Below are 57671 nucleotides of genomic sequence, written 5' to 3'. Positions count from 1 at the left end.
TCTGGTGAGTCCCGCCATGGCGGCGGCGGCCGGTATCTACGGGCATTTTGTCGACATCCGTCAACTGCCGTCTCCCGCAAGCGAACCCAAAAAAGCACCGGCCAAGAAAGCGCCGGCGAAAACCGCCGCCGCATCGAGGACGAAATCGGCTGCTGCCGTAAAAACGTCCAAACCCGCCCCTACGACCCGAAATCAGTCTGCGCGAAAGAGGAAATCCGAGCAATGAAAGCTTTTCGCCGTTTCGCGTCCAGAGTCGCCCCTTTGGACCGCGCCAACATCGACACCGACGCGATCATTCCTAAACAATTCCTGAAATCCATTCGCCGCAGTGGTTTCGGTCCCTATCTATTCGACGAGTGGCGCTACCTGGATCGCGGCGAACCCGACATGGATTGCTCGTATCGCCCTTTGAACCCGGATTTCGTGCTCAATCAACCGTGCTACTTCAGGGCGCGAATTCTGTTGACGCGCGAGAATTTCGGCTGCGGCTCGTCGCGCGAACATGCGCCCTGGGCTCTGGCAGATTATGGTTTCCGCGTAATCATAGCCCCGAGCTTTGCCGATATTTTCTACAACAACTGCTTCAAGAACGGCATTCTGCCCATCGTACTCGATGCCGAAATCGTCGACCGCCTTTTCGAGCAAGCGGGTCCCGGCGTCGATCTCACCGTAGATCTGGAAACACAGACGATCGCCACCCATTATGGCGACAAAATCCATTTCGAAATCGATCCTTCGCGGAAATACCGCCTGCTCAACGGCCTGGACGACATCGGCCTGACCCTTCAGCATGCCGACAAGATCCGGGCTTACGAAGCGAGCCGCCGCCAAACCGCGCCTTGGCTGTTCCCGGAATACGCTTAGTTTCCAAAAAACAAAGAGAGACTCATCAATCGCATGACCAAGAAGATCGCAGTGCTGCCCGGCGACGGCATCGGCCCGGAAATCGTCGCCGAGGCATTAAAGGTGCTTGACTGCCTGAGACAGGAATTCGGGCTTGACATTGAAACTGAAGACGCTTTGATCGGCGGTGCCGCATACGACGCCAAAGGCACGCCGTTTCCGGAAGAAACCCTGACCCTAGCGAAAGCGGCCGATTCCGTGCTTTTGGGCGCGGTCGGGGGTCCGAAATGGGAACCGCTGGACTATTCGGTGCGACCGGAACGCGGCCTTCTGGGAATACGTGCCGAATTGGAACTGTTCGCGAATCTTCGCCCAGCGATTCTCTATCCCCAGTTGGTCGCCGCTTCGACGCTGAAACCGGAAGTGGTCTCGGGACTCGATATCATGATCATCCGCGAACTGACCGGCGGCATCTACTTCGGCAAACCGCGGGGCCGCCGCATCAATGAAAAGGGCGAACGGGAAGGCTTCAACACCTTGATTTACAGCGAATCGGAGATCCGCCGCATCGCCCATATCGCGTTCCAGATCGCTCAAAAGCGCAACAAACGGCTGTGCTCCATCGACAAAGCCAACGTGCTGGAGTGCACCGAACTGTGGCGCGAGATCGTGATCGAGGTCGGCCGCGAGTATCCGGACGTCCAGCTCAGCCATATGTATGTCGATAACGCCTCGATGCAGCTGGTGCGCGCGCCCAAGCAGTTCGACGTCATGCTGACCGACAATATGTTCGGCGATATCCTTTCGGACTGTGCCGCCATGCTGACCGGTTCCATCGGCATGCTGCCTTCGGCGTCGCTCGACAAAAACGGCAAGGGCATGTACGAGCCCATTCACGGTTCGGCACCGGACATCGCCGGCAAGGGCGTTGCCAACCCCATCGCCACCGTACTGTCGCTGGCCATGATGCTGCGTTACAGTTTCAACGATGCCGCCTCCGCAGACCGGATCGAAAACGCGGTGATAGCCGCTTTGGACGCAGGCTACCGAACCGCCGATATCTACTCCGAAGGCATGAAGAAGGTCGGAACCGCCGATATGGGCGATGCCATCGTATCCGCTTTACGATCATTGAACCGCTAATCCCGAACGAGTTTCCCCATGAGCAAGACTTACGATATTGCAGTATTGGGCGCCACCGGCGCGGTGGGCGAGACCATGCTGTCCATCCTGGAGGAGCGCAACTTTCCCGTTGGCCAGGTGTATGCCCTGGCCAGCGCACGCTCCGCCGGCCAGCGCGTGGAATTCAAAGGCGGCTATCTCACCGTGCAGGATGTGGCCGAGTTCGATTTTTCCAAGGCACAGATCGGCCTGTTTTCCGCAGGCGCATCGGTTTCCGCCGTTTACGCCCCTAAAGCTGCGGCAGCCGGCTGCGTGGTCGTGGACAACACCTCCTGTTTCCGCTACGAGACGGATATCCCCTTGGTCGTGCCGGAAGTCAATCCGGAGGCCATCGGGCAGTACAAGACCCGGGGAATCATCGCCAATCCGAATTGCTCCACGATTCAGATGCTGGTCGCTTTGAAGCCGATCTACGATGCTGTCGGCATCGAGCGAATCAACGTCTGCACCTATCAGGCGGTATCCGGAACCGGAAAAAAGGCCATCGAGGAACTCGGCAAGCAAACCGCTTTATTGCTTAACGGCAAACCGATCAACCCCGAAGTCTATCCGAAGCAGATCGCTTTCAACGCCATCCCCCAGATCGACGTCTTCATGGATAACGGCTACACCAAGGAAGAGATGAAGATGGTATGGGAAACCCGCAAAATCATGGGCGACGACAGTATCCAGGTGAACCCGACTACGGTGCGGGTACCCGTATTTTACGGCCACTCCGAGGCGGTCCATATCGAGACTCGGGAAAAAATCACCGCTGCGCATGCGCGGGAATTGCTCAGCCGTGCTCCGGGAGTGGCGGTGATCGACGAACACAAGCCCGGCGGCTATCCGACTGCGGTTACCGACGCAGCCGGGCACGATGCCGTTTATGTCGGACGCATCCGCGAAGACATTTCCCACCCGCGAGGTTTGGATCTTTGGGTCGTAGCCGACAACGTACGAAAAGGCGCGGCGCTCAACAGCGTACAAATCGCCGAGGTGCTGGCAAAAACATACATCTAGGCTAAGCTTTCCTTCAGCAATCTAGGCAGCTCCCGCCACCATGAATGGCGGGAACGATTGGACAAAGGAGCGGCAATAAGTGCGTAAGTTATCAAAAACCTTGGCGATGATGAGTCTACTGGCCCCAATGGGAGCGAGTGCGCTAGGTATTGGAGACATCAGGCTACGCTCCGCCCTGAATCAGTCGCTAAACGCCGAGATTCCGCTAGTTCTTTCCGGCGGGGATTCCCTGGCGGACGTCAAAATCGCTTTGGCGTCCCCGGAAGCGTTTGCCAAGGCCGGCTTGGAACGGCACTATTTTCTCACCAAACTGCGTTTTACCGCCGTGCAAAAACCCGATGGCAGCTATGCCATCGAGGTGAGTTCGAACGATGTCATGCACGAACCGTTCGTCAGCTTCTTGGTAGAGGTCAATTGGCCGCGCGGGCGCGTAGTACGTGAATATACCGTACTGCTGGACCCGCCTGCCACCTTCTCTGATCGCGCGCTCGTCGACTCACGATCTCCATCGGTATTCGAGCAACCGAACGATGACCACCCGCAAACTGCGGATGCCCAGGTTTCGCCCCGCAAGTCCCAGCCCCGTGCTTCGACGGCAAGCGCTTCATCCGAGTCTGAAAGTCCGATCCAAGGTTCTGAATACGGGCCAGTCAAAAGAGATTCCACGCTTTGGGAAATCGCCAAACAGGTAAATCGCGACCCAAGCATCGCTCAGGAACAAATGGTCGTCGCCCTTTACCGGCACAACCCACATGCGTTTTATGGAGACACGCCGGACACTTTGAAGGCAGGAGAAACGCTGAAAATTCCCGATCGCGAATTTGTTCTGCAATTCACCAGCTCGCAAGCGCGGGATGAGCTTTATCGATCAAGCAGTCGGACTGGGAAAGTCGCAAGCCGCAGTAACAAGGCACAGAGCTTGGGCGCTGTGACGGGCTCCGCGACACAGCCGACGCAAACTCAGCTCAAATTGTTAGCCGCATCCGATACCAAGACGAAAGATGAAGAAGCGGTCGCAGGAAGCACGGATGGCGCCGGGAAATCCAAGGGAGAAATTGCGCTCGAAATCGCAGAGACGCTCAAACAGGAAAACGAGGATCTCCGTTCCCGCCTGACTCAGCTCGAGCAGCAACTGACGGAGATGCATCGTCTCTTGACCCTGAAGAACGAACAGATTGCGCTGCTGCAAGAACCACAAGCACAACAACCTTCGGCCGAATCGGCGAAGAAAGAGCCCCCTAATCCGGAACAGCTAACAGCTCAAACGACACCGGCTCCGGAAGCACAGAAGCCGGCGGAGCCATCCACCCAGCCGGCGAATCCGCCGACTTCTCCAGAGACGGTTCCAGAAACGGCTCAAACACCCCAACCCACCGCCGTCCAGACCGAGCAGCCGAAGGTCGAGGCGCCTAAGCCCGTTCCTGCCGCGCCGCCGCAGCCTGAACAGAGCAGCATTTGGGACGACTTGTTCGATCAGCCGACCTATCTCGGTGCCGCAGCAGGAGGTCTGATGTTGCTGGCGGTCATACCATGGCTGCTTGCCCGTCGCCGTGCGGCCATGATCGAAGAGACCGAAAGCATCTTGCTTGCGACCGAGAAAGAAAACCTGCAAAAGGCGAAAAAAGCGGAGTCCAAATTCAACTCCACAATCTCGGAACCGACGACCGCTACAAAAACCTCTTTTCTGAGCGAATTCACGCCGAGCGATTTTGACGCCTTAGGAGCCGAGGCGGACGAAGTCGACCCGATTTCGGAAGCCGATGTATATCTCGCTTACGGCCGTTACAAGCAGGCGGAGGATTTGATCCGGAACGCGATAGAGCAGTACCCCGAACGAGACGAATGCAAGCTCAAGCTTCTGGAAATTCATTACGCCACCGAGAACCGAGAAGCTTTTGAGCGTTTCGCCCAGGAACTCAAAAGACAAGGTAAAGACGGCGATGCCGACTTCTGGGAAAATGTGGTTGAAATGGGACGGGAATTATGTCCCGGAAACTCGCTGTTTAGCGCGTCGCCATCGTCCAGCCGACCTTTGGCTCTTGATGCGAATGCAAGGGACATCCTGGGCTCTATCGATCTTACCGATGAACTCATCGAGGATCTGAAGCGCTTCGATAGCGAGGTGGCCGAAACATCGACATCCGCAGAGGAAAAGCGTGTTTCTCTCGACTTCAATTTCGATGCGCAAAACCCAGATGAAGATCAGGCAATCGCCGCCGAGCACCCCGTCATGGAATTCGATGTCGACGATCTTCGGAGCGAAACTCCTTCCGTCGTCACAGCTCAGCCTGAAGATGAATCTCCAGAACTCGAAAATCTCATCGTCTTTGAGACCGACAAGCCGGGGTCCAATTCCCGAAAAGAACCCGTAACACAGGGTTCGGAGAACAGCATTGACGATATCTTGCTCGAGCTAGCGGCCAATGCACAGCACAAAGACAAGCCGGAGTCTGACGACGCCTCATCCGGCAATGAAATGTTTGATTTCGATTTCAGTTCCTTCGGCCTTGAGGACTCTGAAGCCAACTCAAAGGAGCCCGAGAGTGAGCTGCCGAAACTTGACAACCTGATTGCTTTTGACGCGGGCAAACTGAAAGCTCATCCTGAAACTAAAACGCACGAAGAAGCGGATCAATCCATAGACGACCTATTGCATGAGCTGAATAAAAGCAGTGGACCGCAAGATGACGTATCCAAATCGGACCGCGTCGCGTCCATTTCGAATCTCGAAACATCGGATTTCAATTTCGAGCTTGACTTGGCTTCGTCTGTTCAAGCGGAAAGCGAAGCGCTAAACACGGAAAATCTGGAGAATCTTTCAGATGAAAACGAGGATCAGTACGCGCCGTTGACCGACATGGACCAGTTGGAAACCAAACTGGATTTGGCTAAGGCTTATGCGGACATGGATGATAAGCAGTCGGCGCTGGACATGCTCAAGGAAGTTCTGGAAATGGGCAATGAGCAACAGAAAACGGAGGCAAGAGCGCTGATGGGCAGATTAAGCATACAAGACGCTCAGCCGGAACCCATATCTCTCGCTAGCCCTGGCCGCCGGACCTAAAATAAACGCCTAAACCAAGAGTCGACTCCTTCCGGTGGATTCGACAGCCGACCGCATGGCGAAACGTCTGTCGGGGCAGAACCCGCAATAAACGGATAGCGAATCGCGCTGGGGCAGCTTTCATCTGATCTCAAGCCATTTGCACGATCGATCCAAACGAAATCGACGTTTTCGGGCGGCTCCAGCTCAAGCGACTCCTTACTCACTTTTTGCATGGTAGATGCCCAAACCGGTAACGCGCCCTGGGCGCCGGTTAGCTTTGCCGGCTGGTTGTCGTCACGCCCGACCCAGACTACGCCCACATAATCGCCGGTAAATCCAGCAAACCAACTATCTCTGAGATCATTGGTCGTTCCAGTTTTTCCGGCGCAGTCGAAATGGGAAGGCAAATAGGCATAGGCAAATTTCCCGGTACCCTCCCGCATGACTTCCTGCAGGATCGTATCGACCAAATAAACCGCCGCTGAATCGATTGACTGCTTGACACTGAGGCCGTATCGCTGCAGGGTCTTCCCCTCTTGTGAAACAACCGCCTGAATCGCCCTTAGCGGAACCACAAAGCCGTCGCTGGCCAGGGTTTGATACATTTGGGCGACTTCAAACGGGGTTAGCGAGGCGGTGCCCAGCAACAGCGACGGAACCAGCTCCACCGACTTCTCAACCCCTAATTTCCGTAAGGTTTCCGCGGTACGGGCAATCCCGACATCCATGCCTAAATTAACTGTCGCCAGATTAAAGGAATGCGCTAAGGCTTTATGCAAAGGAATTATGCCGTGCTCCCGATTATCGTAATTCTTCGGTGTCCACGGCCGGCCGCCGGGATTCCTGATCCGAACCTCCATGTCTTGCAGCGGCGACATCAGCGTGTAGCGTTGCGGATTCTCCAATGCCGTCAAATAAACGACGGGTTTATACAGTGAACCTATTTGGCGTTCTGCGTCCAATGCGCGATTGAACCCGGAATTCTGCGGGTCTCTTGATCCCATTAAAGCGGCTACTTCGCCGGTAGCGCGGCGAGTAAACACAACGGCGGTTTCCAGTTGCGTCGTCCGGGTCTGTTTGTCGAGCTTTTTCAGCGTTGTCTCGACGGCCGATTCAAGATAGTGCTGCGCGAATATGTCGAGTGTCGTGAAAAGCTGGAGCCCTTCCGAGGTCAAGTCTTCGGGACGATATTCCTGCTGCAACTGACGCTTGACCAAATCCAGGAAAGCCGGATAGCGGCTGATGGCTTGGTGCGGATTCTTCACCACATCCAGAGGCTTTGCCTTAGCCTCCTCGGCCTGGCTCGCTGCAATCTGCCCTTGTTCCACCATCTCGTCCAATACCAGGTCCCTACGCTTCCTTGCCTTTTCCGGCCATCTAAACGGGTCGTAATAGGATGGCCCTCGCACCAGAGACACCAACAGAGCAACATGATGCAGTTCCAGCTCTTCCAGCGATCGGCTGAAATAGTACTGGCTGGCCAAACCGAACCCGTGTATCGCTCGGGCACCGTCTTGACCGAGATAAATTTCATTTAGATAAGCTTCCAGAATTTCATCCTTGGAATAACGCGCCTCCAATACCAATGCCATGACCAGCTCGTTAAGCTTGCGCCACCAGGTGCGCTCAGAGCTTAGAAAAAAGTTCTTTACCAGCTGCTGAGTCAAGGTGCTGCCTCCCTGCACGATTCCCCCCGCGCGAATGTTGGCCCACATCGCCCGAAGAATGCCGCGAGGCGAAATTCCGAAATGCTCGTAGAAATCCCGGTCTTCCACCGAGAACAGGGCCTTTAAGAGAAGCTCCGGCGCTTGATTGAGCTTGATCAATATACGATCTTCCTTCAGAGCCGGATAAAACGTCCCGATTTGGACCGGGTCCAAACGAAACAATGCCAGGGGCTTGGCGTCTTCGGGGTCGCTAACCGAACTTATTTGCCCGGCATCGAATCGCACCCGTATGTTGCGAGAGTTTTCTAGTTTGTCCCAGAACCGAAAATCGCGCGTCTTCAGCGTATACTCGGCCCCCTTCCTGAAATAAGTACCCTGCGATGACAAGCTCGGATCGTTTCTGTATTTCAGCTGCTCCAATAACCATTCGAGCCGATCGGCACTCATCTCGTAACCGGCGAACAACTCGACGGGGCTGGCGTAAACCCGGGCCGGCAAAGACCAGCGCTTACCCTCGAATTGCTGACGGACCGTGTGGTCCACATAGGCCAGATATCCGACGATGATCGCGATCACGAAGGGAGACAAATACAGTGCGATGCGCCGAAATGACGCGTTCAGAAAAGACAAGATGGACGACCGTTTTTTGCGTGGCGTCTTGCCGCGTCTGGTGTTTTGCATGGGATAAAAAATATGCCCGTCAGGACTTAATCAACTGGACCGGAAACTAAAAACAGCGGATTCGGCTAGGCAGCTTGAGTCGACTGCGAAGAACCGGCGATCTCGTTAATCGAGATAGTCGTTTTGTCGAGTAGATGGGGTTCCGGCTTACCGATCAGATAACCTTGGACATAATCTATGCCGAGCGTTTTTAAGAGAGAAAGAACCTTCGGGTTTTCCACAAATTCGGCGATGGTCCTTTTTCCCAGCTTCCGAGCGATATCGATCATTGCCTTGACAAGTACCTGGTCTGTTTCATCATGAAGCAGGTTTTTTATGAACTGTCCATCGATTTTCAAATAATCGACTGGAAACTTTTTGATGTAATCGAACGAACTAAAGCCAGCACCAAAGTCATCCAAGGCAAAATGGCATCCCAGCGCCCTTATGCGGGCAATCATTTCCCGAGTTTGCTGATAATTCGCGACAGTCGCGGTTTCGGTAATCTCGAATGCAAGCCGAGACGCGGAGATCCAGGTCATTTCCAATTTTTGTTTAATCAGGGGTAACAAGGACTGATCTTGAAATGCAACACCCGACAAATTTATCGTTAGACTGACATGCGACTGGTGTTCCGGCAGAGAGGCCAGGAAATCGATTGATTTATCGACCACCCACAGGTCGATATGGTGAATCAAACCCATGCGCTCGGCGACCGGAATGAATTCTCCCGGCGAGAATATATCCGAACGCTTGCCCCTCATCCGGATCAAGACCTCGTAGTGCGTAATGGCACCGTCCTTGACCCTGACAACCGGCTGAAAAACCAGAAAAAACCGATTTTCCATCAAGGCTTCCCGGATCAGCGGAACCCATAAGATGTCGCTTCGCCGCGTGCAAGCCTCGGTATCTTTGTCGTTATACAACTGAACCATGTTACGCCCGTTCGCCTTCGCTGCGTAACAGGCCTGATGCGCTTCGGCAATCAGCACACTCGGATGACTGGCCATCCTCCGCGATTCCAGCAGGGCCACACCGATACTGGCCGATATGTGATAACTGTCTTGTCCGGTAACGAAGCGAAAACCATCCATGGCTTGGCGGAGCCGTTCAGCGATGGACAATGCCTCCTGCTGTTTGACGTTTTCTAGAAAGATACAAAACTCGTCAGCTCCGATCCTGGCTGCGATGTGGTCCGAATCGAGCGTGCCGTGCAACAGGCTGACCGTCTCCACTAATAAACGATCGCCGGTCTCGTGTCCCTCAAGATCATTGATCATGTTGAACCGATCAAGATCCAGGTACAGCAATGCACCTTCCTGATCGAAGTTCCGGCACCGGTGGATGGCTAGCTGAAGTTTCTTTTCCAAGCTCCGGCGATTTGCAAGGCCGGTCAACTCATCGTGGGCCACGAGATATTTGAATCGGGCCTCCATGATTTTGCGTTCGGAGAGTTCGTTTAAAAGTTGCTCTTCTTGGCTACGTCTCAGGTGACGCTCGTTTCTGAGTATCAAACTCATGTTAACCAAGGGGATAAAATCGCGTCCGCGAATAGGCTTGGTAATCAGACTGACGCCTTGCCTGCTCAGCTGGGTTAGGCGGCGTACTTGCGTGCTGTCCAATTCGACCGATTCTTCAGTAAAAATGATAGCGGGAATGCCGATTCCCTCGTCTATCGAGGAAAAAGACAGGCAAAACTCGTCAATCTGACATTCGGGCAGGCTACTATTAAGAATAATAAGTCCGATTTCTTCAGGGCTCCGCTGGAATTTTCTCAATTGCTCAAGAAGTTCTCTTCCATTAGAGACCGCTACGAAATTCACGAAACCGGCTTCGGATAGGATTAACTCGACTTGGGCACGATGACGCTCATTATGCTCACCGATAATAATTAACTTTTCGCCGAACTGGTTGGTTGGCGTCATAGCACCCGATAAAAACCTGAAGCTCAGTTAGAATAAAGGAGGCAATTGGAACTCGCGTCACATATAAAGTCTTCCATGAACCAACTGTGATATAGATGCCACTTATCGGCGTATCAGTCAAATCAAATTAACGACAGGATAGTATTAGGTATGCGCATCAAGAGCTAAAGCGATGTATGCATTCACCCCGCTTAGCGTCCGCGTAATTTTGAATGGGAACGTGCAATTAGCTTCCCCGCCGGAGTTATTCTTAAAACTGAATGAACTACTGGATAACCCGGGGGCCGATCTGCGCGATGCCGGCACACTGATTGAAAATGATCCTGGTCTCACAGCAAGGCTGCTACGGGTCGTCAATAGCGCCTTTTATGGAATTCCGACCAAAGTCACCTCCATTCATCGTGCACTCAATATCGTCGGCATCCACGAAATTCGGAGTTTGGTATTAACTACTTTAGTGATCGATAAATTTTCATCTTTAACGAATACCTTGATGACAATGAAGGAATTCTGGGCCATGAGCGTGCGCTGTGCGCTATTGGCAAGATTATTCGCGAGTTGTCATCCCTTTGGCGAACGTCTAAAGGCCGTATTTCTATGTGGACTATTACATGAAATAGGGCGATTGGTCGTATATCACCGCCTTCCGGAATTGGCCCGTGCCGCGGCACTTTTAGCGGAATCGGAGAACATAAGCTATCAGGAAGGAGAAAGACGAGTTATCGGATTCGACCATTATCAGGTCGGCGCCGAATTGGCTCGGCTATGGAAGCTGCCGGAGATCATCGCCGTGACTATCGAGCACCACGATACGCCGGAAAATGCCGACGTGTTCAGTTGCGAAGCAGCCCTGGTCGCTCAGGCACAATCCTTTGTTTATTCACGCTATTCTAATCATGCATCACGCGACACCACAGTAACCGACATGGACAAGCCGAGTCTTTTCGGCACTGACATCGCAACTGCGAATGAGTTGGCCCAAAAACTCGACGAACAATTCAATCAAGTATTCAAGCTTATTTATGCCGGTTGAGCGACTTTTATCTTTTACCGCAAGTGCTCTGTAATCAAACCAGCCAGGACGCGGCCATGTTCCGGACTATCGTTCAGCGCGGGGATTAACCGATACTGGGCACCACCCGCTCTTTCAAAGACCTCCTTGTTGGTAATGCCGATCTCCTCCAAGGTTTCCAAGCAGTCCACGGCAAATCCCGGGCAAACGACATCGACGTCCTTAACGCCCTTTTGCGGCAGTGCTTTTAGCACATCGACGCAATAAGGCTGAAGCCACCGCCCCGGGCCGAAACGGGACTGAAAAACTAACTGCCAAGCATTCTCCGGAAGCTTCAGTTCAGCCGCGATCAGCTTTGCGGTCGTACGACATTGCTCATGGTAAGGATCGCCTAGGGAGCGGCTTCGTTCCGGTAAACCGTGAAATGAAAACAACAAAAAATGAGGTCCGCCATTGTCGCGCCAGAAATCTTCGATTCGGTTCGCCACAGCCCGGATATACGCCGGATAATCATGATAGTCGCTGACGAATCTGGTCTCCGGAACATATCTCCAATTCTTCAACACCGAGGCGACCGCATCGAATACGGTCCCGGTACTCGGTGACGAATACTGGGGATACAACGGCAAAATCAGAAGTCCATCGACCCCGGCGCTATTCAACTTCTCCAATTTTTCCCGAATTCCGGGTTTACCGTAGCGCATCGCCACCTCTACCACGATTTCCCCAGCCATTCTCGCCGAGATCTCGGCTTGCACCGATCGAGTCAAATCCGTGCTGAACACCAGTAACGGGGAGCCTCTGTCGGTCCAGATCGACCGATACGCTCGTGCCGACTTGGATGGCCGCACCCGCAAAATCACGCCATGAAGGATCATCCACCAAATTGGCCTCGGCAGTTCCACGACACGGGAGTCCCATAGGAACTCGCCCAGATAGCGTCGGACTGCGGCCGTGGTTGGAGCCTCGGGCGTACCCAGATTGACCAAAAGCACACCCCAACGGTGGGATTTCCCTGCTTCTGTCACGCTATTTTCTGTTGATAAGATCCAGAAACTCCGAACGGGTACTGATTTGTTTGCGGAACAAACCCAGCATGGATGAGGTGGTCATAACCGAGTTTTGTTTCTCGACGCCTCGCATCATCATGCACAGATGCTTGGCTTCGATTACTACGGCAACCCCCGCGGGATCGATCGCGGTCTGAATGGCGTCCGCAATTTGTTTGGTCAATCGCTCCTGGATCTGAAGACGGCGAGCGTACATTTCGACGATGCGCGCGATCTTGGAAAGCCCGATCACCTTACCCTTAGGCAGATAAGCGACATGGCATTTACCGATGAACGGCAGAAGATGGTGCTCGCACAATGAATACAATTCGATGTCCTTCACGATCACCATATCCTCCGTATCCGCCTCGAAAACGGCATTATTGAGGACACGCTCGAGGCGCTGATTGTAGCCGCTATTGAGAAAACGAAAAGCCGCCGCCGCCCGCTTAGGCGTATCCACTAGTCCTTCTCGGGTAATATCCTCCCCAAGAGATTGTATGATTTGGGAAAAAAGATGCTCCATTACGTTTTGCATGATTGATGTCGCTAATAGTGATCGGTAAGTATATCGCGCAGGAATGCGCCATGTCTTTCTCGATCAAACGCATATTGACTCTTCGCAATAGCGGGTGGCTTCGAGAAGCACATCCGCTCCCGCATTTGCTTTCGTCGCATGCTGGCTAAGATGCCGACGCCATGCCCGCCCGCCGGGCATACCGTGATACAACCCTAAAATGTGCCGAGCGATGGCTTGTAAACGTACGCCCCGCCCCAATTCCGTTTCGACATACGGCAACAGCGCTTCGACCACTTGACGCCGGGAGCGGACCGGACGGTCATCGCCGAAAAATCGCCGGTCGGCCTCTGCAAGCAAGTACGGTTGATGGTAGGCCGCTCGTCCTATCATCACACCGTCGAACCGCTCAAGATGCAGCCCCGCCTGATCCAGATCGACGATACCGCCGTTCAGGATGATTTCGAGTGCCGCATAATCGTCTTTGATTCGATCGACCACATCGTATCTTAGCGGTGGTATTTCCCGGTTCTCCTTAGGCGATAAGCCTTTAAGCCACGCTTTTCTGGCATGGATGACAAAGGTGTGACAACCGCCGGACGAGACGATCTCGACGAAGCGCGCGAGATCCTCATAGGAGTCCTGCTCATCGATGCCTATTCGGGTTTTGACGGTGATCGGAAGCGATACGGCACCGGCCATCGCGGCCACGCACTCGGAAACCAACTCGGGGTCGGCCATCAAGCATGCACCGAACCGCCCATTCTGCACCCGATCGCTCGGGCATCCGACATTGAGATTAATCTCATCATATCCATACGCTTCGGCAATTCTCGCACACTCGGCAAGATCCGAAGGGTTGCTGCCGCCTAATTGAAGCGCCAACGGCTTTTCGGCGGGGTGGAAGCCGAGCAAGTGGTCGCGATTCCCGAACAAAATCGCACCGGCGGTGACCATTTCGGTATAAAGCAGCACCCGCCGAGAAATTAGGCGTACAAAATAGCGAAAATGCCGATCCGTCCAATCCAACATCGGGGCTATGCTCAAAACTCTCTGCATATGGATGGTCGTCTTAAGGAAGTGGAAAACAGGCTGTAGCCTTAAGGATTGATTAGCAAGCGATTACCGGTAGAATGAATCGCGGCTTTTTCGACAAAAATACAATGGGAATTTCTTAGATCGGGACTGTGAAAGCCACTCCTTGTTTCCAGCCAGGACACACTAGACTGTAGCTATTTGTCGCATTCGATGTTCAGAGTATCGTGTCGGAATTTAACTTCTTTGACCTTAACACTTGATAAGTCATGAAATCGCGGCCGGCCGATTTCGAACGGATACTCTCCAATTTGCACGCGTTAAGGCGTTACCCGTCCGAACCTCTTCTTATCGATCATATTCAAAATAGTTTCGAGTCGCTGACCCAAATTCATAACGCGAGGGAAACCCGTTACCGCGCCCTTGTTCAACAACTTCTCCGTTATGTTGAACAGTTGGTTTCCGACAGAAGCCAGTGGCTCGCGCGACGAATCGAGTTTCTCCAAACTCTGCTCAGTCCGTCTTTATCCTTAGCGGAATTAAACACCTTAATTAAAGGCGTTGAAGACCTCAAACATTCTTTGTTCCATTCCAATTTTGCCTTTTCCGATCGAATCATAGGAGACCATGAACCCTCGCCCGACAAACCGGACGTGATTGCACAAAGGGCTAAGGCCACAGAAATCCATGTGACGACTTCCGAAAAGACATCACATAACACGGACCCCGCGCCGCCGCCTCGCGAAGGACAAAGCGTAGGAATGGCCGAAATCCACAAGTCGTTGACGGCAAGCCTTAACGAAGTTGATGATGCAAATCTACATTCCGGCCAGTTGCTGAAGAATATCGCTCAGGCGTTGAGCCATCCCGAAAATTTTTTGCTCACCGATACGGCGCGATCTGGACTTCTAAAGCAGACCGACGCTTTGTTAAACGAACATCAACATCAGGCCAAACAAATCGACATTATCCGAGCTTATCTCGATTTGCTGGAGACGAATAATCGAAAGACCGATCTGGAATTCACACGAGTTCGCCAACTGAGCCTTACGGATGAATTAACCGGGCTTTCCAATCGGCGAGCCTTCTTGAATCGGCTGGAGGATGAGATCGGACGCGTGCAACGTTACTACACCCCTTTGGCCTTGGCCATGGTGGACCTCGACGGATTCAAGGAAATCAATGACCGTTACGGCCACGCTGCAGGCGATGAAGTTCTCAAAATTTACGCCCAAAAAATCCTTCCTGCATTTCGCCGTCACGACCACGTAGCCCGTTTCGGCGGCGAAGAGTTCATCGTACTGCTTCCCAACACCGAGCTGGATGGCGCTTTATGGGCGCTCAAGAAAATTCAGGCGCAGGTCCACCGAACCACGTTTTCAATTGGCGGCACGGCCATGGCTTTGCCGACTTTCTCCGCCGGCATCACCGTGTACGTGTCAAACGAATCGGCGGATTCCTTCATCAGGCGGGCCGACTCTGCAATGTATCGCGCCAAGGGGATGGGAAAAAACCGGATCGAAGCCGAGCATGTCAAAAAGGGGCATCACGAGAATCGTGACTCGTCGAATACCTAAATATTCCTGAGGTCCAGACCAGGCATCAATCGCCGGGCTTCTTTGCCAGCATCGGAACAGCGGTCATTCCCGAGTGGAGGCGATACGCCCGACTCCGCTGTCTCAACCAATAGCCACTGATGAGAACAGTGGTCGTTGCGAGACTGGCGGCACAAAAGTAAAGCAGGTTCTTTACCTGCAAAACCTCATCCATAAGCTCTTCGTTACGGACTACTCCCGAACCGGGTAACCGCCGGAAACGGGAATGCTCGATCTCGGTGTTGTCGAACGCATTGGCTCCGCCGGCTTCGGCATAACCTTCCAACAGCACCAGATCGCTCTTTAATTGCTCAAAGGCCTCGAGATCCGCGGAACTGACCGCTCCCGCCTCAATGTTCTTCTGAAGGGTTTTAAGTCTCATTTCGACCGATTCGGCCAAGAGAATGCCGAACTTGCGTTGCAGCGCTTCCATTTGCTGGTTGATCGCCTTGATCCGGGCGTGACCTTCCGTTGGACCGGCTACCGTGGTTTCAAGACGCGTCGATAAATAATAGAGAATGACCAACGAACAGAGACAAACCGCAAGCAAGGCGACAAGCACTTGCGGAGCTCGCCACCAAGCGGCCGACACTGGATACCGAACCGTAGTCCCGGCGCGCAATGCTGGCGCAGTCGTCGACTCGCTCTGATATCTTTCGTACACCCCATCTCCTCCGCTATGCTGCCCCAGCTATCGCGAACCATCGTTATATTTGATTTGGGCCCCGAGCATTCTCTACACCACGCGCCATCTCGATTACGACGGAATGCGAGAAAGCGGACCAGTTGTTCGATTCGATAGCTGTTCAACTATGGCAGAATAAGCCCTATGGGTCAATTGATAAGCGCGACGATACCATCGCCCGCTTCATCTCGCTCACCGCTCGCTCCAGCCCGACGAACAGCGCCCTCGCCACGATGGAATGCCCGATATTGAGCTCCTCGACTTGGGGAATGCGGCAAATTTCCCCTACGTTGTGATAATTCAATCCATGCCCCGCATTCACTCTGAGGCCGATTCCGGATGCATACTCTGCCGCCCGTGCTAAGCGGTGAAACTCATCTTTACTTTCCTTGTTCGAAGCGGCATCGGCATAGTGGCCCGTGTGTAATTCGATCACGGGAGCACCGGTTTTCGCTGCCGCTTCGATCTGCCGAAAATCGGCGTCGATGAACAGGGAGACCTCCACCCCGGCTTCGCCCAGCGTTTCGCAAGCGGCACGAATTCGTTCGAAATTTCCGGACACATCCAGACCACCCTCCGTGGTCAATTCTTCGCGTCGCTCCGGAACCAGGCAGCACGCTTGTGGCCGCACGGTTTTTGCGATAGCGACCATCTCATCGGTTACCGCCATTTCCAGGTTTAGACGGGTCTCGATCATCTCTCGCAACAATCCGATGTCTCTGTCCTGAATATGCCGGCGATCCTCGCGAAGATGAGCGGTAATACCGTCGGCGCCAGCTTGCTCCGCGAGCAAGGCCGCCTGGATCACTTCGGGGTATTTGGTACGCCGAGCCTGTCGAATGGTGGCGATATGATCGATGTTTACGCCGAGTAAGATAGGGCGAGAGGTCGTCATCATGGTCTGCTTTTTGTGACTTGCTTGAAAAAGTCCCGGCTTTTAAGAGATTTTCCGTTGAGATAATAATTGATTACTCGTCGCATCAGATGCTTCGCCTCTTGAAGTTCATCCGGATCGTTCAGCGTCTTCCGATCCAATGCAAGCAAGGTGGCGCCTCCGACCGAATCCGCAGCCCTTTCATCGTTCTCTACCGGACCTTCCTCAATTCTGTACACATATCTTTTTGCCGGATCGATCGGTTGCCCGGACGTTGCCTCCCGATCAAAGGCCATACCGTAACCCATCTCGCCCAGCAGAGAGACTTCGAATAATCTTAGAATCCGTTCCATGCCGTCATCTGCCGCGAGTTGATCCAAGGTATTCCGATATAGATCGAATACTTCCGGATGAGGATCGCGGGAAGGGAGAAAATTGAGAAGCAACTCGTTCACATAAAATCCGCAGAACAGCTTGGGCCCGCTCAACTTGATGCTGGTTCCTCCGATGGATTCCGCAGCCGTCAAGACTGGTAGATCGCCTTTTCCCGCCCAGGAAAGACGCAATTGAACGAATGGCTGAAGTAGAGAATGCAATCCTCTTTTGCTCTTGCGCGCACCTTTTGCCAGCAGGCGAAGGCGACCGAAATCCAATGTAAATACGTCGAGAAGAAGGCTTGATTCGCGATAAGGTCTACTGTGAAGGACGAATCCGTTCTGCAGCGAGATGCGGCCTTGGAAGTCCCGAGAAGCACCCTTGCTCGCGTCATTCGCTGTAGCCGAGGCTGTGCAAAGCACGCTCGTCATCCGACCAACCTTTCTTGACCTTAACCCAAAGCTCCAGGTAAACCTTGCAATCGAGCAAACGTTCCAGTTCATGCCGCGCCCGCTCGCCGACCTTCTTGAGCACTTCGCCGCTGCGGCCGATGACGATTGCCTTCTGACCCTCGCGCTCGACCCAAATCACCGCACTGATTCGCGTCAATCCGCCCTCGAGCTTGAATTGCTCGATCTCCACCGTCAGCGCATGAGGCACCTCCTGGGACAGCGAACGAAGCAATTTTTCCCGAATGACTTCGGCGGCAAAAAAACGCTCCGGCTTGTCGGTGATTTGATCTTCCGGATAAATCGGTTCGCCCTCCGGCAAGAGTTCGATGATCTTCCGCTCCAAAACGTCCAGATTCGTGCCCTTTAAGGCGGAAACCGGAACCAAATCGGCAAACGAGTGGCGAGCCGCCGCCTCTTCCATAAAAGGCAATAAAAGCGCCTTATCCTCGAGCCTGTCGACTTTATTGATGACCAAGATGACAGGCACCCCTGCAGACTTGATCCTCTCCAGGACCAACTCGTCTTCGGAAAGCCACATCGGTCTGTCGATGAGCCAGACAATCACATCGACGTCAAGCAGGGCGGAGACCGCTGCGCGGTTGAGGTAGCGATTCATCGCCCGCTTTTGGCTGGCATGAATGCCCGGAGTATCGACAAAAACAATCTGTCCGTCTCTGGTGGTCTTGATACCGCAAATCCGATGCCGCGTCGTCTGCGGCCGGCGGGACGTGATGCTGATTTTTTGTCCGACCAGATGATTGAGGAGGGTAGATTTACCGACGTTCGGGCGCCCCACGAGCGCGACAAAGCCTGCTTTCATGGTTTGAGCCCCAGTTTTTCCGCCAGCACAGTCAGCATCTTTTCTGCCGCTTGCTGTTCGGCCTTTTTCCGGGAAGGCCCTACGCCCTCGCAGGAAACCGGGATCAGCGACACGCGGCACTCCACGCAAAAGCTCTGGTCGTGCGGCTGACCGATGACCGTTTTGAGGGTATAGGTAGGCAATTCGAGTCCTCGCGCTTGCATCAATTCTTGTAATCGGGTCTTCGGATCCTTTTTCCAATCCCGCAGCGAAAGACGGTCTATCGGCTCGGCAAAGAGGTTTAAAATCCACTCCCGACAGGCATCCATCCCTTGATCGATAAGCAGAGCGCCAATGACGGCCTCCAGCGCGTCGGACAAAATCGAGTCGCGCCGATATCCGCCGCTCTTCAATTCGCCCGACCCCAGAACTAAGTAATCCCCCAGATTTAATTTACGCGCCAATTCCGCCAAAGAGCTTTGATTCACGAGAGTCGCGCGCAACCGGCTGAGCACGCCTTCGTCCGCCTCCGCGAACTTGTCATAAAGCCTTTCCGCGATCACAAACCCGAGCACGGAGTCGCCCAAAAATTCGAGCCGCTCATTGTTCTCGCTCTCAGCACTCCGATGAGTCAAGGCTCTCTTGACCAAGGCGGGATTCTTGAAATGCAAGCCCAGTTTTTTGGCGATCTTTTCCGGTTCCAAAATCACGAGTCCACCGGCGGGATACGAGTTAAGCACATAACGACCTGTCCGAGTGAGTGACAGCTCGGAGAAACAACCGATTTATGCGGGTCCGCGTCATTTGACGCGGATGGCAAGCACACAGAAAGCAGTAACTAGAAACGCTCTTCATCAATTCGATCCGACCTCGATAAGATCGTTAAAGTGCAGCAAAGCATCCACGTTTCCAAAAAGATGCTCGGCGACGTCATAAGCTATTTCAATCTTTAGATAAGATCCCTCCTTAATGATCTTCACATCTTTGGTCGATACCCGTTCGACCATGTTGATCTCCCAGCGTTTCTGCAGGAGAGTCAAGATTTCGTCTCTGGTTTTCGAAGCGAGATCGTTATCTTTCTTGAGCGATTCAAGCGACGACACGATCTTATAGTGCTCCAGATACACCGGGCCGATCTTGAGTACAAGCAAGGAGAAAAAACCGATTAAGAATAGAACGAACAAAAAGCCGATAAGCGTCAGACCGCTCTGCCGGGAAGGGACATTAGCCATTTTCGCGTACTCCGGGAGTTTTCGGATAGTTTCGGTACTAGAACCACTAATTCAATATAGTACCGAGACGATCAAATGCGATGCCGCCGTTCTCCCAGTCCCAACTCATCCAAATGAAAAACGCTTTTCCGACTAAATGGCTTTCCGGCACGGTACCCCAGTACCGGCTATCGTTGCTGTTGTCGCGATTATCGCCCATGACGAAATACTGACCTTCGGGTACCGTAAATTCCCCCTGCACCGAAGGTTGGCCTTCTCGAATCAGGATGTCGTGATTAACCCCTTTCAAGTCTTCGCTTAAAAGGCGCGCACCGTTCATGACGCTGCCCTGCCCCACGCCTTGATATTCGGCGATGGCTGTTTGCTTGATGGCTTCTCCGTTTACGTAAAGCTGTTTGTTGTAATACGCGATGCGGTCGCCAGGCAAACCGATAACCCGCTTGATGTAATCCACCTTCGGGTCTTTCGGAAAACGGAATACCACGATATCGCCCCGCTCAGGCTCGCCCATCTCGACGATCTTCGTGTTCAAAACCGGAAGACGAATACCGTAGGTGTATTTATTGACGAGAATGAAATCGCCGATGAGCAGAGTCGGCATCATGGAACCCGAAGGGATACGGAATGGCTCCACCAAGAACGATCGCAGCAAAAGTACGATCAGAACGATCGGAAAAAACGAACGAGCATATTCCACGATAATCGGCTCTTTCGCCGAAGCCGTAGCCGGCTGAAAGCGCCGCAGCAACGCGTAACCGCCCCAAATGATCCCGGTCAGGGCGGTAGCCATGACCAAAAAAAACGAAAAATCGAAATCCATAAGCTGGGTCTTTTGTTGTTTTTCGGTACTAGGTATCTTTGTTTACGCGCAAAACCGCCAAAAACGCTTCCTGCGGAATGTCGATCTTCCCTACCTGCTTCATTCTTTTTTTACCGGCTTTCTGCTTTTCCAGCAGCTTCTTCTTACGGGTAATATCACCGCCGTAACACTTGGCCAGCACGTTCTTGCGCATCGCCTTGACTGTGGACCGAGCGATGATCTTCGAACCAATAGCGGCTTGAATGGCGACTTCGAACATTTGTCTCGGAATAAGATCCTTCATTCGCTCCACGAGATCTCGCCCCCGAGTTTGACTGATATCCCGATGCACGATCAAAGACAGCGCATCCACACGCTCTCCGTTGATGAGAATGTCCAGTTTGACCAGCGGCGCCGCCTGAAAGCGCCTGAATTCGTAATCGAACGAAGCGAATCCGCGGCTGACCGACTTCAGACGATCGAAGAAGTCCAATACGATCTCGCTCAAAGGCAATTCGAAGCTGAGCGATACCTGCCCGCCCATGTACTGCATCTTTTTCTGTATGCCGCGCTTTTCGACGCAAAGCGTCATCACCGCGCCCAAATAATCCTGCGGCACCAGAATATTGGCTTCGATGATCGGTTCGCGGATTTCTACGATTTCGTTGGGCGGGGGCAGCTTGGACGGGTTGTCGATCAGAATCGTCTCGTCGTCCGTTTTGAGCACCTCGTAAACGACGGTCGGCGCTGTCGTGATCAAATCGAGATCATACTCTCGCTCCAGCCGCTCCTGGATGATCTCCATGTGCAGCATGCCGAGAAACCCGCACCGAAAACCGAACCCTAAAGCCTGCGACGTTTCCGGCTCGTACTGCAGCGCGGCATCGTTAAGATGCAGCTTGTTCAGCGCCTCCCGAAGATTCTCGTAATCGTCGGATTCAACAGGATAGAGCCCTGCGAACACTCTCGGCTGGACTTGCTGGAACCCCGGCAGCGGGGCCTGGCAAGGGCGATCGGCCGCGGTGATCGTGTCGCCCACCGGCGCACCGAAAATATCCTTGATACCGGCCACAACGAACCCTACCTCGCCGGTTTGGAGTGTCTCCTTATCGAAGGACTTTGGGGTAAAGACGCCCAGCTTTTCCACCAAGTGGCTCTTTCCGGTGGACATGATGAGGATCTTCTGTTTCCGGGAGATGGAACCGTTAACCACTCGCACCAGCGAAACGACTCCCAGATAGTTGTCGAACCAGGAGTCGATGATCAGCGCTTGCAAAGGCCCCTCGGGATCTCCCTTGGGCGGAGGCACCTTGCTTACCAGCTGTTCAAGAAGATCATTGACACCGAGGCCGGTTTTCGCGCTGATTTTCAAGGCTTCGTCGGCCGGCAACCCGATAATCTCCTCGATCTCCTTGCAAACCCGCTCGGGTTCGGCCGACGGCAAGTCGATCTTGTTCAGCACGGGAATGACTTCCAGGCCCTGCTCGATCGCCGTATAGCAGTTCGCTACGCTTTGCGCCTCCACCCCCTGCGCTGCGTCGACCACGAGCAGGGCGCCTTCGCAGGCCGCCAATGATCGGGACACTTCGTAGGAGAAGTCCACATGACCGGGCGTATCGATCAAGTTGAGCTGGTAGGTCTCGCCATCCTTGGCCTTATAGTTGAGCGTTACGCTTTGAGCCTTGATGGTGATGCCGCGTTCCCGCTCGATGTCCATCGAGTCGAGCACCTGGTTGAGCATCTCGCGATCGCTAAGTCCTCCGCAAGTCTGGATGAATCGGTCTGCCAAGGTCGACTTGCCATGGTCGATATGAGCGATGATGGAAAAGTTACGAATATGCTGCTGATCAGCCACGGCCTCAATCCTTGAGCTTCAAGGCCAGGAACAATGAGCCGCCGCGTCGCTGGACCAGCACCGCAAGCGATTTGCCTTTTGGCAACTCCTTCACAACCTCATTGAAATGGTTTACGTCTTTGACGACTTGGTCCTGAATACGAAGAATCACATCGCCACGGCGTATACCCGCATCGTAGGCGGGCCCCGGGTTGACCGCTTGTACCAGCACGCCATGCCGCGGAACTTCCAATTGTTCTCGCTGCTCCACCGTCAAATTGGATACGCTAAGCCCCAAACGGTCGAACGTCTGAGCCCCCGGAGCCTCCTCGGCCCCCAAGAGCACTCCCTCATCCTCGGGCAAGGTGCCAATTTTGATCTTTACATCACGGGTCGAACCTTGACGGATGATTTTGACCGCTGCCGTTTCCCCCACTTTGGTCATACCTACCATTGGCGGTAGCGACGACGAACCAACGACCTCCTGTCCGTTGAACTCGATAATGACGTCACCGACCTGGATGCCTCCCGCCTCGGCTGGACTCTTCGACAATACTCTAGATACCAGAGCTCCCTGCGGCTTCTTCATCCCGAAAGATTCGGCCAACTCGCGCGTGACGTCCTGTACCTGCACGCCCAGCCAGCCCCGCGACACATGGCCCTGCGATTTCAATTGTTCGACCACCTGCATGGCGACTTCGATCGGAATAGCGAACGACAATCCCATGAAGCCGCCGGTACGGCTGTAAATCTGAGAGTTGACGCCGACCACCTCGCCCTCGAGATTGAACAAAGGGCCACCGGAGTTGCCCGGATTGATGGCCACGTCGGTCTGAATGAAAGGCACATAGTTATCGCTCGGGAGACTTCGGCCCTTGGCGCTGACGATGCCCGCCGTCACCGAATGATCGAAGCCGAAGGGTGAACCGATAGCCAATACCCATTCACCCACTTTCAGTTTATCGGCCGACCCCATTCTTACGACTGGCAAATGATCAGCCTCTATCTTCAGCAACGCGATATCGCTGCGCTTATCCGATCCGACGACTTTGGCCACCAATTCTCGGCGATCTTGCAATCGCACGACGATTTCGTCGGCATCCTTGACAACGTGGTGATTGGTCAAGACATAACCATCGTCCGAAACGATGAAGCCCGATCCCAAAGATTTCACCTCACTCGGCTGGCCACCACCTTCGCCAAAGAAGCGACGAAAGAAATCGTCAAATGGCGTTCCTTCCGGTATTTCGATCCCTTCCGGCAACTGGGGCTCAGTAGCGCTCACTTTCTGAGAGGTACTAATATTTACGACCGCCGCGCTGTTTTTCTCGACTAAGCCGGTGAAGTCGGGAAGCTGAGCAAGGACTCCCTGAGACGAAAGCCCTATGAGAAGGAAACAAAGCACGAGGGCTATCCACCTGGTTTTAAGCATACGAAACTCCCAAGTCTTCACGGACCTAAGCATGGATTTAAAAGCGGATTTGATATCAGCTAAGTTTACGGAGTATCACGGGGTGCAGTTTTTCGCGAGAAAGAACCCCTGTGAACTTCAAAAGGACAAAAGACAAAATCAGGCCAGTTACGCCTCCGAATGCGCTGGCCCCGTCGCTGGAAATAGCTGGTCTTAGCGAGGACGCGACGATGTCTCCCAATACCGCGCCAAAAAATAAGCCCAACAAAGGAATCAAGTATGCCCATAGGGACCCCTTTACCAGGGCGTCCTCCTGAATTCCGAGCACAACACGATCACCCACATGAACTTCGATTGGGGAAAATACCTGTAACCGAATTTTCGGTGCCCCGAGGTACTCGTCCACCACGCCAGACGCGCATTGCTGCGAACATCCGCCACACGCCGATTTGCGCGGCTTTTCGACCCAAACTTTTTCGGCTTCCGTGTGTAAGACGACTGCTTCTTCCTCAATCATGGGCGTCATTCACTTGAAGATGCACGCCCCCTGCGATGGCTTGCACGGTTTTGGCGGGAACTTCGCCCATCACGGTGACCAGATAGCGATCGATCTTACGAGAATGCGCATTTATGGCACCGACTTTCTTCTGATGTCCCTTGACGATATCGCCTCCTAACTCATCAATGTAAATTGAAACAGAAGAAAAACCGTCACTCAACAAGATATGTTCTACCGGATGCTCTGTCGGCGTACGAATCAGCCGAGTATACGAAATCATTTGAAACCCATCTGGCACGCTTCTAAGCGCCCATTTCAACGACCTGAGCGGCATCGCCTCACGCCGATTAACCTGCCAAGTAAAAGCATCGACCTTTGTGGATGCATTCAGTTCGGAGTCCGGGATGATTTCCTCGATACTCAGCGACGTGAACATCATCTGCTCGACCGCCTGGCCATTTTCGCCGATTAGCTCGAATTTGAGCGGCAACTTGGATTCCAAATCCACCCAAATCCGGCGAGCGTACCGAAAGTCATCTCGCGGCTCAATACTGATGACCTGTGACAAGCGCTGCGCAACGTATTCCTGCGCCTCAAGCTTAAAATCGTAATGTCGTGAAAGTTGTTTCAAGTCCTCTGGCAACTCCAGCAAAACCGAACGTCTTGGCGGTTTATTTTCGACAAAGACCGTTTTGGTGTCGGGAAAGTAGCAAGACACTTTTTCTGCATTTCGGACGACTTCCCGCAAGGGAGTGTTCATCGACACCAACCGTTCGTGCTCCGTACCCCCTGTAAACGCATGAACTAGCTGAAAGCTCTCGACGTGTTTATCTTTGAGATAAGCCACTACTCCCCGATAATTCAACTGAGTCACGGCTTGACGCATATCCATTAGCCAACGGACGGCATCACCATGGCGAGGTTCGCCGGTTCCGCCCAAAGCTTCGGCTGCAAACATCATTAGACAAATCTGCCATGCCAAAACTCGGCGTATGCGGAGCATGTCCACAGAGAGCGCAAAAAGTGAAACCATCAATTCGAACTTAGCGAGAAGAATCGTAGGTCACCAGGCGAGCATAGGGCAACAGACCTGGAGCGCCTGCCAAATAAGCCGTTTCGTAATGCGTAACCAGATAATCCTGGAACTGGGGATCAAGCGCTGAACGAACCTCATCGGGATCGACCAACTCGGTTTGCGCCAACACCTCCGGACCAGGCACCGGAGAATAATCCTTTACGGACTTCCCGACCAAAACCGCAACCACCGCCAAAGAGGCCGCTAATGCGGCCGTTACCGCTTTTTCACGATAGCGGTGTTTCTCCGGTCTTGGCGCAAGAATCGCCGGTTCGTTCGCTATAGTAGCCCGAACCTGATCCACGAAGCGATCATCGACGGGCAGGACCTTTCCCGACCGCATCACCTCGCTGACCAGACGGTAACGATGCCATTGCCTTCGAAGCGTGGCGTCGCTCTCTATACGAGCCATCAATGCCAGCGAATCGCTCTCACTCAATTCTCCGTCTAACAGTAATGACAGCTTTTGTCTCAGATCATCATCCGACATGGACTTGCCCCCTAACCGAGTAAAACTTTTAATTTCTTATCGATGGCTTCGCGCGCACGAAAAATGCGTGAACGCACGGTCCCCACCGGACAATTCATTACCTGAGCGATTTCGTCGTAGCTTAAGCCATCGAACTCTCGCAAGCTTATCGCCGTACGAAGTTCTTCGGGCAGCTCGTCTAGCGCAAATTGGATTACCCGAGCGAGTTCCTCACTTAACACTACTCCCTCAGGGGTTTCTTGATCCTTTAGACGTACGGCGGACTCGAATTGTTCCGCCTCCTCGATTTCGATCTCGTCCTCCGAAGGGCGGCGTGCGCGCATCGCAATGTGATTCTTTGCCGTATTGATCGCGATCCGGTACAGCCATGTGTAAAAAGCGCTCTCGCCGCGAAAGCTCGGCAACGCCCGATAGGCCTTTATGAAGGACTCCTGAGCGACGTCCAGGGCCTCGTGCGGGTCCTTGATATAGCGGTTGATCAGCTGCGCGATTTTGTACTGGTATTTTCGAACGAGAATGTCGAATGCCGTTTTATCGCCTCGCTGTACCCTCCGGACTAATTCCTCATCGAGTTGCTCGCCCATTGCGGGAAACCTTTTTCCCTATTTAACGGCGCACACGCACGACCAAAAGATCTGGGCTCTTATTTGAATACGGCGAGCGAATGAAAAACACGGCTTATTTGAGAGCTTCATTAAGAGTGAGATACGTGGCTTGACAGAAAACACTGTCAAAGACTGCTGCACAATTGCATTAGCTTGATTCTACAGGAAGAATTATCGTAGTTTCGCAAGCGCCATTCAATGCGTATTTCGCCGTATCCGCCACGACCCACACTTTTGACGACTCATCAGCACCGAATCGAGATTCTACTTTAGGCTGCCACTCCCATGGCTAATTCAACGCCACCTGTTTTAGACATGATACTTTTACAGTAGGATGGCGGAACCACCACGACACACTCACTTCATGCCATCCTCAGTTCACGACGTTTTGATCATCGGCAGCGGCGCAGCCGGTTTAAGCTTGGCGCTACGCATCGCCGATCACGCGCGTGTCGCCGTCCTGTCCAAAACCGCCTTGACCGAAACCAACACGCTTTACGCCCAGGGCGGCATATCCGCCGTGCTGGATGCCGACGACACGATCGAGTCTCACATACAGGACACACTGAACGCGGGCGCCGGGCTTTGCGATCCGGATATCGTGCGGCTCGTCGTTTCGCAAGGCAAAGAATGCATCGACTGGCTGCTGGAACGAGGTGTTCCGTTCACTGCAGCGGACGCGGAAAACGGCGGCCACCACCTTCATCTTACCCGGGAAGGCGGACATACCCATCGCCGCGTTGTCCATGCAGCCGATGCCACGGGACGGGCTGTCGAAATCTCGCTGGCGCAACATGTCCGCAACCATCCTAATATCGATTTATTCGAATACCATAACGCGATCGATCTGATAACCGAGAAAAAGGTCGGCCGTGACGGGAACCGCGTGCTGGGCGCCTATGTGCTCGATACCCACGACAATAAAGTAAAAACGCTCCGGGCCCGAGTCGTCGTTTTGGCGACCGGTGGCGCCAGCAAAGTTTATCTATATACCAGCAACCCCGACATCGCCACCGGGGATGGCATTGCCATGGCCTGGCGCGCCGGCGCATGCATCGCCAATATGGAATTCATTCAATTCCATCCGACCTGCCTTTACCACCCACATGCCCGCTCGTTCCTGATTTCGGAAGCGGTTCGCGGAGAAGGCGGAAAACTGGTGCTGCCGGACGGCTCGCCCTTTATGCACCGATTCGATTCCAGAGAGGAACTGGCTCCCCGCGATATCGTCGCGCGCGCCATCGATCACGAAATGAAGCGCCTGGGCGTCGACTGCGTTTACCTGGACATCAGCCACAAACCCTCCGATTTCATCAAAAGCCATTTCCCGACCATTTACGCGCGGTGCCTAGAGCTCAATATCGATATTACATCGCAAGCGATACCGGTCGTCCCGGCCGCTCATTACACCTGCGGAGGCGTGCAAACCGACCGCCACGCGCGCACCGACGTGCCCGGCCTTTACGCCGTCGGAGAAACAGCCTGTACCGGTCTCCACGGAGCCAACCGCATGGCCAGCAATTCCTTGCTCGAATGTCTGGCCTTCGCCAAGCTGGCGGCAGAGGATATTATCAGGGCCCTGCCCGAGATCCCTCCGCCTCCGGACTTGCCCGAATGGGACGAATCCCAGGTCACGGACTCCGACGAGGAAGTCGTCGTCGCCCATAACTGGGACGAAATCCGACGTTTTATGTGGGATTACGTAGGCATCGTCAGAACCAACAAGCGCCTGCAGAGGGCGTTGCGCCGTGTCGAGCTGTTAAAGCAGGAAATCGCCGAATATTACGGCAATTTCAGGGTCACCAGCGATTTATTGGAGTTGCGCAATCTGGTCATCGTAGCCGAACTGATCATCCGCTCGGCCTTAGTGCGCAAAGAGAGCCGAGGACTCCATTTTACGCTGGACTATCCGCGCACGAACGATGATGAGCCTCCACGAAACACGGTGATCTGTCCCTGATCATCGATCAGCGGCTCGTAACGGCATCCTCCGATCAATCTTCAAGCAACGCCTTAGTGGTGCGTTGCCGCCCGGCGGCACGTGCTGACCGGCACGCGCCTGCCGCCCCAGTCTCCGGGGCTTTCTTCGAACACGCCGGCGCAAGGCGTGTTGCATGCATTGCAAGCGCCTTGCGGCGTCAAATTCCATTCCGACAGTTCATACCAGTCGCGGCCAATGAGCAACTGGCCGCAGTGATGGCAATAAGTGCTGTCAGCCGCTTTATCGTGAACGTTTCCGACATAAACGTATCTAAGACCGTTTTTCATGGCGATGCGCCGGGCCCGAACCAAAGTGTCCCTCGGAGTAGAACGCTTATCCATCATCTTCCAGTCGGGATGAAAGGCCGAAAAATGGAGAGGCACGTCCGGTCCCAACTTGTCGGCTACCCATTGAGTCAATGCCTCCAACTCATGATCCGAGTCATTCTCGCCGGGAATCAGCAAGGTCGTTATTTCCAGCCACACGGACGTTTCGTGCTTGATGTATTGCAGCGTTTCCAATACCGGTTGCAAATGGCCGCCGCAGATCTTGCGGTAAAACTCGTCGGTGAACGCCTTCAAATCGATATTGGCCGCGTCCATCACGCTGTAAAACTCGGCGCGCGGCTCGGCGCACATATAACCGGCCGATACCGCGACCGATTTGACGCCATGCTTTCGGCATTCCTTGGCAACGTCCACGGCGTATTCATGAAAGACAACGGGATCGTTGTAGGTGTAAGCGACGCTGCGACAACCCAGATCTTTTGCCGCCAGCGCAATGGCTTCGGGGGAAGCCTGATCCATCAGTGAATCCATCTCGCGAGACTTGCTGATATCCCAGTTCTGGCAAAACTTGCACGCGAGATTGCATCCGGCCGTGCCGAACGAAAAGACCGGCGTACCGGGAAGAAAATGATTCAGCGGTTTTTTCTCTATAGGGTCGATGCAGAAGCCGCTAGAGCGCCCGTAGGACAACAATACGATCTTGCCGTCCACATTGCCGCGAACGAAACACAACCCCCGCTGTCCTTCATGCAACTTGCAAAACCGGGGACACATCGTGCATTCCACACGACCGTCCTCCAGCGTACGCCAGTAGCGCGTAGGAAAACCCTGCGCCGTTTCGATGGTCCGATTCATGATCTACACCCCATTCGTCAAATAAAATCGCATTTGTAAAATATGACCCATCGGGCGCCTGTCGACGTTTTGCCGACGGCCGGCGTCGATCCCACAGAGGACTTTGCAATGAAGAACATACGCCAACCTGCCGTCGCGGGGCTTTTCTACCCGGATGACGAACATCGGCTTCGCGCTATGGTTCGGGATTTTCTGCTGGATGCAAACACAGCCGGGCCGCTGCCGAAGGCCATTATCGCACCTCACGCCGGGTACATTTATTCGGGCCCCATAGCCGCCAGCGCCTATGCCCTGATCAAACAAGGCAGGGATGTCATTCGTCGCGTTGTCTTAATCGGCCCTTCTCATAGAATCGGCTTTCACGGCATCGCCGTCAGTCATGCGGACAGCTTCGCCACTCCCCTGGGCAACATCCCTATAGACTGCGCCGCCATCGAAAAGATTCTCGATTTACCATTCGTCAAAAGGCTCGATGAGGCACACTTGCTCGAGCATAGCCTTGAAGTTCATATGCCTTTTCTGCAGGCGGTCTTGAACCAGTTCGAACTGGTTCCTTTGGTCGTGGGCATTGCCGCACCTTCCGACGTCAGCGCGGTACTCGAGCGGCTTTGGGACGATTCGGGGACTATGACCGTGATCAGCTCGGATTTAAGCCATTACCATGACTATGCCACGGCCAAGCGAATAGATCAGGCCACATCCGTCGCCATCGAAAGGCTTCGGCCGGAGGATATCGGTCATGAATCGGCTTGTGGACGGATAGCCGTCAACGGCTTACTCTACTTCGCCCGCGAGAAGGGTCTAACAGCCCGAACGCTGGACTTACGCAGTTCCGGCGATACGGCTGGCCCGAAAGATCGAGTAGTCGGCTATGGGAGCTATGTCTTTGCGTAACACAAACGGTTTCTTGAACTCAACGCACCGCCGGTTTCTGCTCGCGCTTGCGAAACGATCAATCGAGTACGGCTCGGTCCACGGACGACCGATTCCCGTCGAACAGCAAACGCTAGCACCTGAGCTCATCACCATGAGAGCTACGTTCGTGACGCTCGAAATACTAGGCAAACTCTGCGGATGCATCGGCACGCTTGAAGCCATTCGCTCTTTAGCCGAAGACATCGCTCATAACGCTTACGCCGCCGCATTTAGGGATCCTCGGTTCCCGCCGGTCAGACAGTGGGACATCGAGCGGCTTGATATCCATCTATCGTTGCTGACGCCGGCGGAGCCGGTGTCGTTCACGTCTGAGGACGATTTGCTACAACAATTGGCGGCGGGCGAGGATGGCTTGATCTTGGAAGAAGGGCTCAGGCGCGGAACTTTTCTGCCCTCGGTTTGGGAATCACTGCCGAATCCTCGGGCATTCTTGCAGCATCTGAAATTGAAAGCCGGTCTCCCCAAGGATTACTGGTCCGACTCGATCAGGATCTATCGTTATCGCACGGAAGCAATCGATGGGGATTCGACATAGCTCTTCATCCCGCTTGAAATGGAAGCTTATCGAACACTTCCATGTGATACGGGCAAGCCATGGGCTCGGCAAGTGAAATTGCGGGTTATCTCTCGGGGTTGAAGAGTTTTCGCCACTCACCGGACTGCAAAAACTAATATCCTTCTTTTTCAATAAGATATCTTTGCACAGCCGACTCGTACACCTCGGTCGAAATTTTAGGCCCGTACACCACGGTCTGGCAGTGTTCTTCGACGATGATGCTCAGCAATCGAAAGGCATTCCGCGGCGTCAACTGGCGTACGATGAATTGAGCTTTGCTTTCTCCCTCTTCCTCGAACAGATCCGCCAGTTTGATCGGCGCACTTCCCGGTTTCCGGGAAACGTTCATGCGCTTCTCGATCAGCCGGATCATATTGTCGGCCGACCAATTGATCGACGAAATGGTCTTGATTCGATCGCTCCGATAATACTTCTTGAGATCGTGCAATTCGTACGGCAGGAACAGAATGATGCCAAGATGATCGATCTGGAACAGCTGATCGTCGAGAATAGGCGTTACCAGCTCGCGCATCTTTTCCGGATCGCCCTTGATGCTGGTGGGCTCGTCCACGCGATCGACCAACAGATAAACGCCGGACAGCCCGAAGTATTGGACTAGATCCATGTAGCTCTTGAGCAGCGTGAACCGGTTCTCCGTCATCCTCGGAATACCGTGGAACTCGAACAGACCAGGTCCGATTTCCTGGATGATCTTGAACATGTTCTCCACCGAAACCGGAACGCCGCGGATATTCCGATAAATCTCTCCGGCCAAAAGCTTTGCCTGCTTATTGGAGAAAAAGCTGTTCCGCTTCTTGTAACCGGCAATACTGATCAGTTTCCGAAGCGCGGAGATCTTGTTCGACAGATCATTGGGGGAGAAATAAAGTGCCGTAAGCAATATGAATTTTTCCGCGAACTCCCGGTTGTCCTTGAGCATGTCTTCCTTCTGAGCCTCGGTAATATTGCGGTACAGCTCCTCTATTCCCAATTTGAGAAGGTAATCCAGATGATCGTCGAGGGTGATCTTGCTCTCGCGGATGAGTACCTCTTCCTTTCTTCTCCGAAATAGCTTCGCCAAACCCGGTTTCCTCGGAGAATACTCGGCCGGAAGCTTCCTCACCTTGGTGACTTCGCTGAGCAGTTCGTTGAATTCTACGTATCTGACTACCAGCACCTTGTCCTGATACTGTCTCAGATAGCGCTCGGTGTCGATCCGCATGGAGGATTTTCCGGCTCCTCGGATCGCAAAAATGACGTACGGACTGGGCTTGTCCAGGTTCAGCAACGCCGACCGCAACGACGTGTTCTCTATCATGGCCGCCTGCAGATAAGGATCGCGGTCTGCGTCGAAGATTACGAAGGGATGATGTTCAAACTGCCATACATGCAGCCATTCTTTAATTTCCATCAGGCTCTCGATGAGATCTTATTCGTCGGACTCTGTCGGATAGTTCGCTACCGCCCCGATGCAAATCCCGAAATTAGGAAGGCTCAGATGATCCCGGGATAACCGCACCCTGTGGCTGCCGAACTATAGCACAGTTCGCGTCGATTCCAGCCGCCTCATGTTCTCGGACCGGGTGTTTTACGCTCCACGCCTGACACGCCGAGGGCCAGCCGGATTAGGACGCTGCAAAAATTCAAGACGTTTTCCGTTGGAGCGCCCACACCACCAGTGCTTGAACGGTACGTGAAACGCAGCTACCCTTGCGCAAATCCAGACTAGCCGTCAATAAAACATGAGTGACGTAACAGAGAATTCGAACTCGGACATAGAAAAGTCCGGTACCGATCCCCAACCCGAGCCCAGCTGGAAACCGTTGCTCTGGTTCGGAATCGGCCTGGTCGCCGTGATTGCCTCCGCAGAACTGATCTTCGAATTGATCCTCGACATCCTGGAACTGCTTGGGGACGCTATTTTCATTCTCGTGGAAGGCGGCGAGGAAATCCTCATCGAAGACAAGTTGGAGGACTGGTTCGACCTTTCGCCACGCCACGCAGAACTGATTACCGCCTGGACGATAACTCCACTCAAGATCCTGCTCGCCATCGTCACTGTGAGATGGCTCTGGCGATATAGCCGAACCAGGCTGATTCCAGCTTTGATGCGTTGGATTAAAAAACAGCTAAAAATCTTGCGCCTGTCTTGGTCGGCTCTTTGGTGGCCTTGGAAAGGCGTGGTCTTGAGCATGCTGATAGGCAGTCTGTTTGTCTTGATTTAGAGCGGTGCGTGGAAAACCGATATACCGTCAAACCGAGCCTCCAGGCCGAATTACAAACATAAAGACCAGAAACGCTTCTCCGCGGGAACAGCAACGCTCGTTCGCTTGAACGACGGAACAGTCAAAACCGAGTAGGGTAAATACAATGATAAAACCTGTCGCGATTGCGTCCCTCGCGTACCTACTACCCGCCACAGTCTTTGCTTTCGGAGTGAGTCACCACGGCGGAATCATTCTCGATTGCACGCCACCGATTTTCTTTGACGAATCGCCCGCCAAGGAGACCAGCGTCCCGGCACTCCAAAAGTTCTCTTTCGTCGCCTCGGAAAATACCGACCGTGACACCATCAAAGTCTGGGTCAATAACGAGCCCGTCGCCGTCGCGATTTCCGAACAGCGTAGCGGGAGACTAGCGGTCGAAGGCGTGCTCTCTCAACCGATCACGGACGGGCGGGCCTGGATCAAAGTTACTGGATACAGCAACGATGGCTGCGATCAACTGCACGTGTGGAACGTGTACTCGGGCAGTCACCCATGAAGCGATTTACATGCATAGCACAGGAGCCGAAGCCAGTCCCCGAGACGTCTGTCTTCGCACGATAACGTCGGCACTGCCTTGCTGAACGGGCAAGATTCATTCGCTATGTCCTCGTATCGCAAGGACACCATAAATTGTATCCCTTCGCTCACCTTCGCCGATCGCATGCGATAAAATCAATACCGCATCGATTTCGCACTTCCGTTAACACGACTTCCTGGATAAGGTACGATTACGCAAGAAACCGAAGGATCGAGGCACGCAAAGTGCATTTCCGAATTTTGGGCTTACCTGGAAGCATTTTTTAAATAGCGAACGATTCAGAGATTTGTCATGTCCGACAATTTACAGCCGATTACAGTTCTGGCTAACCGAAGCGAGCTTGGAGTACAAGAGCCGTCCGCTTTTTTCCTCGGCGACCGACGCATCGAAGTCGTGGAGGTCATCGACCGGTGGCTCGCGTCGGAATATGGATATTTCAAGCTGCTTACCACGGACGGCATTTATATTCTCCGCCACGACAGCGATCAGGACCGCTGGGCACTGACTCTTTACAAACAGTCCGAATTTTTACCGGTTTTAGATGTCGGCAAAAAACCGAGAATTCACTGACGTTTTCTTTGACGGGCACGCAACTTCGCGCTCGGCTTTGCTGTCCCTCGATCAATTTTCGACGCTTGCCATAAACCGACAAAATGGTCCTACCTCACCCGTCAAATTTCCGACAGGCAGTAGCATCGAACGCTTGAATTTCGGGTGCCGAGGACACTGGCATAAATCTCGCTTTAGAAGAGACCTAAGCCATCAGACACCCTTTCGGCGAGAAGAGAAACTGCGCGATGAAAAATAATAAAGCGGAAAATTTAGCCGCGCTGTCGAGCCAAAAGATCGAGAAAAAAACCGCTCTGGGTGATGGATCCTACTACGAAATGGTCTTAGCTCTTCAGACCACGCTGGACATAGAGCAGCTTCTCGGTTTGTTCAGCACGCACTTGAAGACTATCGTTCCCCATTCCGGCTTGCGCTTTTGCAACGAAAAGCTCGGCATCGAACTTTCGCTGGGCAAGAAAGGACGGCACGTCTGCGCTTACAATCTCGAACTCGAGAACGAGCCGCTCGGCGAATGGCGGATGAGCCGAGACCGGCGCTTCAGTGAACCGGAGTTGGCCCGAGTGGAAGCGCTACTCTGCCGCCTACTCTATCCCTTGCGAAACGGGCTCAAGTATCGCGAAGCCTTGTGTTATGCCCACACGGACCAGTTGACTCAAACCGGGAATCGACCGGCACTGCTCAGTAGTCTGCAGCGGGAACTTGAGCTCGCGCGCCGCTACGGCACCCCCCTTTCGATCATTCTTCTCGACGTCGATCACTTCAAATCGATCAACGACAGTTTCGGGCATGACACAGGCGATGCCGTGTTGCGGTCGGTAGCGCGATCTATCAAGGATTCCGTGCGCGGGAGCGATATCCTGTTCCGTTATGGCGGTGAAGAATTCGTCATTCTGCTTTCCAACACGTCCAAGGACGGCGCGGTAAATCTTGCTGAACGCATTCGTAACACGGTCGAAGGAACATTCTGCGGAGTACGCGATTCGGGCGTCCGCGTTACGCTGAGCTTGGGGGTAGCAACGCTGATTTCCGGAGAAACTCATTTGGACTTGCTGCGCCGCGCCGATCAGGCCATGTATCTGGCAAAACGCGGCGGACGCAATCGGGTTGCGGCTGCAATCGATACGTAACCAAAAGGCCGACGGTTTTAAGAAATCTTGGTTTTTCGGCGGCGGACAGCTTTGTCGCTCGCGTGCCGGCGCGCAGGGCGCCGATCCGAAGGCGTTTTTCCGATATCCAGTCCAACCGAACGCATCAATTCGGCGACTTCTTCAGCGGGGAGTTCGTAAGACGCTCCCGCTTTCAATCGGGACGGTAGGGCAATCCCGCCAAACCGCGTCCGCATCAATCGGCTTACCGTAATTCCCTGCGATTCCCAAAGCCTCCGAACGATACGGTTGCGCCCCTCCTTCAAGGTGACGCGAAACCATCGGTTGGCGCCCTCACCGCCCGCCGGTTCTATCGTCTCGAATCGAGCCGGTCCATCTTCCAGCGCAATACCGTTCGACAGCCGAGTCAACATTTCGTCGTTGACGGGGCCAAGAACCCGGACCGCGTACTCCCGCTCCATTTCCCGCGACGGGTGCATGAGACGATTGGCCAGTTCACCATTATTGGTGACCAACAACAGACCTTGGGTATTGATATCGAGACGTCCGACGGCAATCCAGCGCCCGGTCGCCGGTTTGGGCAACCGGGTAAAAATTACCGGACGCCCCTCCGGATCACGCCGGCTGACCACCTCTCCGATCGGCTTGTGATAGATGAGCACACGGGTTGGCGCTTCGGACCTTTTGGCGACATCGACCGGTCGGCCGTTGACGGTGACATGGTCGCCGGTTCTGTAACGATCCCCCAGCTCGGCCGGCTTGCCGTTTATCGATATCCGACCGGCCCTGATCCATTCCTCGATTTCCCGGCGCGAGCCCAGCCCGATCTGAGCGAGAACTTTCTGAATCCGCTCGCCGGCGTCATCCGGTGATGGACGTACATCCGCCGGCGTCTTGGTCTTATTCGATCGATTCGGTATTCGCATTTTCGGTCACTGGCTGGTCTTGCGGCGCCGCTTGCAGCGCCAAGTCGTCTATGAGCTCCTGGAGCGGCGGTAGTTCGCCAAGGCTCTTCAGATTGAAATAGTCCAGGAATTGCTTGGTCGTGGCGAGCAGGGCCGGGCGCCCCGGGACCTCTTTGTGCCCTACCACCTGTACCCATCCCCGTTCCTGAAGCGTTCGCACGATACCCGAACTGACGGCTACGCCGCGAATATCCTCGATTTCACCGCGCGTAACCGGCTGACGGTAAGCAATGATGGCGAGAGTTTCCAAGAAGGCGCGTGAATAACGCCCTGGCCTTTCCTCGAACAGCCGCGAGACCCAGGGGGAAAACGCCTCCCGCACTTGGAGACGGTACCCGCTGGCCACCTGCTTCAATTCGACGGCCCGGCCGCGGCAATCTTCGGCCAACTCCGCCAAAGCGGATTGTATTTCTGCGGGTTCTGGCCGCTCGTTGTCGGCAAACAGATTTTCGAGTTCGGCGAAGGACAACGGTCTGCCGGCAGCTAACAGCGCCGCCTCGATGATCGTCTTCAGTTCCACGTCAATCGACACCGGAAGCCATCAGTGGCCTAACTTGCAATTCGCCCAACGGTTCTTCCTGAATGATCTCGATCAAGCGCTCCTTGCTGAGTTCGAGGATGGCGAGCAACGAAACGACCGCGCCGTGCCGGCCTTCCTTCCGTTCGAACAAGCTGGGAAACGGGATTAATAATTGGGTCCGCAATCGCGCCAGTATACTCGACATGCGCTCGCGCACCGACAATGGCTCGCGCTGGATGTGATGATGCGTCGATCGCTCGGCGCGCCGCAGCACGTCTTGGAAAGCTAAGAGAACTTCTTTCAATTCCACTTCGGGATAAATCTTTTTGACCGTGATGGCACCGGTATCCGCCGACGTTTCGAAAACGTCGCGCTCGCATCGCGGCAAGGCGTCGAGCTCCTGGGCGGCGTGTTTGTAGCGTTCGTACTCCTGGAGGCGGCGCACCAGTTCGGCGCGAGGATCCTCCTCGCCCTGTTCCGGCCCTGTCGGACGCGGCAGCAGCATGCGCGACTTGATCTCGGCGAGAATCGCCGCCATCAGCAGGTATTCGGCGGCAAGCTCGATCCGGAGTTCGCTCATCATCTCGATGTAGGTGATGTACTGGCGCGTGATATCGGCAATGGGGATGTCCACTATGGACAGGTTCTGCCGGCGGATCAAATAAAGCAGAAGATCGAGCGGACCTTCGAACGTTTCCAGGAATACTTCCAGCGCGTCGGGTGGGATGTAGAGGTCTTCCGGCAACTCGGTGAACGGCGCGCCGTTGACGAAAGCCAATGGTGCAGCGGTGACCGCTCCCTCGCTTACAGCTTGCGAATCGACCTGCCGTGCATCTCGGTCCGAATTCGATTCGGTCGCAACGGTCTTTTCACAATCGGCCAGATCAGTCATCTACAGACCGGCAAAACCGAAAAGCAACCTCTGCATAGCATAGATCGGAAAGCCCAGAATCATGGACAGCCCTCCGGTGGCGATCAGCGCCAGCAGAATGAAGAAACCGTAGGGTTCGATCTGACTGAATTTGATGGCCAGCCTGGGCGGCAAGAAACTTGCGGCGATCCGCCCGCCGTCGAGCGGCGGAATCGGAAGCAAGTTCAGAAGCATCAGCACGATGTTGATGACGATGCCGGCGACGCCCATGAGACCCAAGGGTACCGACACGTAATCAAAATCCACGGCGCTGGCCAAACGGGCGACTAGCGCCCAGGCTATCGCCATCAAGAAATTAGCAGCGGGTCCAGCAACGGCGACCAGCGCCATATCCCGCTTCGGGTGACGCAGTTTGCCGAAATCCACCGGGACGGGCCTGGCCCAGCCGAAGATAAAACCGCCCAGCGCCAACAGCACTCCAGGCACCAGCAAGGTGCCCACGGGATCAATGTGGTGTAGCGGGTTCAAAGATAAACGGCCGAGCCGGGCCGCCGTGTTGTCGCCCAGCATTTTGGCGACCCAGCCATGGGCCACTTCATGCAGGGTAATGGCGAACAGGACCGGGAGGATCCAGATGGCGAAACGTTGAGCGAAGGTAAGTTCTTCCATTGGTGCAATCTTTGTAGGAATGAACGTGGTTACTGAAGCGAGGCGACGATGCCCGACCCCTGCCGGACGATCTCCGGCGTGTCTTCGATAAAGCCGATGATAGTGGTCGGCGTATAGGGAACGACTCCGGCATCGATGATCAAATCCACCTCTTTCTCGAGGCGGTCGCGAATGTCTTCGGGGTCGGCCATGGCGTCATCATCGCCGGGGAGAATCAGGGTCGAACTGAACAATGGCTCGTTCAGTTCCGCTACCAGCGCCAGCGTGATCGGATTGTCCGGCAGGCGGATACCGATGGTTTTGCGCTTCGAATGTTGCAGGCGACGCGGCGTTTCGCGGGTCGCTTTGAGAATAAAGGTGAACGGCCCCGGCGTCAGCGATTTGATCAGTCGGAATGCTTCGTTGTTGATCTTCGCGAAAGTCGATATCTGCGACAGATCCCTGCAGACCAAGGTGAAATTGTGATCTTCCTCCAACTGGCGAATTCGGCGGATGCGGTCCAGCCCGGATTTATTATCCATCTGACAGCCGAACGCGTAGGAGGAATCGGTCGGATAAACGATTACGCCCCCTTCGCGAATGATCTCGACGCTTCGGCGAATGAGCCGAGCTTGCGGGTTGTCCGGGTGGATCTGAAAATATTGAGCCATCCCGATAGTTTACTATAGAGGCCCCCTCCTCAGGGATTTTTCCCTTTCTCTGCGTTTTTCGACGGGACCGCTACAAAGATCGATCCGCCTACGTTCGTGAACCCGGCTTTTTAGCGACATTGTCGCGCAGATAAACCGGCAGCGCCTGTTCCGGCTCCACAAAGAAACCGCTGCCGAAAGCATCGGCGCCAAGACGAGCCACCATCGCCGCGCGCGGAAAGCGGTCGGGCAGAATCCTTTTTACGTCGCTGCCCAAACGCTCCTGGAGAACCGAACCGTAGGTCTTCCATCCACTGCCGATACCGACGCCTTCGGCATGATCGGGAAACGAAACGCGTTCGGCCGGCCGTACCGATTCTTCGCCCAAAAGCTCCGCCAACCCCGATTCTCCCCTACGGTAGACCGCCCAGTAGACTTCGCCCATGCGCGCATCGATGCAGGAAAATGCGACCTTTTCCGGAGACTCGATCAAGGCATCCTGCGCCAGGGCCGCCAGCGTCGAAACCGGAACCACCGGCAGATCAACACCGAACGAAATCCCCTGAGCCACGCCCGCCGCGATGCGGACGCCGGTAAAGGAACCGGGCCCCCGTCCGAACGCTAAAGCATCGACTTGCGAAACCCTGACTCCGGCTTCGGCCAGCAAGGAGTCGATCATCGGCAGAATCAGCCGATTATGCTGCTGCGGCGCAAGCTCATAACGTTCGAGAACGGTGTCATCGATCAGCAAGGCGGCCGAACACGCTTCCGTGGCGGTTTCGATGGCCAGAATCTTCATACCGCGATCTCTTTTTCGAATTCACTGGAGAAAAACCGCTGCACATCGGCGAGCGAACGGGTCCTCGGCGTATCCGGCAGGCTGTTCAAAAAAACCTTCCCGTAGGAGCGGGACAAAATCCGCGGATCGCACAGCATCAGCACGCCGCGATCCTCCTGATCCCGGATCAAGCGCCCCACGCCCTGCTTGAGCGCGATGGTTGCGGCCGGAAGCTGATAGGTCGCAAACGGATTCAGTCCGTTGCGGCGGAGGGTTTCGAGCCGAGCATTGAGCACCGGGTCGCTGGGTGAAGCGAACGGCAATTTGTCGATAATGACGCAGGAAAGCGCCGGTCCCGGAACGTCGACCCCCTCCCAAAAGCTCCCGGTGCCCAGGAGAATACCGTTGCCGGCTTGCTTGAAGGCTTCCAGAAGCACCGCTTTGGGCTGGTTGCCCTGAACGAACAGCGGATAATCGAGATGCTGCGCGATCAAAGCCGCAGCGTCCGACAAGGCCTGATGCGAGGTGAACAACATGAATGCCCTGCCCCGGCTGGCCTTCAAAACCGGCAGCGCGGCTCGCACCACAGCCTGGGTGAAACCGTCGACCGCCGGGTCCGGAAGCCCCGGCGGCAGAAACAACAAGCACCGGTTCCGGTAATCGAACGGGCTTTCCCAAGCCCGGCAATCGGCACCGCCGAGTCCCAGTTGTCCGACGAAATGATCGAACCGGCCGCTCACCGTGAGCGTTGCCGATGCGAAGATCCAGGCGGCCTGACTGTGCTTCCGAAACCGCGCGAATTCGCCGGCGATGGCCAACGGGGTCCGGTTCAGGGAAAAACTGTGCTTATAGACCTCGAACCAGCGTACGGCTTCGCTGCCTTCGTCCTTGTCGAAAGTCTCCAGCCGCACGCCCAAATCCGTACAACGTTTCCAACACGACTCGAGGCCTTTGCTGCGAACGGCGGCTTCTTTCAGGATGGCTTCGAGATCGTGCAAATGCCGGCGCAACTCGGCGAGCTTTTCGGTTACCGCCGAATCGTCCGCCACCTTGTGCCACGCCTCCCGCCGCGAAGGGTCGCCCAAAGCCTGCCGCAGCTCCGCCGTCAATTGCTCGAGCAGTTCCGCTTCTTCGAGCAGCTGCGGCATATCTTTCGCGTTCTTGAGCCGCTCGACCAGGATATCGTCCGCCAACCCGTGGAGCTGGCGGGAGCTGATGCTGAGCCCCAGAAACTGGGCCGCCGATTCGACGAATTGATGAGCCTCGTCCACCACGATCGCTTCGCAGTCGGGCAAAAGCTCGCCGAAGCCGTCGTTCTTCAAGGTCCAGTCGGCCCACAGCAAATGATGATTGATCACCAGAATATCGGCATCCTGAGCACTGCGGCGTGCCTTCACCAAGAAACAGTCTTCGTATTGGGGGCATTCCTGCCCCAGGCAGTTGTCTCCGGTCGAGGTCACCGAAGACCAAAGCACCGAGGATTCCGGCACATTGACGACTTCGGCGATGTCACCGGTCCGGGTGGTCTTGCTCCAGCGCCGGATCGCCTCCAGGGCGTACGCCTCGCGTGGGCCGTAACCCGCCTTGAATCCCAGGGTGTTTTGCAGACGGTACGGACACAGATAATTGGCTCGCCCTTTCAGAAGTACCGCCTTGAACGGCACGGCCAGCGCTTGCCGGACCATAGGCAGGTCCTTGCGGAAAAGCTGATCCTGGAGAGTCTTGGTGGCGGTCGAAACGATGACTTTCTTGCCGGACAAAGCCGCCGGAACCAAATAGGCCAAGGTCTTGCCCGTGCCGGTACCTGCTTCCGCGACCAGGCAGCTCTTGCCGTCGATTGCTTGTTTGACGGCTTGCGCCATCTCCGCCTGTCCCTGGCGCGGGCGAAACCCCGGCAAGCACCGGGCGAACGGGCCTTCCGCCCCCAAGATCGAAAGCAAATCCGGCAATTCAGTTCCCGGCTTTCTGCTCGGCCATCGCCGCACCGGCCAGGTCGCCTTTCGCCCGGCGCGCCTGCGCAATAATGGACCAGTTCTTTTGGGTCAGCGGCTGGCTTCCCCTCGCAAGCTGGTTCGATTTTTTCGCCAGATCTTCGGCAAGGCCCGGCTGATGCTGCTGGAGCCGAATTTCGGCCAATTGATGCCACAACAGAGGATTGCGCGGCTGAATGCGTATCCCTCTTTCCAGTGCGGAGGCGGCATTGTCCAGTTGCCCGCTTTTGCGGTTGTTTTCGGCCTCGCTCAACAAGGCCAGAACTGCAGGCGATGAAGCGACGGGCTCGCTTCTGACGGGTGGTTTCGCTCTCCATGACGGAGCGGGGGTTTCTCTCGCGCCTGCCTGTGGAGTACCCGGCTGGCGCTCGGCCGTGGACTCGCCCGGTATCTGGCCAGGTTGGTAAATCCCGCGAGGCTGATTCGAAACGCTGACACAGGCGGCTTGCAAAAGAAGCGTTGCAACGAAAATCGGACGATAGGCTTTGCTCATGTTGAAATGAAGACCTCGATACAAGGGGCTGAAACTGCTAATGGTAGAACAAGACGCATAGTCGTAGGTCGGCAATCCTTTGCCGACAGCCACGTCGGGAAGGGATTCCCGACCTACAGCCGGGGCACTACACTAAACCGGGAAATGCTCTAGCCTCGAAAGATGAGGGAGAATACAGGACATCGTCATTGGGCTCCAGTTCGCCATTCCTTGCTCCATTGGACCAACGACCCGGTGAAATTACTGACAGCCGCACGAGTCATTACTGAAATAAGGTTTCTCGGCTCCGGTGTTAGAATTCAGCCATTGCCCTCAGGAAAACGACCATGCCCCTCATCCGCCCCTTCTCCGCTCTCCGTCCGGCGCCCGGTCGCGCCGCGGAGGTTATCTCACCGCCCTACGACGTGTTGAATACCGAAGAAGCCAGAACGCTGGCGGCGGGCCGTCCGTGGAGCTTTCTGCACATTTCCAAACCGGAAATCGATTTGCCGCCCGGAACCGACGCTTACGCTCCGGAGGTTTATGCCAAGGCCGCGGACAATCTGAAGCGGATGCTGAATTCCGGCATCCTGAAGCGGGACGACCGGTCGCTCTATTATGCCTATCGCCTCGTCATGGGCGACCATACGCAACTGGGCCTGGTCGCGACGGCCAGTGTCGCCGCTTACGACGCCAACCGCATCCGAAAACACGAGTTCACCCGCCCCGACAAGGAGGACGACCGGGTACGCCAGATCGTGGCGTTGAACGCTCAGACCGGTCCGGTGCTTTTGGCGTATCCCGATGCGCCCGAGATCGACAGCCTGTTGGCGAAAACCGCCGAGCAACCGTCCGAAGCCGACGCGGTAGCGGAGTCCGGCGTGCGGCATACGTTCTGGAGCATTCGCGATGAAGATACCATCGCCCGGCTCACCGAACTTTTCGATGCGCTGCCGGCACTGTATATCGCCGACGGGCATCACCGTTCCGCCGCGGCTTCGCGGGTTGCGGCCTCGCGCCGGCAATCCGATCCCGGCCATACCGGCGATGAAAGCTACGAATACTTTCTGTCGGTGATATTTCCCAAGAGCCAGATGCGGATCATGGATTACAACCGGTTGGTCAAGGATTTGAACGGTTTGAGCGAAGCGGAGTTTCTGAGCCGGGTGTCCCAGCGCTTTGCCATAGAATCGGCCGACAATCCGGTGAAACCGGAAAATCCCGGCCAGTTCGGCGTGTATCTCGGCGGACACTGGCGCAAGCTGACCATAAGACCCGAGTTGATCCCCGCGGACCCGGTGGCGCGGCTCGACGTCAGTCTCTTGCAGGACAATCTCATTTCGCCGGTCCTCGGCATCGCCGATCCCCGCCGCGACCGGCGGATCGACTTCGTCGGCGGCGTCCGCGGCTTATGCGAACTGGAGCGCCGCGTCGATTCCGGAGAAATGGCCGTGGCGTTTTCGGTGCACCCTACCCGCATGGAAGACTTGATGGCTGTGGCCGATGCGGGAAAGGTCATGCCCCCGAAATCGACCTGGTTCGAGCCCAAGCTGGCGGACGGGTTGGCGTCCCACGTGCTGGATTAGCCCGGATCGACCGAATGGCGGATGCGCGGACCGGCGGCCCTCTATCCGGTTCCGCACGGTACCGCCGCATATCCGGCCGTTCCCTATAAGCTCGGCGAAGTGGCGGCGTGGGTATGCTCGTATCGCTCCTGGCAATCGTGGCACCTCAGCGCCGCGGGATTTACCTTCAGCCGAGGATAGCCGATCTCCCCTTCGCACTCGATACAGATACCGTACTCGTTGTTGGCGATTCTGAGCAGGGCTGCGTCTATCGCCTGAAGCTCCCGAATGTGCCGGTCGATGATGGCCAGGTTGAGGTCCACCAGTAAGTCCGCGACGGATTCCTCCTCCATGTCGTGAACCTGACCGGCGAGATCGATGTATTGCTCGTTATCCGAAGACAAGAGTTCCTGACGGATTTCTTCCCTGAGATCTCGATAGCGGCTCTTGAGCGCCAGTTTCAGCTCGTTGATCTGGGCATCCGATAATTTTACAGTCATGGTCGTTCTCCATCCGTATTCGTTCGTTCGATCGATGCGCGTCACGGATTCGCGCTCCGGTTCGATCATCGAGTCTCCTGTGAGCGGCACGAAGGCCACATCCAAAATGCTCCGGGTTTCGATTTGGCCTTGCTTGTCCTTCTCCACCAGCATCAGTTCCTGGTGGCGATAAGGCAGCCCGATAGGGATCACCATCCTGCCTCCGGGCCTGAGCTGATCGAGCAAGGCTTTCGGCAGGTACGGGGCGGCCGCCGTGACGATGATGCCGTCATAGGGCGCATGTTCCGGCCAACCGTGATAGCCGTCGCCGGCACGGACCTCCACGTTGGCGTAGCAGAGGCGCATCAGCCGCTCCCTCGCCTGCTCGGCCAGCTCCGCTATGATTTCCACCGTGTAAACCCGCTTAACCAACAGCGACAGGACCGCCGCCTGATAGCAGGAACCGGTGCCGATTTCCAGAACGATGTCGTCCGGTTCTGGATCGAGGAGATCGGTCATCAAGGCCACGATGTAGGGCTGGGAGATGGTTTGACCGTAACCGATGGGCACGGGCCCGTTCTCATAAGCGTAAGCCTTGGACTCGGAAGGCACGAAACGGTCACGAGGGACTTTTCGCATCGCGTCCAGCACCCTCGGATTCAGCGTGTCTTTGCCGATGAGATGCCGGGTGAGGGTAACCTCCTCCTCGATCTCGCGCATCATTCGAGACAATCTAGTCATAAGACCTCGTTTGGTCCGAGCGGCGGAATAGGCTTATCTTACGCTTTAACCGACGGCTAAGGTTAAACATGATTACCCGATTTATCTGTGCCGGGAGCTTGAACGCGGATCTCACGTTTCCGGTCGAGCGCCTGCCGGAAGAACACCAAAAACTGCGCTGCCGAAAATGCGCTTTGAACTACGGCGGATCGGCCGCCAATACGGCCTATTGGCTGGCGCGGCTCAACCAGTCTGTACGAATGCTCGGGTGCGTGGGCGACGACCCCTTCGGCACGCTTGCCATCGCGGCGCTGGCCGAAGCTGGGACGGATACGAGCCTGATTCAGCGCACCAGCCGGAGTCTTACCGGAATGGCCGCCATTTTCGCGACTCCCGGCAGCAAGCGCATGGTCACTTCGGGCGGGGCGAACGCTTGCTTCGATCCGGCGGAGATCGATGGCCGGATTTTTTACCCTGGCGCGCACTTGCACGTGGCGACCTCTCTGCACGAGCTCGCGTTGCCCTTGATCCGCCTCGCCAAGGAACGGGGCGCCACCGTCTCCTGCGATCTGGATGAAGGGCCAACGGAAGAAATGATCCCCCGGCTGGATTTGATCTTCATGAACCAAACCGAGCTGCGCCGCTGGACCGGTTCGACCGATCCGCGCGAAGCGCGGAAGCGTCTCTCGCCTTCAAGCTTTTTGGTCGTTACCCAGGGCGCCCGAGGGGCGGTGGCGTTGGGACCGAGCGGCGAATACGCCCATCCCGCGTTCCCGGCGACAGAGGCCGATCGAACCGGCGGTGGCGACGCCTTCGACGCCGGCTTTCTGTACGGACTTGCACAAGGGGCCGCCCCCGAAACCTGTCTGCGCTTCGGCTTGCTTCTCGCTGCCCGTGTGATCGCGAGCGAAGGAAGCCGTCCACGGTCGGTCGACGCGGCAAGGGTTCTCCGGGCCTCTCTGCGGACTCCCTGAATGTTCGGCGTTGCGCGAACCCTTGATTCAAAAGGACGCAACGGTGACGGACCAGGAAGCTAAATGGGTGGATTTCTTGCAATGGGCCTTGCCGCGCCTGGAACTGCGCTGGCCGGGGTTCCGCAAAGTCCGGCGTCAGGTGATCAGGCGCATCGCTCGACGTATGGCGGAATTGCAGATGGATGATCTCGACGCTTATCGCCGCCACCTCGAAACTCACGCGGAGGAATGGCCGCGGCTCGATAGTTTCTGCCGAATTACGATCTCCCGCTTTTACCGCGACCGCCGGGTCTTCGATATTCTCGCCCGCGACGGATTGCCGGAGCTGATTCGCTTCTGCCGAACCCGCGGTGAACGCCGTATCTGCAGCTGGAGCGCAGGCTGCGGCGCCGGCGAGGAGGCGTACACGCTGACTTTGATCTGGGCGCTGCAAATCGCGCCGCAGGTTCCGGATATCGCGTTTGAACTGACCGCCACTGATGCCGATCCGGATCAGATTGCCCGAGCCCGGCGCGGCTGCTATCCGCCGAGCAGTTTCAAGGAATTGCCGCCGCCTTGGCGCGACCTAGCCTTCACGGAAAATCAGGGACGGTACTGCATCAAACCGGAATATCGCGGACCGGTGAGCTGGGCCGTGCAGGATCTGCGCAAAACCTTGCCGGACGGCCCCTTCGATCTCATTCTCTGCCGCAACCTCGCATTTACCTACTTCTCGATCGCCCTGCAGCGGGACATCCTGCACGGTCTCGACGCTCGCCTGTCGACCGGAGGGCTTCTCGTGATCGGTGCGCACGAATCGCTGCCCGAAATGCCGCCCGAATGGAATCCTTGGCGACCAGGACTGCCCATCTACCGCAAAGGTCGATAATCCGTTTCGCGATCAAGCATCCGACTGGGGCGGCGCGGCATTCAAATCGGCTCCGAACGCCCGCTGCAAGCGCCACGCTCGCCGCACCAAATACATCCCGACTAGCATCGCCGGAATACTCAGCCATTGGCCCATGGTAATCGTCCAGCCGGACTCGAAAGCGGCCTGGCCCTCCTTGAAGAATTCCAGGACGAAGCGGGTACCGAATACCAGGATGAAAAAGCGACCGAACATATAACCCTCGGGCACGCTATTCCCACGCCTGAGATAAAAGCGAAACTGGACCAGAAAAATCAACAAGTAACAGAAAGCCTCGTAAAGCTGTACCGGGTGGCGCGGCAGCAAATCGACCCGGGCGAAGACAATCGCCCAGGGAACGTCGGCGGGGTGGCCCAGGATTTCCGAGTTGAAGAAATTGCCGATGCGGATCAGGCATCCGGACAAAGGTACGGTAACGCCGATGCGATCGCACACCCAGAGGAACGATTGATTGGTCGCCCGACGGGAATATAGCCAGACCGCGATCAGAATGCCGACCACCGCGCCGTGGCTCGCGAGCCCGCCTTCCCACACCGCGAGGATTTTCCACGGATGCGTCAGATAAAAACCCGGATTGTAAAACAGCACGTGGCCCAAGCGGGCTCCGATCACGGTTCCGGCAAGGACGAACAGCACCAGATCGTAAACCTCGTCCTCCGGCCGTCCCTCACGCCGAAACAAGTAACGGAAGACGAACAGACCGTAGACGAAAGTCGACGCGAAGAAAAGTCCGTACCAGTGGACCGGAAGCTGGAAAGCGCCTATGGAAATGGTGAAGGCGACGGGCGAAATATCCCACAGCATGACGAACATGTCCTTCGGTGGTTGCGGTTGATGAAAAGTTCTCTGATCGGCTGACCGTTGAGGTTTAAGAATTTCTTCTGCTATGTGAGCTTTGTCAATTTAGAGCGTTTGCACGCCCGATCGATGATCCGGCGACGGCTCTCGGCCGTTTCGTCCAATTTAAACTTCCATCTGCTTTGCAGACCTAAAGGATGGACAGACTCAATTTCGATTCGGCTAGCTTACCGGCCGAGCGTTCCTTAGGGTATCCGAGCCGCTCGCCGGTAGAACGAGATCTCGGTGTATAAGACGAGGGCATAACGATGAATTCTGAAGCGGATCCTATTGTCGGCAATTGGTACCAACATCTGGACAAGGGTCAAGCCTTCCAGGTCGTCTTCGTGGATGAGGAGGCGGATTTGGTGGAGATCCAGCATTTCGACGGAGATGTGGAAGAGATGGATTTCGATGCCTGGTACCGGCTCGAGATTCAGCCTATCGAGGCGCCGGAAAACTGGAGCGGGCCTCTGGACGTCTCGGAAGTGGACGATCTCACGGGTACCGAAGTCTCCGATACGCCGCCCGAAGATTGGGTCGAGCCTCTGAAGGAAATCGAAAAGTCCCAGGAGCGGCCGACCGGTACAAGCCCGGAAGAAGGCGGAGACGAGTGGGGCGAGGGATTTCCGGAAGAAGAGCCCTTGGAACAGGAACCCTCGGCGGGAACTCCGGAAGAGCCCGGCGAGAAAAAGTCGCGGCAAGGAAGCGGTGAACCTTGGTCGGAGGAATGATCGAGCCTTTTCGAGCAGAAAATTGCTGGCGCTTGGACAGCGGTATGGCTAATCCCCCAAAAGCCTCTAAAATCAAGGCGCTTTATCAAAGGAGGCGCCAAGATGAAAACTATGCCATACCGAAAATGGGTCGATTATGTCATAGGCTTTTTGGGTCTCGTCGCCTGGATCACGCTGTTCGGTTCAGGACTGCTGATTTCGTCACGCCCCTATCGCGACCATCTCGCGGCATCGTTCAATTGGCACGATTTCATCATCGCAGCTTCTCTTTACACCTACACCAACGTCGCCATACTGACATGCCTCTCCGGCGTGATAGGTGGAGTATCGAGCCGGTTGACATTCAAGGGGTATCAAGCAGGGACCGAAGACCAGGATCAACCCGCAGACTCCGACCAGGCATTGGCTCCCGTAAGCATGGCCTACCGGGTAGAATCTCCATTGGCCAGCATGTGCCGCAGCTTTCTGGTTTATCTGCTGTACATCGCCGGTTTGGCCATCGGAATTCCCGGCGGAACGACGGAAGCGATCAGCGAGACCAATGCCGCCCAGTATCTCAGGATGGCGGGACTATTATCCTTGCTGGGATTTGCTGTCGGTTACGATCCGACATTGTTTCACGCATTCTTGGCCAACATACCTTCGCCGATTCGAAAGAAAACAGGCGAACATAGCTAATTCCATTCGGCATTCGAGTGAACATTCATCGTAGGATGGGTAGAGCGAAGCGAAACCCATCGATGGTGGGTTAGCCCCTAGGCTCCGCTCGGGACAGGCCCTTCGACAGGCTCAGGACAGGCTCCGCGTAACCTACCGATCCGAGGTCGCTCTCCCGGTGATCAGCCGGAAATTCTGCTTCTTGTGAACGGAAGAATCGAGATATAAGGATGCACGGCAGCGACTCAGAGAAACGTCTGTTCCGAATCCTTACGCAACTCACCCCAAAGGGCGCCCAGAGGCAGATCGAACAGCGAATAAGCGCGAGGCTTCAAACCGGGCAGCGCACGGGCCGCCGCCAGCATCATTTGAGCGCTCAGGGCGGCCTCGGAAAGGCGCGCTTCGAACATCAGATACTGGTGTTTGGTTTGACCGGCCGAACCGTGGCGTTGCAGCAGTACGCCGTGCTCGTCCTCGAGCGCCGCCATACTCTCGACCTGAAATACGGTGGTGATGTCGCCCCCGAACAGCGGGTCAGCGGCAACGGCCGCTTTCACTTCTTCCAGTCTCGCGCCGTCCGCCAATTCGACATAGACATAGCGCTCCATCTGCCCGTCGGCGTTCCGGTGTTCCGTCGAAAGCGCCCCCTTAACTCCCGGTACGGAGCCGGCCAGCGTGGTGTGATGCAGGCTGATGCCGGGCCTATGACTGATGTCGGTGTGTCCTTTCGGCGTGAGCAGAGCGAACAAATCCCGCATCAAGGACAGCGCCCCAGGGTCCCAGCCGGCGCCCACGACAGCGGGCCGCTCGAAGCGGATCGCCCAGCGATCTATGGCCTGCTTGTGCTCAAGAACAGCCTCGCCATGAAATCTTGCGCACTCGACGACGGGCAGACCCAGTTGGAGCAAATCGTGTACGCAGCCCCTAACCCACTCCGCTGGGATACAGACCAACACCGCATCGAGACCGGACAATTCGCGGATATGGGAAACGACACGAATCCGATCGAAGGGAGCGGGCAGGATCTGCGCCGACTCCGGTCGGCGCACGACACCGGCCAAGACAATCTGTTCGTCGTTCCGTGCCGCTTCGGCACACGCCAAACCGAGTCTGCCGAAACCGACGATGGCAATGTGCAAACGTCGCATGGTTCACTCCCTGAATGATCAAAACCGTCAATCGGCACGGTGCCGTTCCAGGATACAAGGGGGATCGCTCTCGCCGCCGGCGTCTCTTGGAGGGTATGTGGGAAGCCTCGCGGGCAGCCCAAGAGCGTGCCCGTCCTAGGCTCAGTCGAAAGGGCCTCTATGGGACGCGAGTAGCTTCTCGCATAACCTCTTAGCGCGGCTTTCCGATGGGCACCAAATATAGGATCTTCTCCTCCGCTGGAAGGTCCAGAACTTGCGCCGACCACTCGTCATCGAATGCCCCGACCGGCGTACCGCCAAGTCCCAGGGCTACCGCCTGAAGCAAAACGTTCTGCGCCGCATGCCCGGCTTCCGCATGGACGTAGGCGCGGCCGCGGGAGCCGTACTTCGCGGTCGTTCGCTCCTCCACGGCAGCGAATACCAGGATTGCCGCGCTGTCTTTCAGCCAATCCTGATGCATTGCCGCGGCGGCGAGATCGGCCCGAAAATCGCCGCGACGGATCACCTCCAGCCGGTGCCGTTGAGGGAGATACCGGTAAATGCCTGCCGGCAGATTGAGAACGTCGCCGCCCACTAGGTACAGCTCCAACGGATAAAGCGCACCGGCCGAAGGGGCGGTGCGGAGCTGATCGTCGTGGGTGATTCCCTGAGCGGCCCATAAGAGCTGAGATACGTCTTCCAACGACATCGGCGTCCCGAGAAACTCCCTAACCGAATCGCGCCTGTGCAAGGCCTCTTCCAATGACATGGAACCCGCGGTATGCGGCGCGGGCAGAACAATGATCTCGGCGGCTATCACGCGGTGTCTCCCGGTATCGACCGATCTCGCGGAGAGTAAAGACGCATAGGCCGTAAGAGCACTTGCCAAGATAATTCGAAGCACGAAAAACCGGGGGGCGCAGCGTCCGTAGAAAGCCTTCCGCATCGTCTATCTCCTTTACTAGAACAATAACCGGCTTTTCGGTCGAAGCCCAAGAATCCGAACAGGTTACAGCCATGCCCGAACACCGGGACAACGACAATCCAGTCGTACATGCCGGCTTCCTACAAGGATACGCTTTAATCTTTGATAGACCATAGTGCGCGGCCTTCGTTTGCGAAAAAATCTTGGGGCCCACGAATGGTCGACCAACTGCCGTCAGCACGAGACTCACGAGTGCGGTGGTCCAGGCGGAACTAGGCCACGGGCTGTCCGATCGAATATTTCGATGACGGTCGAAATTGGCTCGGGGCCGAGTCGCCTGGTTGTTCAAGTTCGATGGCCGACGCGATTAGTGCTTTCCGGTGCTCGTTATGTCCAACGTTCTCCCGGGGCACACTCGACGATGCGCTTACCGGGCGTTGCTCGTCGGCCTCGAAGCGCAATGATCTGACGATCGGCGTTGGATGACGAGGAAACCCATGAAAAAGCTCTCCGCTTTGTTGACGGCATCGGTTTTTGCATTAACCGCATGGGGATTGCCGGCAGCCGCGAAAACGCCCGCAACCGAAAGCCAGCCGCGCGCCATGGACAGCGCGCATGGCGCCAAGCTGCGCAAGCTATTGGAAAGCTTGCAAGAAGGCGGATTGCGGGCGCATGAAAGCTATGAAAACGTGATGCTTCGCCACGTCAACGAGCTCAAGCTGTCCGACGAACAAATCGGCAAGATCGTGCGGATACACCAAGACAATCAGCAAAAGATCAAGGAAATCGGCAAGAAACTTCGTGAAACCCAACGATCGGCCTATCGCCTCTTTCTGAACCCGGCGAGCGACGAGGCGGCTATCCGTATTGCGGCAAAAAATCACACGGCGGCTTTCGACGCATTGGTGAACACGGCTTTGAGTTCCCGCGCGGCGATCAATGCCGTATTGACTCCGGAGCAATTTAATCAACTGAAATCGCTTGGGGCTGAACCGTAGCATCGATCCCCATGCTCAAGAGTCCGACCAGTCGCAGGCGTATATCTTTGGGTTTACTGGCAACCGGGGGAGTGCTGTTTCTGCTTGCTCCGGAGAACGCCTGGATCGGCCTGGTTTTTCTAGGATTCGGGGTATTGCTGGAAACCCTCGGGTTCTTGTTGGGACATTCCGGGCACTCATGAACGGTGCCGGAGACATCGGACTTCTGGACCGGCACCGTTCAAGACGTGGTTGACGCGCTGCACGGAATGCGTCCATGCGGCATGCCGCTATCGACGGCAAGTCGATTACCCCCCCCCGACTGGACACGGAAAAATTCAAATCATAAAGTGGCTCGGTGTCGCGGCGGATATCGACGAGCCAAAAGGACTCGGATTGCCGTTCGGAGGATTGATAAGGGAGCCGCCGCATAGTAGCTCGGAAGGCCATTACCACGGAGACTACTCCCCACAAAGCGAACGAAGTTCGCATAACCGGGGTCTCAGTCGCAGCAAAACCCGCTTTTCACCGGAGCAGCAATGATCACCGACACACACGGGCAGTACGACAGACTCGGCCCGGGAGCCTCGCAGGCCGGAGCAAGCGAACTGTTGAAATCCCATTATGCTGAGCGCGGCTTTCTACCAGAACAGGACCCCCTCACGGCCTTCCCTTACGATTCCCGCTACGCCGTAATCGACGAGGTCGGCCGTGATTTGCCGAGCCTTCTGCATGACGTAGGATTTCGCGCTTATGCGCGGGAGCTCGATATCCCGAGCTGGGAGGAACCGGTCACTGCCGAAACGCTGCCGCAGCTTCGGCTGTACTACCTACGGATCGGTTTTCTCGCCTCCGCTTATGTCAATCAGGTCGGGATGGAACCGGCGCGAATGCTGCCGCGCAACATCGCCGTACCGCTGGCAAAAGCCTGCCTGCTGTTGGGGCGTCCGCCGATTTTGAGCTACGACGGCTATGCCTTGTATAACTGGAAGCGCTTCCGCAAAGACCAGCCGATTCGGTTGGGGAACATCGACACGATCCAGAATTTCGTTCACATGTACGATGAACACTGGTTCATTCTGGTACATGTGGAAATCGAGGCGATTGCCGCAGACATTCTGGCCGCCATTGCTTCGGTCAAACGGAAATTCGCCGTCGATCCGAATTCCGACATCGGCACCGAACTGTGGCAAATCGAAAGTGCAGTGCGACGCCAAGTCGAAGTGCTCAAACGGATACCCGAGAAAATGGATGCACGCCTGTATTACAAGACTTTTAGGCCGTATATCCGATTTTTCGACGGCGTGACTTATGAGTGCGTGGACCAAGCGCCTATCCGATTCCGCGGCGAGACCGGCGCGCAGAGCAGTATCATGCCGACTTTGGTTGCGTTCCTGAAGATTCCGCACCAGCGTTCGGCTTTGACCGATCATTTGGCCGACATGCGGAACTACATGCCTATCGAACATCGCCGGCTCATCGAGGAGGTCGAGGCCATGCCGAACGTCCGACACCCCCGCTACAAAGAATCTTTTAATGCCATACTCGAGGCGATTGCCTCTTTCCGCCGTGTCCATTACGGCTGGGCGCAGGAATATATCAATCGCTGGACCGGCGACCCGAGGGGAACCGGCGGAACCCCGTATATGGAATGGCTCCGGCAAATGATTTTGGAGACCGAAGCCTATCAGCAAAGGTAGACCGTCCCTGGTCCGGTTTGGTGCGACACCTGATGCACCAAGATCCTCGGCTTATATCTTCTCGATAAATTGTTTCCGGCTGATGACAAGCTGCGGACGGCCTGTACCACCTGCCGAACTTCAGGCAGTGAAAACAGAGCGGCGTTCACATCGGCGAAAGCGCAGCTATCGGCGAGCCCCGCGTTTAGGACAAACTCAAAGAAACTTCCACCAAATATCGCGTAAGGCTCTAAAATCATGGAAACCAGGACGGGTTTGAATAGGTCAAACCGCGATGAATAACCACACCCCGGTACCGAGACGCGCAGTGCTCCCGCGAATGCATCCCGATAGCAACTCATTCTCGGCGGTCTTTAATGGTCCATCGGTCTCCGATTGCGTCGATGCCATAAGGAGACACTAACGTTCAGGGAGCGGAAGAAGTAAACTCCGCCGTCCCAGCGTGCAGCATCATGAAACAGATCAATCCCTGCTCTTTTGAAACTCTCTGGGATCGCGCGAAGCCCAAGCCGAGCGAAGCAATATCGCCCGAGAATCAAACGCTGTGTCAGGCTCTTTTCGAAGCCTTGCCGGATGCTATCGCGGTCGTCGATTCTCAAGGCCGCATCCGGCAAATCAACGCGGAGCTGGAGCGATTGTTCGGCTACGATCGAGAAGATTTACTGGGTCGACCAATCGAGAGCTTGATTCCGGAGCGTTATAGAGCACGTCATATCGATCACCGGCAGCACTACCGCGCAGCGCCTTATCGGCTCAAGATGAGCCAGCGCCCCGAACTCTACGGCCTGCGACGGGACGGCAGCGAGTTTCCCGTGGACGTCCATCTGGCGCCCATCAAGGCGGAGGAAGGTACCTTAACCATAAGCGTCATACGCGATATCACTCCCCACAAGACTGCCGAGGCCGAAATCCAGGAGCACGCGCACCGCAAGGCTATTCTCGCCGATCTGAGCCAATCGGCCCTGGCCGGCACCAGTCTTGATCGGCTGATGAAGCACGCCGTGGAACAGATCGCCCAGTGTCTCGACATCGAGTACACGAAAATCCTGGAGCTTCTTCCCGATGGTCGGGCCTTACGATTGAAGGCGGGTGTGGGCTGGCGAGAAGGATTGGTTGGAGAAGCAACGGTCAGCGCCGGTTTGGAGTCTCAAGCAGGTTACACGCTGCTAATCTCCAAACCGGCCGACGAGAGCACCCTGATCGCCGGCGAACCGGTCATCGTCGACGACCTTCGCAGCGAGACGCGCTTCAGCGGTCCGCCTCTGCTCTTCGAGCACGGCGTCGTGAGTGGCATGAGCATCACCATTCCCGGGTATGCGCGGCCCTACGGCGTGTTGGGCGTGCATACCAAAAAGCACCGCGCTTTTACCGAGGATGATGCCCAATTCCTGCGCGCCGTTGCCTATACGCTGGCTTTGGCCATCGAGCGCCGGCAAACCGAAGAGGCCTTGCGCGAAAGCGAAATGCGCGCCCGGCGCTTGGTGGAAGCCAATATCATCGGAGTGTTTGAGGGAATCGAAGACCAGATCTGCAATGCCAACCAGATCTTCCTCGATATGTTGGGTTACAGCCGTGAGGATCTGCAGGCGGGAAGATTACGCTGGCCGGAGATGACGCCGCCCGAATACCAAGCCTTGGATGAAGCGGCTCGGAACCAGTTATTGGATCACGGCGCGATCACGCCTTTCGAGAAAGAATTCATCCGTAAGAACGGCACTCGGGTGCCGATCCTGATCTGCGCCACTGCGCTGGAACGCTCACCATTCACCTGGATCGCGTTCATCGTCGATTTAAGCGAGTACAAGCGGCTGGAAGACTCGTTGCGGCGCCGAGCGGCCGAGCTTGCCGATGCTGACCGCCGCAAAGACGAATTCCTGGCGATGCTGGCCCATGAGCTTCGGAATCCTCTGGCGCCGATCCGTAACGCCGTCCATATCCTGCATCGCCAAGTGCCGCTACTGCCCGAGAGTCAACGGCCGCTCGAAATGATCGAGAGGCAGACCCAGCACCTGGCTCGGCTGGTGGACGACCTTCTCGATGTTTCAAGGGTCACGCGCGGCAAAATCAACCTGCACAAACTGCCCGTGGATCTCGTGGCCTTAACCGCTCGGGTCGTGGAAAACCACCGGCCCAGCGCATCGGCGCATCAGCATACCGTCACGCTGACTTTGCCGCCCTGTCCTCTTTATGTCGAGGGCGATGATGTTCGATTAACGCAGGTACTCGACAATCTTCTCAATAACGCCAACAAGTACACTCCGGACGGCGGACACATCTGGGTGACCGTCAAGGACCGGAAGGACGAAGTCCTCGTCTCGATTCGAGACAGCGGTATCGGAATTGCCGAGAACGATCTGTCCGAAGTCTTCGACCTCTTCGCCCAAGTCGATCCGGGGATCGACCGTGCCCGCGGAGGATTGGGCATCGGGCTCTCACTGGTCAAACGGCTGGTGGAAATGCACGGGGGCTATGTCGAAGCGCGCAGCGACGGACCTGGAAAAGGCAGCGAGTTCATTATCTACCTCCCGCTTTTGTCTGCAAAAACCGAGCTGGTTTCCCACTCTTGGAGCGCTCTACCGGCGTCCGAAGCACCGCCCGTGCTACGGGTTCTAGTGGTGGACGACAATTACGACGCGGCGGAATCGATGGCCCTGCTGGTGAAGCTGTGGGGACATGAAACACGCATCGTCCATGACGGCCGGTCCGCAGTGGATATATGCCAGACGTATAAGCCGGATGTGGTTTTGCTCGATCTCGGTTTGCCGGGAATGAGCGGCTATGAAGTCGCTCAGCACTTACGAAAGGAATACGGAGACTCGATGACGCTTTTCGCCCTGACGGGGTACGGACAAGCCGAAGACCGACAGCGAAGCGCAGCGGCCGGTTTCAATCATCATCTGGTCAAGCCGATCGACCCCGGTATCCTCAAGACCTTGCTCGCCTCACGCGAGGTAAGGCCAGCCTAAAGCCAGGGCATCGTCGCGGCACGGTGTTGCCCATCGAGACGGTGCATCCTCAGCCGAGTGCCCTCAATGGCGAAGCTGCTTCTCCCACTTCGACAGAACCGTCGCGGCCACTGCATTGCCCAGAACATTGGTGGCGGAACGTCCCATGTCCAGGAAATGGTCGATAGGCAAGAGCAGTAGCAGCCCCGCTTCCGGGATATCGAACATCGATAGTGCGCCGGTAATGATGACCAGTGACGCCCGCGGCACGGCCGCGATGCCTTTGCTGGTAAGCATCAGCGTAAGCAGCATGATGATTTGCTGGTGAAGCGATAAATCGATGCCGTACGCCTGGGCGATGAACAAGGTCGCGAAGGTCATGTACATCATCGAGCCATCCAGATTGAAGGAATAACCCAAGGGAAGCACGAAACTGGCAATGCGGTTGGGACAACCGAACCGCTCCAGTT

The 57671-nt window shown here is 55.7% G+C and carries 55 protein-coding genes and 2 pseudogenes (2 of these 57 only partly in view); 23 read left to right on the top strand and 34 right to left on the bottom strand.

Annotated features, from left to right (window positions below):
• From leuC to ACR2TX_RS15020, 5 genes are all read left to right on the top strand, one after another.
• On the top strand, positions 1-226 hold the end of the coding sequence (gene leuC, locus ACR2TX_RS15040; protein ID WP_077729202.1) for a 3-isopropylmalate dehydratase large subunit. The gene continues 1334 nt to the left of window position 1, outside the view; the window shows 226 of its 1560 coding nt (coding positions 1335-1560); its start codon lies beyond the left edge, outside the window; the stop codon is at positions 224-226.
• Positions 223-864 (top strand): 3-isopropylmalate dehydratase small subunit, encoded by a 642-nt coding sequence (gene leuD, locus ACR2TX_RS15035; RefSeq protein ID WP_077729203.1) that lies wholly within the window; start codon positions 223-225, stop codon positions 862-864. Before leuC ends, leuD begins: the two co-directional genes overlap by 4 nt.
• A gap of 33 nt (positions 865-897) precedes the next feature.
• A complete protein-coding gene (gene leuB / locus ACR2TX_RS15030) occupies positions 898-1986 on the top strand; it encodes a 3-isopropylmalate dehydrogenase (protein ID WP_133716818.1) in 1089 nt (362 codons plus the stop codon).
• Between the two features lie 18 nt (positions 1987-2004).
• Entirely contained in the window at positions 2005-3027 is a 1023-nt protein-coding gene (locus ACR2TX_RS15025) for an aspartate-semialdehyde dehydrogenase (protein WP_133716819.1), read from the top strand.
• 283 nt (positions 3028-3310) lie between these two features.
• Positions 3311-6091 carry a FimV/HubP family polar landmark protein gene (locus ACR2TX_RS15020; RefSeq protein WP_434129958.1) on the top strand — a complete coding sequence of 927 codons (2781 nt, stop codon included), beginning with the start codon at positions 3311-3313 and terminating at the stop codon, positions 6089-6091.
• Here the strand turns inward: ACR2TX_RS15020 and mrcB are convergent.
• Both mrcB and ACR2TX_RS15010 read right to left on the bottom strand, forming a co-directional pair.
• Positions 6088-8421: a penicillin-binding protein 1B gene (gene mrcB / locus ACR2TX_RS15015; RefSeq protein ID WP_086135436.1), complete on the bottom strand. Its 2334-nt coding sequence runs from the start codon at positions 8419-8421 to the stop codon at positions 6088-6090. The genes ACR2TX_RS15020 and mrcB overlap by 4 nt on opposite strands.
• 65 nt (positions 8422-8486) lie before the next feature.
• The gene (locus tag ACR2TX_RS15010; RefSeq protein ID WP_077729208.1) at positions 8487-10325 is read right to left on the bottom strand and encodes a putative bifunctional diguanylate cyclase/phosphodiesterase; all 1839 of its coding nucleotides are present in this window, start codon (positions 10323-10325) and stop codon (positions 8487-8489) included.
• A 172-nt stretch (positions 10326-10497) separates the two neighbouring features.
• Between ACR2TX_RS15010 and ACR2TX_RS15005 the strand changes: the two genes are divergently transcribed.
• The gene (locus tag ACR2TX_RS15005) at positions 10498-11358 is read left to right on the top strand and encodes an HDOD domain-containing protein (protein ID WP_077729209.1); all 861 of its coding nucleotides are present in this window, start codon (positions 10498-10500) and stop codon (positions 11356-11358) included.
• Positions 11359-11372: 14 nt separating this feature from the next.
• On the opposite strand, the gene hemH is transcribed toward ACR2TX_RS15005, so the two are convergent.
• The 3 genes from hemH to dusA form a co-directional block, all read right to left on the bottom strand.
• Positions 11373-12365 carry a ferrochelatase gene (gene hemH / locus ACR2TX_RS15000; RefSeq protein WP_434129956.1) on the bottom strand — a complete coding sequence of 331 codons (993 nt, stop codon included), beginning with the start codon at positions 12363-12365 and terminating at the stop codon, positions 11373-11375.
• A gap of 1 nt (position 12366) precedes the next feature.
• On the bottom strand, positions 12367-12924 hold the full coding sequence (gene folE / locus ACR2TX_RS14995; protein ID WP_077729211.1) for a GTP cyclohydrolase I FolE: 558 nt from the start codon (positions 12922-12924) through the stop codon (positions 12367-12369).
• A 63-nt stretch (positions 12925-12987) separates the two neighbouring features.
• On the bottom strand, positions 12988-13962 hold the full coding sequence (gene dusA / locus ACR2TX_RS14990) for a tRNA dihydrouridine(20/20a) synthase DusA (RefSeq protein WP_077729212.1): 975 nt from the start codon (positions 13960-13962) through the stop codon (positions 12988-12990).
• Positions 13963-14249: 287 nt separating this feature from the next.
• Between dusA and ACR2TX_RS14985 the strand changes: the two genes are divergently transcribed.
• The gene (locus ACR2TX_RS14985) at positions 14250-15515 is read left to right on the top strand and encodes a GGDEF domain-containing protein (protein WP_347257522.1); all 1266 of its coding nucleotides are present in this window, start codon (positions 14250-14252) and stop codon (positions 15513-15515) included.
• Between the two features lie 25 nt (positions 15516-15540).
• Here ACR2TX_RS14985 and ACR2TX_RS14980 read toward each other — a convergent pair whose 3' ends face one another.
• From ACR2TX_RS14980 to rpoE, 13 genes are all read right to left on the bottom strand, one after another.
• A complete protein-coding gene (locus ACR2TX_RS14980; RefSeq protein WP_133716826.1) occupies positions 15541-16197 on the bottom strand; it encodes a hypothetical protein in 657 nt (218 codons plus the stop codon).
• 163 nt (positions 16198-16360) lie between these two features.
• Positions 16361-17113, bottom strand: coding sequence for a pyridoxine 5'-phosphate synthase (gene pdxJ, locus ACR2TX_RS14975; RefSeq protein WP_086135516.1), 753 nt, complete (start codon positions 17111-17113; stop codon positions 16361-16363).
• The gene (gene recO, locus ACR2TX_RS14970) at positions 17113-17898 is read right to left on the bottom strand and encodes a DNA repair protein RecO (RefSeq protein WP_347257528.1); all 786 of its coding nucleotides are present in this window, start codon (positions 17896-17898) and stop codon (positions 17113-17115) included. Before recO ends, pdxJ begins: the two co-directional genes overlap by 1 nt.
• Complete coding sequence (gene era, locus ACR2TX_RS14965) at positions 17858-18739, bottom strand: GTPase Era (protein WP_434129954.1); 882 nt, start codon at positions 18737-18739, stop codon at positions 17858-17860. Before era ends, recO begins: the two co-directional genes overlap by 41 nt.
• Positions 18736-19428: a ribonuclease III gene (gene rnc / locus ACR2TX_RS14960; RefSeq protein WP_086135515.1), complete on the bottom strand. Its 693-nt coding sequence runs from the start codon at positions 19426-19428 to the stop codon at positions 18736-18738. Before rnc ends, era begins: the two co-directional genes overlap by 4 nt.
• Before the next feature lie 144 nt (positions 19429-19572).
• Complete coding sequence (locus tag ACR2TX_RS14955) at positions 19573-19950, bottom strand: DUF4845 domain-containing protein (RefSeq protein ID WP_077729217.1); 378 nt, start codon at positions 19948-19950, stop codon at positions 19573-19575.
• Between the two features lie 46 nt (positions 19951-19996).
• Complete coding sequence (gene lepB, locus ACR2TX_RS14950) at positions 19997-20770, bottom strand: signal peptidase I (protein WP_077729218.1); 774 nt, start codon at positions 20768-20770, stop codon at positions 19997-19999.
• Between the two features lie 28 nt (positions 20771-20798).
• Positions 20799-22604 carry a translation elongation factor 4 gene (gene lepA, locus ACR2TX_RS14945; protein ID WP_077729219.1) on the bottom strand — a complete coding sequence of 602 codons (1806 nt, stop codon included), beginning with the start codon at positions 22602-22604 and terminating at the stop codon, positions 20799-20801.
• A 4-nt stretch (positions 22605-22608) separates the two neighbouring features.
• Complete coding sequence (locus tag ACR2TX_RS14940; RefSeq protein ID WP_077729220.1) at positions 22609-24015, bottom strand: DegQ family serine endoprotease; 1407 nt, start codon at positions 24013-24015, stop codon at positions 22609-22611.
• Positions 24016-24070: 55 nt separating this feature from the next.
• Positions 24071-24511 carry a SoxR reducing system RseC family protein gene (locus ACR2TX_RS14935; protein WP_168175369.1) on the bottom strand — a complete coding sequence of 147 codons (441 nt, stop codon included), beginning with the start codon at positions 24509-24511 and terminating at the stop codon, positions 24071-24073.
• The gene (locus ACR2TX_RS14930) at positions 24504-25454 is read right to left on the bottom strand and encodes a MucB/RseB C-terminal domain-containing protein (protein WP_168175370.1); all 951 of its coding nucleotides are present in this window, start codon (positions 25452-25454) and stop codon (positions 24504-24506) included. The genes ACR2TX_RS14935 and ACR2TX_RS14930 overlap by 8 nt, the downstream gene beginning before the upstream one ends.
• An 82-nt stretch (positions 25455-25536) precedes the next feature.
• A complete protein-coding gene (locus tag ACR2TX_RS14925) occupies positions 25537-26058 on the bottom strand; it encodes a sigma-E factor negative regulatory protein (protein ID WP_077729223.1) in 522 nt (173 codons plus the stop codon).
• An 11-nt stretch (positions 26059-26069) separates the two neighbouring features.
• Positions 26070-26642: an RNA polymerase sigma factor RpoE gene (rpoE, locus tag ACR2TX_RS14920; protein WP_077729224.1), complete on the bottom strand. Its 573-nt coding sequence runs from the start codon at positions 26640-26642 to the stop codon at positions 26070-26072.
• A gap of 385 nt (positions 26643-27027) precedes the next feature.
• Between rpoE and nadB the strand changes: the two genes are divergently transcribed.
• Positions 27028-28623 carry an L-aspartate oxidase gene (gene nadB, locus ACR2TX_RS14915; RefSeq protein WP_077729225.1) on the top strand — a complete coding sequence of 532 codons (1596 nt, stop codon included), beginning with the start codon at positions 27028-27030 and terminating at the stop codon, positions 28621-28623.
• A 53-nt stretch (positions 28624-28676) separates the two neighbouring features.
• Here the strand turns inward: nadB and amrS are convergent, their stop codons facing one another.
• A complete protein-coding gene (gene amrS, locus ACR2TX_RS14910; RefSeq protein ID WP_077729226.1) occupies positions 28677-29786 on the bottom strand; it encodes an AmmeMemoRadiSam system radical SAM enzyme in 1110 nt (369 codons plus the stop codon).
• Positions 29787-29894: 108 nt separating this feature from the next.
• Here amrS and amrB point away from each other — a divergent pair, with 108 nt between their 5' ends.
• Both amrB and amrA read left to right on the top strand, forming a co-directional pair.
• Complete coding sequence (amrB, locus tag ACR2TX_RS14905) at positions 29895-30680, top strand: AmmeMemoRadiSam system protein B (protein WP_077729269.1); 786 nt, start codon at positions 29895-29897, stop codon at positions 30678-30680.
• Positions 30658-31257: an AmmeMemoRadiSam system protein A gene (gene amrA / locus ACR2TX_RS14900; RefSeq protein ID WP_434112163.1), complete on the top strand. Its 600-nt coding sequence runs from the start codon at positions 30658-30660 to the stop codon at positions 31255-31257. The genes amrB and amrA overlap by 23 nt, the downstream gene beginning before the upstream one ends.
• Positions 31258-31390: 133 nt before the next feature.
• On the opposite strand, the gene ACR2TX_RS14895 is transcribed toward amrA, so the two are convergent.
• Positions 31391-32689, bottom strand: a complete 1299-nt coding sequence (locus ACR2TX_RS14895; RefSeq protein ID WP_077729228.1) for a hypothetical protein — start codon at positions 32687-32689, stop codon at positions 31391-31393.
• A 331-nt stretch (positions 32690-33020) separates the two neighbouring features.
• Here ACR2TX_RS14895 and ACR2TX_RS14890 point away from each other — a divergent pair, with 331 nt between their 5' ends.
• The 4 genes from ACR2TX_RS14890 (at position 33021) to ACR2TX_RS14875 (ending at position 35780) form a co-directional block, all read left to right on the top strand.
• Positions 33021-33503 carry a hypothetical protein gene (locus ACR2TX_RS14890; protein ID WP_434129951.1) on the top strand — a complete coding sequence of 161 codons (483 nt, stop codon included), beginning with the start codon at positions 33021-33023 and terminating at the stop codon, positions 33501-33503.
• A 145-nt stretch (positions 33504-33648) separates the two neighbouring features.
• The gene (locus ACR2TX_RS14885) at positions 33649-34041 is read left to right on the top strand and encodes a hypothetical protein (RefSeq protein ID WP_077729230.1); all 393 of its coding nucleotides are present in this window, start codon (positions 33649-33651) and stop codon (positions 34039-34041) included.
• A gap of 333 nt (positions 34042-34374) precedes the next feature.
• Complete coding sequence (locus ACR2TX_RS14880; protein WP_077729231.1) at positions 34375-34653, top strand: hypothetical protein; 279 nt, start codon at positions 34375-34377, stop codon at positions 34651-34653.
• A 227-nt stretch (positions 34654-34880) separates the two neighbouring features.
• Positions 34881-35780, top strand: a complete 900-nt coding sequence (locus tag ACR2TX_RS14875) for a GGDEF domain-containing protein (protein WP_086135424.1) — start codon at positions 34881-34883, stop codon at positions 35778-35780.
• Between the two features lie 17 nt (positions 35781-35797).
• On the opposite strand, the gene rluB is transcribed toward ACR2TX_RS14875, so the two are convergent.
• The 8 genes and pseudogenes from rluB to ACR2TX_RS14835 form a co-directional block, all read right to left on the bottom strand.
• The gene (gene rluB / locus ACR2TX_RS14870) at positions 35798-36685 is read right to left on the bottom strand and encodes a 23S rRNA pseudouridine(2605) synthase RluB (RefSeq protein ID WP_434129948.1); all 888 of its coding nucleotides are present in this window, start codon (positions 36683-36685) and stop codon (positions 35798-35800) included.
• Positions 36666-37256: pseudogene (scpB, locus tag ACR2TX_RS14865) on the bottom strand (SMC-Scp complex subunit ScpB); the annotation flags it as partial. The gene rluB and the pseudogene scpB, both read right to left, overlap by 20 nt.
• A complete protein-coding gene (locus ACR2TX_RS14860) occupies positions 37246-38136 on the bottom strand; it encodes a segregation and condensation protein A (protein WP_086135422.1) in 891 nt (296 codons plus the stop codon). The pseudogene scpB and the gene ACR2TX_RS14860, both read right to left, overlap by 11 nt.
• On the bottom strand, positions 38137-38784 hold the full coding sequence (locus ACR2TX_RS14855; protein ID WP_133716841.1) for a site-2 protease family protein: 648 nt from the start codon (positions 38782-38784) through the stop codon (positions 38137-38139).
• 29 nt (positions 38785-38813) lie between these two features.
• On the bottom strand, positions 38814-39434 hold the full coding sequence (locus ACR2TX_RS14850; RefSeq protein ID WP_434129946.1) for an L-threonylcarbamoyladenylate synthase: 621 nt from the start codon (positions 39432-39434) through the stop codon (positions 38814-38816).
• Positions 39435-39522: 88 nt separating this feature from the next.
• Positions 39523-40212, bottom strand: coding sequence for a tRNA (adenosine(37)-N6)-threonylcarbamoyltransferase complex dimerization subunit type 1 TsaB (tsaB, locus tag ACR2TX_RS14845; protein WP_434129944.1), 690 nt, complete (start codon positions 40210-40212; stop codon positions 39523-39525).
• Positions 40209-42140, bottom strand: coding sequence for an ATP-dependent DNA helicase (locus ACR2TX_RS14840; protein WP_434129942.1), 1932 nt, complete (start codon positions 42138-42140; stop codon positions 40209-40211). Before ACR2TX_RS14840 ends, tsaB begins: the two co-directional genes overlap by 4 nt.
• Position 42141: 1 nt before the next feature.
• Positions 42142-42675 (bottom strand): tetratricopeptide repeat protein, encoded by a 534-nt coding sequence (locus ACR2TX_RS14835; protein ID WP_077729238.1) that lies wholly within the window; start codon positions 42673-42675, stop codon positions 42142-42144.
• Positions 42676-43001: 326 nt separating this feature from the next.
• Here ACR2TX_RS14835 and ACR2TX_RS14830 point away from each other — a divergent pair, with 326 nt between their 5' ends.
• A complete protein-coding gene (locus ACR2TX_RS14830) occupies positions 43002-44240 on the top strand; it encodes a DUF1015 domain-containing protein (RefSeq protein WP_434129941.1) in 1239 nt (412 codons plus the stop codon).
• An 83-nt stretch (positions 44241-44323) separates the two neighbouring features.
• Here ACR2TX_RS14830 and ACR2TX_RS14825 read toward each other — a convergent pair whose 3' ends face one another.
• Together ACR2TX_RS14825 and ACR2TX_RS14820 are read right to left on the bottom strand one after the other, a co-directional pair.
• Positions 44324-44572 (bottom strand): TraR/DksA family transcriptional regulator, encoded by a 249-nt coding sequence (locus ACR2TX_RS14825; protein ID WP_434132484.1) that lies wholly within the window; start codon positions 44570-44572, stop codon positions 44324-44326.
• Positions 44573-44794: 222 nt separating this feature from the next.
• Positions 44795-45439 (bottom strand): annotated as a pseudogene (locus ACR2TX_RS14820) (protein-L-isoaspartate(D-aspartate) O-methyltransferase); the annotation flags it as partial.
• Positions 45440-45507: 68 nt separating this feature from the next.
• Between ACR2TX_RS14820 and ACR2TX_RS14815 the strand changes: the two are divergent.
• Both ACR2TX_RS14815 and ACR2TX_RS14810 read left to right on the top strand, forming a co-directional pair.
• On the top strand, positions 45508-46392 hold the full coding sequence (locus ACR2TX_RS14815; protein WP_434112150.1) for a carbohydrate kinase family protein: 885 nt from the start codon (positions 45508-45510) through the stop codon (positions 46390-46392).
• Between the two features lie 43 nt (positions 46393-46435).
• Positions 46436-47260: a CheR family methyltransferase gene (locus ACR2TX_RS14810; RefSeq protein ID WP_434112148.1), complete on the top strand. Its 825-nt coding sequence runs from the start codon at positions 46436-46438 to the stop codon at positions 47258-47260.
• Between the two features lie 12 nt (positions 47261-47272).
• Here the strand turns inward: ACR2TX_RS14810 and lgt are convergent, their stop codons facing one another.
• Positions 47273-48103: a prolipoprotein diacylglyceryl transferase gene (lgt, locus tag ACR2TX_RS14805; protein ID WP_205780692.1), complete on the bottom strand. Its 831-nt coding sequence runs from the start codon at positions 48101-48103 to the stop codon at positions 47273-47275.
• A gap of 302 nt (positions 48104-48405) precedes the next feature.
• Between lgt and ACR2TX_RS14800 the strand changes: the two genes are divergently transcribed.
• Positions 48406-48870 (top strand): DUF6763 family protein, encoded by a 465-nt coding sequence (locus ACR2TX_RS14800; protein WP_086135415.1) that lies wholly within the window; start codon positions 48406-48408, stop codon positions 48868-48870.
• A 102-nt stretch (positions 48871-48972) separates the two neighbouring features.
• On the top strand, positions 48973-49548 hold the full coding sequence (locus ACR2TX_RS14795; protein WP_139841163.1) for a hypothetical protein: 576 nt from the start codon (positions 48973-48975) through the stop codon (positions 49546-49548).
• A 224-nt stretch (positions 49549-49772) separates the two neighbouring features.
• On the opposite strand, the gene ACR2TX_RS14790 is transcribed toward ACR2TX_RS14795, so the two are convergent.
• Together ACR2TX_RS14790 and ACR2TX_RS14785 are read right to left on the bottom strand one after the other, a co-directional pair.
• Positions 49773-50675 carry a diaminopimelate dehydrogenase gene (locus ACR2TX_RS14790; RefSeq protein WP_077729246.1) on the bottom strand — a complete coding sequence of 301 codons (903 nt, stop codon included), beginning with the start codon at positions 50673-50675 and terminating at the stop codon, positions 49773-49775.
• Between the two features lie 190 nt (positions 50676-50865).
• Positions 50866-51600 (bottom strand): SagB/ThcOx family dehydrogenase, encoded by a 735-nt coding sequence (locus ACR2TX_RS14785; protein WP_077729247.1) that lies wholly within the window; start codon positions 51598-51600, stop codon positions 50866-50868.
• Positions 51601-52076: 476 nt separating this feature from the next.
• Here ACR2TX_RS14785 and ACR2TX_RS14780 point away from each other — a divergent pair, with 476 nt between their 5' ends.
• From ACR2TX_RS14780 to ACR2TX_RS14765, 4 genes are all read left to right on the top strand, one after another.
• On the top strand, positions 52077-52577 hold the full coding sequence (locus ACR2TX_RS14780; RefSeq protein WP_347257704.1) for a Spy/CpxP family protein refolding chaperone: 501 nt from the start codon (positions 52077-52079) through the stop codon (positions 52575-52577).
• A gap of 47 nt (positions 52578-52624) precedes the next feature.
• Positions 52625-52759, top strand: a complete 135-nt coding sequence (locus tag ACR2TX_RS14775) for a hypothetical protein (RefSeq protein ID WP_347257703.1) — start codon at positions 52625-52627, stop codon at positions 52757-52759.
• Between the two features lie 336 nt (positions 52760-53095).
• Positions 53096-54256, top strand: a complete 1161-nt coding sequence (locus ACR2TX_RS14770) for a hypothetical protein (RefSeq protein ID WP_086135412.1) — start codon at positions 53096-53098, stop codon at positions 54254-54256.
• A gap of 452 nt (positions 54257-54708) precedes the next feature.
• Positions 54709-57222 carry a PAS domain S-box protein gene (locus ACR2TX_RS14765; protein WP_077729250.1) on the top strand — a complete coding sequence of 838 codons (2514 nt, stop codon included), beginning with the start codon at positions 54709-54711 and terminating at the stop codon, positions 57220-57222.
• Between the two features lie 63 nt (positions 57223-57285).
• Here ACR2TX_RS14765 and ACR2TX_RS14760 read toward each other — a convergent pair whose 3' ends face one another.
• Positions 57286-57671 carry the 3' end of a dicarboxylate/amino acid:cation symporter gene (locus ACR2TX_RS14760; protein ID WP_077729251.1) on the bottom strand. Its footprint extends 844 nt past the window's final position, so 386 of the gene's 1230 nt are visible here — the last part of the coding sequence; its start codon lies beyond the right edge, outside the window — the gene reads right to left on this strand; its stop codon occupies positions 57286-57288.

Source organism: Methylocaldum sp. GT1BB (genome assembly GCF_051027545.1).
Classification (GTDB): Bacteria; Pseudomonadota; Gammaproteobacteria; order Methylococcales; family Methylococcaceae; genus Methylocaldum.
This window is presented reverse-complemented; position numbering and strand designations above follow the sequence as displayed.

Excerpts from the sequence above, each read along its gene's own strand:
- ACR2TX_RS14790 (WP_077729246.1), bottom strand. The coding sequence starts at position 50,675 with ATGCGACGTTTGCACATTGCCATCGTCGGTTTCGGCAGACTCGGTTTG.
- ACR2TX_RS14780 (WP_347257704.1), top strand. The coding sequence starts at position 52,077 with ATGAAAAAGCTCTCCGCTTTGTTGACGGCATCGGTTTTTGCATTAACC.
- lepB (WP_077729218.1), bottom strand. The coding sequence starts at position 20,770 with ATGGATTTCGATTTTTCGTTTTTTTTGGTCATGGCTACCGCCCTGACC.
- ACR2TX_RS14850 (WP_434129946.1), bottom strand. The coding sequence starts at position 39,434 with ATGGCTCAATATTTTCAGATCCACCCGGACAACCCGCAAGCTCGGCTC.
- ACR2TX_RS14930 (WP_168175370.1), bottom strand. The coding sequence starts at position 25,454 with ATGATGTTTGCAGCCGAAGCTTTGGGCGGAACCGGCGAACCTCGCCAT.
- ACR2TX_RS14935 (WP_168175369.1), bottom strand. The coding sequence starts at position 24,511 with ATGATTGAGGAAGAAGCAGTCGTCTTACACACGGAAGCCGAAAAAGTT.
- ACR2TX_RS14815 (WP_434112150.1), top strand. The coding sequence starts at position 45,508 with ATGATTACCCGATTTATCTGTGCCGGGAGCTTGAACGCGGATCTCACG.
- ACR2TX_RS14860 (WP_086135422.1), bottom strand. The coding sequence starts at position 38,136 with ATGACTGATCTGGCCGATTGTGAAAAGACCGTTGCGACCGAATCGAAT.
- ACR2TX_RS14795 (WP_139841163.1), top strand. The coding sequence starts at position 48,973 with ATGAAAACTATGCCATACCGAAAATGGGTCGATTATGTCATAGGCTTT.
- ACR2TX_RS14885 (WP_077729230.1), top strand. The coding sequence starts at position 33,649 with ATGATAAAACCTGTCGCGATTGCGTCCCTCGCGTACCTACTACCCGCC.
- ACR2TX_RS14880 (WP_077729231.1), top strand. The coding sequence starts at position 34,375 with ATGTCCGACAATTTACAGCCGATTACAGTTCTGGCTAACCGAAGCGAG.
- rluB (WP_434129948.1), bottom strand. The coding sequence starts at position 36,685 with ATGCGAATACCGAATCGATCGAATAAGACCAAGACGCCGGCGGATGTA.
- ACR2TX_RS14955 (WP_077729217.1), bottom strand. The coding sequence starts at position 19,950 with ATGGCTAATGTCCCTTCCCGGCAGAGCGGTCTGACGCTTATCGGCTTT.
- era (WP_434129954.1), bottom strand. The coding sequence starts at position 18,739 with ATGAAAGCAGGCTTTGTCGCGCTCGTGGGGCGCCCGAACGTCGGTAAA.
- ACR2TX_RS14875 (WP_086135424.1), top strand. The coding sequence starts at position 34,881 with ATGAAAAATAATAAAGCGGAAAATTTAGCCGCGCTGTCGAGCCAAAAG.
- ACR2TX_RS14835 (WP_077729238.1), bottom strand. The coding sequence starts at position 42,675 with ATGAGCAAAGCCTATCGTCCGATTTTCGTTGCAACGCTTCTTTTGCAA.
- amrS (WP_077729226.1), bottom strand. The coding sequence starts at position 29,786 with ATGAATCGGACCATCGAAACGGCGCAGGGTTTTCCTACGCGCTACTGG.
- ACR2TX_RS15010 (WP_077729208.1), bottom strand. The coding sequence starts at position 10,325 with ATGACGCCAACCAACCAGTTCGGCGAAAAGTTAATTATTATCGGTGAG.
- ACR2TX_RS14825 (WP_434132484.1), bottom strand. The coding sequence starts at position 44,572 with ATGGAGGAGGAATCCGTCGCGGACTTACTGGTGGACCTCAACCTGGCC.
- ACR2TX_RS14855 (WP_133716841.1), bottom strand. The coding sequence starts at position 38,784 with ATGGAAGAACTTACCTTCGCTCAACGTTTCGCCATCTGGATCCTCCCG.
- lgt (WP_205780692.1), bottom strand. The coding sequence starts at position 48,103 with ATGCTGTGGGATATTTCGCCCGTCGCCTTCACCATTTCCATAGGCGCT.
- ACR2TX_RS14770 (WP_086135412.1), top strand. The coding sequence starts at position 53,096 with ATGATCACCGACACACACGGGCAGTACGACAGACTCGGCCCGGGAGCC.
- ACR2TX_RS14785 (WP_077729247.1), bottom strand. The coding sequence starts at position 51,600 with ATGCGGAAGGCTTTCTACGGACGCTGCGCCCCCCGGTTTTTCGTGCTT.
- ACR2TX_RS14830 (WP_434129941.1), top strand. The coding sequence starts at position 43,002 with ATGCCCCTCATCCGCCCCTTCTCCGCTCTCCGTCCGGCGCCCGGTCGC.
- leuD (WP_077729203.1), top strand. The coding sequence starts at position 223 with ATGAAAGCTTTTCGCCGTTTCGCGTCCAGAGTCGCCCCTTTGGACCGC.
- ACR2TX_RS15025 (WP_133716819.1), top strand. The coding sequence starts at position 2,005 with ATGAGCAAGACTTACGATATTGCAGTATTGGGCGCCACCGGCGCGGTG.
- ACR2TX_RS14925 (WP_077729223.1), bottom strand. The coding sequence starts at position 26,058 with ATGTCGGATGATGATCTGAGACAAAAGCTGTCATTACTGTTAGACGGA.
- ACR2TX_RS14940 (WP_077729220.1), bottom strand. The coding sequence starts at position 24,015 with ATGCTTAAAACCAGGTGGATAGCCCTCGTGCTTTGTTTCCTTCTCATA.
- rpoE (WP_077729224.1), bottom strand. The coding sequence starts at position 26,642 with ATGGGCGAGCAACTCGATGAGGAATTAGTCCGGAGGGTACAGCGAGGC.
- ACR2TX_RS15005 (WP_077729209.1), top strand. The coding sequence starts at position 10,498 with ATGTATGCATTCACCCCGCTTAGCGTCCGCGTAATTTTGAATGGGAAC.
- ACR2TX_RS14895 (WP_077729228.1), bottom strand. The coding sequence starts at position 32,689 with ATGGAAATTAAAGAATGGCTGCATGTATGGCAGTTTGAACATCATCCC.
- amrA (WP_434112163.1), top strand. The coding sequence starts at position 30,658 with ATGGGAGCTATGTCTTTGCGTAACACAAACGGTTTCTTGAACTCAACG.
- nadB (WP_077729225.1), top strand. The coding sequence starts at position 27,028 with ATGCCATCCTCAGTTCACGACGTTTTGATCATCGGCAGCGGCGCAGCC.
- recO (WP_347257528.1), bottom strand. The coding sequence starts at position 17,898 with ATGACGAGCGTGCTTTGCACAGCCTCGGCTACAGCGAATGACGCGAGC.
- ACR2TX_RS14800 (WP_086135415.1), top strand. The coding sequence starts at position 48,406 with ATGAATTCTGAAGCGGATCCTATTGTCGGCAATTGGTACCAACATCTG.
- ACR2TX_RS14890 (WP_434129951.1), top strand. The coding sequence starts at position 33,021 with ATGAGTGACGTAACAGAGAATTCGAACTCGGACATAGAAAAGTCCGGT.
- mrcB (WP_086135436.1), bottom strand. The coding sequence starts at position 8,421 with ATGCAAAACACCAGACGCGGCAAGACGCCACGCAAAAAACGGTCGTCC.
- pdxJ (WP_086135516.1), bottom strand. The coding sequence starts at position 17,113 with ATGACGACCTCTCGCCCTATCTTACTCGGCGTAAACATCGATCATATC.
- folE (WP_077729211.1), bottom strand. The coding sequence starts at position 12,924 with ATGCAAAACGTAATGGAGCATCTTTTTTCCCAAATCATACAATCTCTT.
- ACR2TX_RS14765 (WP_077729250.1), top strand. The coding sequence starts at position 54,709 with ATGAAACAGATCAATCCCTGCTCTTTTGAAACTCTCTGGGATCGCGCG.
- leuB (WP_133716818.1), top strand. The coding sequence starts at position 898 with ATGACCAAGAAGATCGCAGTGCTGCCCGGCGACGGCATCGGCCCGGAA.
- tsaB (WP_434129944.1), bottom strand. The coding sequence starts at position 40,212 with ATGAAGATTCTGGCCATCGAAACCGCCACGGAAGCGTGTTCGGCCGCC.
- dusA (WP_077729212.1), bottom strand. The coding sequence starts at position 13,962 with ATGCAGAGAGTTTTGAGCATAGCCCCGATGTTGGATTGGACGGATCGG.
- amrB (WP_077729269.1), top strand. The coding sequence starts at position 29,895 with ATGAAGAACATACGCCAACCTGCCGTCGCGGGGCTTTTCTACCCGGAT.